Annotated in this window: 52 protein-coding genes, 2 tRNA genes and 1 pseudogene (1 of these 55 running past the window's edge); 51 read left to right on the forward strand and 4 right to left on the reverse strand. The window is 67.3% G+C overall.

Annotated features, from left to right (window positions below; translation table 11 throughout):
- Positions 1-61 precede the first annotated feature (61 nt).
- The 14 genes from rpmI (at position 62) to recN (ending at position 14,627) form a co-directional block, all read left to right on the forward strand.
- Positions 62-259 (forward strand): 50S ribosomal protein L35, encoded by a 198-nt coding sequence (gene rpmI, locus LW840_RS10455; protein ID WP_291266561.1) that lies wholly within the window; start codon positions 62-64, stop codon positions 257-259.
- 12 nt (positions 260-271) lie between these two features.
- Positions 272-643 carry a 50S ribosomal protein L20 gene (rplT, locus tag LW840_RS10460; protein WP_291261044.1) on the forward strand — a complete coding sequence of 124 codons (372 nt, stop codon included), beginning with the start codon at positions 272-274 and terminating at the stop codon, positions 641-643.
- 108 nt (positions 644-751) lie between these two features.
- The gene (pheS, locus tag LW840_RS10465; protein ID WP_291266562.1) at positions 752-1,762 is read left to right on the forward strand and encodes a phenylalanine--tRNA ligase subunit alpha; all 1,011 of its coding nucleotides are present in this window, start codon (positions 752-754) and stop codon (positions 1,760-1,762) included.
- Positions 1,759-4,194: a phenylalanine--tRNA ligase subunit beta gene (gene pheT / locus LW840_RS10470; protein ID WP_291276953.1), complete on the forward strand. Its 2,436-nt coding sequence runs from the start codon at positions 1,759-1,761 to the stop codon at positions 4,192-4,194. The genes pheS and pheT overlap by 4 nt, the downstream gene beginning before the upstream one ends.
- Complete coding sequence (locus LW840_RS10475) at positions 4,184-4,624, forward strand: hypothetical protein (protein ID WP_291261041.1); 441 nt, start codon at positions 4,184-4,186, stop codon at positions 4,622-4,624. The genes pheT and LW840_RS10475 overlap by 11 nt, the downstream gene beginning before the upstream one ends.
- Positions 4,621-4,932: a cell division protein ZapA gene (locus tag LW840_RS10480; RefSeq protein ID WP_291266564.1), complete on the forward strand. Its 312-nt coding sequence runs from the start codon at positions 4,621-4,623 to the stop codon at positions 4,930-4,932. The genes LW840_RS10475 and LW840_RS10480 overlap by 4 nt, the downstream gene beginning before the upstream one ends.
- A 190-nt stretch (positions 4,933-5,122) precedes the next feature.
- Positions 5,123-6,709 carry a ribonuclease Y gene (rny, locus tag LW840_RS10485; RefSeq protein ID WP_291261039.1) on the forward strand — a complete coding sequence of 529 codons (1,587 nt, stop codon included), beginning with the start codon at positions 5,123-5,125 and terminating at the stop codon, positions 6,707-6,709.
- A complete protein-coding gene (locus LW840_RS10490; protein ID WP_291266565.1) occupies positions 6,699-7,595 on the forward strand; it encodes a bifunctional 5,10-methylenetetrahydrofolate dehydrogenase/5,10-methenyltetrahydrofolate cyclohydrolase in 897 nt (298 codons plus the stop codon). The genes rny and LW840_RS10490 overlap by 11 nt, the downstream gene beginning before the upstream one ends.
- A gap of 13 nt (positions 7,596-7,608) precedes the next feature.
- On the forward strand, positions 7,609-8,862 hold the full coding sequence (gene xseA / locus LW840_RS10495) for an exodeoxyribonuclease VII large subunit (protein ID WP_291266566.1): 1,254 nt from the start codon (positions 7,609-7,611) through the stop codon (positions 8,860-8,862).
- Positions 8,859-9,080, forward strand: a complete 222-nt coding sequence (xseB, locus tag LW840_RS10500) for an exodeoxyribonuclease VII small subunit (protein WP_291261036.1) — start codon at positions 8,859-8,861, stop codon at positions 9,078-9,080. The genes xseA and xseB overlap by 4 nt, the downstream gene beginning before the upstream one ends.
- Before the next feature lie 29 nt (positions 9,081-9,109).
- Positions 9,110-10,006 carry a polyprenyl synthetase family protein gene (locus LW840_RS10505; protein WP_291261035.1) on the forward strand — a complete coding sequence of 299 codons (897 nt, stop codon included), beginning with the start codon at positions 9,110-9,112 and terminating at the stop codon, positions 10,004-10,006.
- Between the two features lie 73 nt (positions 10,007-10,079).
- Positions 10,080-11,972 (forward strand): 1-deoxy-D-xylulose-5-phosphate synthase, encoded by a 1,893-nt coding sequence (gene dxs / locus LW840_RS10510; protein ID WP_291276954.1) that lies wholly within the window; start codon positions 10,080-10,082, stop codon positions 11,970-11,972.
- The gene (locus LW840_RS10515) at positions 11,972-12,841 is read left to right on the forward strand and encodes an NAD(+)/NADH kinase (RefSeq protein ID WP_291276955.1); all 870 of its coding nucleotides are present in this window, start codon (positions 11,972-11,974) and stop codon (positions 12,839-12,841) included. Before dxs ends, LW840_RS10515 begins: the two co-directional genes overlap by 1 nt.
- Positions 12,842-12,869: 28 nt before the next feature.
- The gene (recN, locus tag LW840_RS10520) at positions 12,870-14,627 is read left to right on the forward strand and encodes a DNA repair protein RecN (protein ID WP_291261032.1); all 1,758 of its coding nucleotides are present in this window, start codon (positions 12,870-12,872) and stop codon (positions 14,625-14,627) included.
- Here the strand turns inward: recN and LW840_RS10525 are convergent.
- Positions 14,603-16,171 (reverse strand): hypothetical protein, encoded by a 1,569-nt coding sequence (locus LW840_RS10525; RefSeq protein ID WP_291269666.1) that lies wholly within the window; start codon positions 16,169-16,171, stop codon positions 14,603-14,605. The two genes, recN and LW840_RS10525, sit on opposite strands and share 25 nt — an antisense overlap.
- Before the next feature lie 222 nt (positions 16,172-16,393).
- On the opposite strand from LW840_RS10525, the gene LW840_RS10530 reads away from it, so the two are divergent.
- The 12 genes from LW840_RS10530 to LW840_RS10585 all read left to right on the forward strand — a co-directional run bounded on the left by LW840_RS10530 (position 16,394) and on the right by LW840_RS10585 (position 28,969).
- Entirely contained in the window at positions 16,394-18,241 is a 1,848-nt protein-coding gene (locus tag LW840_RS10530; protein ID WP_291276956.1) for a hypothetical protein, read from the forward strand.
- A gap of 69 nt (positions 18,242-18,310) precedes the next feature.
- A tRNA-Gly gene (locus tag LW840_RS10535) sits at positions 18,311-18,383 on the forward strand.
- Between the two features lie 125 nt (positions 18,384-18,508).
- Positions 18,509-18,592 (forward strand) — tRNA-Leu (locus LW840_RS10540).
- A gap of 102 nt (positions 18,593-18,694) precedes the next feature.
- On the forward strand, positions 18,695-18,922 hold the full coding sequence (locus LW840_RS10545; RefSeq protein WP_291266571.1) for a hypothetical protein: 228 nt from the start codon (positions 18,695-18,697) through the stop codon (positions 18,920-18,922).
- 135 nt (positions 18,923-19,057) lie between these two features.
- Entirely contained in the window at positions 19,058-20,050 is a 993-nt protein-coding gene (locus tag LW840_RS10550) for a M20/M25/M40 family metallo-hydrolase (protein WP_291261028.1), read from the forward strand.
- Positions 20,047-21,123: an aspartate-semialdehyde dehydrogenase gene (gene asd / locus LW840_RS10555; RefSeq protein ID WP_291261027.1), complete on the forward strand. Its 1,077-nt coding sequence runs from the start codon at positions 20,047-20,049 to the stop codon at positions 21,121-21,123. The genes LW840_RS10550 and asd overlap by 4 nt, the downstream gene beginning before the upstream one ends.
- Positions 21,120-22,475: a lysine-sensitive aspartokinase 3 gene (lysC, locus tag LW840_RS10560; RefSeq protein WP_291276957.1), complete on the forward strand. Its 1,356-nt coding sequence runs from the start codon at positions 21,120-21,122 to the stop codon at positions 22,473-22,475. Before asd ends, lysC begins: the two co-directional genes overlap by 4 nt.
- Entirely contained in the window at positions 22,472-23,197 is a 726-nt protein-coding gene (locus LW840_RS10565; protein WP_291261025.1) for a dihydrodipicolinate reductase C-terminal domain-containing protein, read from the forward strand. Before lysC ends, LW840_RS10565 begins: the two co-directional genes overlap by 4 nt.
- Positions 23,194-24,096 (forward strand): 4-hydroxy-tetrahydrodipicolinate synthase, encoded by a 903-nt coding sequence (dapA, locus tag LW840_RS10570; RefSeq protein ID WP_291276958.1) that lies wholly within the window; start codon positions 23,194-23,196, stop codon positions 24,094-24,096. Before LW840_RS10565 ends, dapA begins: the two co-directional genes overlap by 4 nt.
- Positions 24,097-24,135: 39 nt before the next feature.
- The gene (locus LW840_RS10575) at positions 24,136-24,987 is read left to right on the forward strand and encodes a 2,3,4,5-tetrahydropyridine-2,6-dicarboxylate N-succinyltransferase (protein ID WP_291266575.1); all 852 of its coding nucleotides are present in this window, start codon (positions 24,136-24,138) and stop codon (positions 24,985-24,987) included.
- Between the two features lie 5 nt (positions 24,988-24,992).
- Positions 24,993-26,975, forward strand: coding sequence for a 3-phosphoshikimate 1-carboxyvinyltransferase (gene aroA, locus LW840_RS10580; protein WP_291276959.1), 1,983 nt, complete (start codon positions 24,993-24,995; stop codon positions 26,973-26,975).
- Positions 26,976-27,154: 179 nt separating this feature from the next.
- A complete protein-coding gene (locus LW840_RS10585; RefSeq protein ID WP_291261021.1) occupies positions 27,155-28,969 on the forward strand; it encodes a 30S ribosomal protein S1 in 1,815 nt (604 codons plus the stop codon).
- Between the two features lie 175 nt (positions 28,970-29,144).
- Here LW840_RS10585 and LW840_RS10590 read toward each other — a convergent pair whose 3' ends face one another.
- On the reverse strand, positions 29,145-29,684 hold the full coding sequence (locus tag LW840_RS10590) for a hypothetical protein (RefSeq protein ID WP_291261020.1): 540 nt from the start codon (positions 29,682-29,684) through the stop codon (positions 29,145-29,147).
- A 251-nt stretch (positions 29,685-29,935) separates the two neighbouring features.
- Here LW840_RS10590 and LW840_RS10595 point away from each other — a divergent pair, with 251 nt between their 5' ends.
- The 5 genes from LW840_RS10595 to LW840_RS10615 all read left to right on the forward strand — a co-directional run bounded on the left by LW840_RS10595 (position 29,936) and on the right by LW840_RS10615 (position 35,390).
- Positions 29,936-30,256 (forward strand): hypothetical protein, encoded by a 321-nt coding sequence (locus LW840_RS10595; RefSeq protein ID WP_291276960.1) that lies wholly within the window; start codon positions 29,936-29,938, stop codon positions 30,254-30,256.
- A gap of 148 nt (positions 30,257-30,404) precedes the next feature.
- Complete coding sequence (locus LW840_RS10600; RefSeq protein WP_345780904.1) at positions 30,405-31,943, forward strand: acyl-CoA carboxylase subunit beta; 1,539 nt, start codon at positions 30,405-30,407, stop codon at positions 31,941-31,943.
- A complete protein-coding gene (accC, locus tag LW840_RS10605) occupies positions 31,940-33,490 on the forward strand; it encodes an acetyl-CoA carboxylase biotin carboxylase subunit (RefSeq protein ID WP_291276962.1) in 1,551 nt (516 codons plus the stop codon). Before LW840_RS10600 ends, accC begins: the two co-directional genes overlap by 4 nt.
- A 131-nt stretch (positions 33,491-33,621) precedes the next feature.
- Positions 33,622-34,887: a hypothetical protein gene (locus LW840_RS10610; RefSeq protein WP_291269671.1), complete on the forward strand. Its 1,266-nt coding sequence runs from the start codon at positions 33,622-33,624 to the stop codon at positions 34,885-34,887.
- On the forward strand, positions 34,884-35,390 hold the full coding sequence (locus LW840_RS10615; RefSeq protein WP_291261015.1) for a biotin/lipoyl-containing protein: 507 nt from the start codon (positions 34,884-34,886) through the stop codon (positions 35,388-35,390). The genes LW840_RS10610 and LW840_RS10615 overlap by 4 nt, the downstream gene beginning before the upstream one ends.
- 48 nt (positions 35,391-35,438) lie before the next feature.
- Here the strand turns inward: LW840_RS10615 and mscL are convergent.
- A pseudogene (gene mscL, locus LW840_RS10620) lies at positions 35,439-35,771 on the reverse strand (large conductance mechanosensitive channel protein MscL); the annotation flags it as partial.
- A gap of 313 nt (positions 35,772-36,084) precedes the next feature.
- On the opposite strand from mscL, the gene rplM reads away from it, so the two are divergent.
- From rplM to LW840_RS10675, 11 genes are all read left to right on the forward strand, one after another.
- On the forward strand, positions 36,085-36,534 hold the full coding sequence (gene rplM, locus LW840_RS10625) for a 50S ribosomal protein L13 (RefSeq protein WP_291261013.1): 450 nt from the start codon (positions 36,085-36,087) through the stop codon (positions 36,532-36,534).
- Positions 36,534-36,923: a 30S ribosomal protein S9 gene (gene rpsI, locus LW840_RS10630; protein WP_291261012.1), complete on the forward strand. Its 390-nt coding sequence runs from the start codon at positions 36,534-36,536 to the stop codon at positions 36,921-36,923. The genes rplM and rpsI overlap by 1 nt, the downstream gene beginning before the upstream one ends.
- Before the next feature lie 147 nt (positions 36,924-37,070).
- Positions 37,071-38,009 carry a 30S ribosomal protein S2 gene (gene rpsB / locus LW840_RS10635; RefSeq protein ID WP_291261011.1) on the forward strand — a complete coding sequence of 313 codons (939 nt, stop codon included), beginning with the start codon at positions 37,071-37,073 and terminating at the stop codon, positions 38,007-38,009.
- 165 nt (positions 38,010-38,174) lie between these two features.
- The gene (tsf, locus tag LW840_RS10640) at positions 38,175-39,056 is read left to right on the forward strand and encodes a translation elongation factor Ts (protein WP_291261010.1); all 882 of its coding nucleotides are present in this window, start codon (positions 38,175-38,177) and stop codon (positions 39,054-39,056) included.
- 6 nt (positions 39,057-39,062) lie between these two features.
- A complete protein-coding gene (pyrH, locus tag LW840_RS10645) occupies positions 39,063-39,812 on the forward strand; it encodes a UMP kinase (protein ID WP_291261009.1) in 750 nt (249 codons plus the stop codon).
- Positions 39,809-40,360, forward strand: coding sequence for a ribosome recycling factor (gene frr / locus LW840_RS10650; RefSeq protein WP_291261008.1), 552 nt, complete (start codon positions 39,809-39,811; stop codon positions 40,358-40,360). The genes pyrH and frr overlap by 4 nt, the downstream gene beginning before the upstream one ends.
- A gap of 52 nt (positions 40,361-40,412) precedes the next feature.
- Positions 40,413-41,165 (forward strand): isoprenyl transferase, encoded by a 753-nt coding sequence (locus tag LW840_RS10655; protein ID WP_291261007.1) that lies wholly within the window; start codon positions 40,413-40,415, stop codon positions 41,163-41,165.
- A 13-nt stretch (positions 41,166-41,178) separates the two neighbouring features.
- Positions 41,179-42,042: a phosphatidate cytidylyltransferase gene (locus tag LW840_RS10660; protein WP_291273621.1), complete on the forward strand. Its 864-nt coding sequence runs from the start codon at positions 41,179-41,181 to the stop codon at positions 42,040-42,042.
- An 11-nt stretch (positions 42,043-42,053) separates the two neighbouring features.
- A complete protein-coding gene (gene dxr, locus LW840_RS10665) occupies positions 42,054-43,226 on the forward strand; it encodes a 1-deoxy-D-xylulose-5-phosphate reductoisomerase (protein WP_343213625.1) in 1,173 nt (390 codons plus the stop codon).
- A gap of 5 nt (positions 43,227-43,231) precedes the next feature.
- Entirely contained in the window at positions 43,232-44,419 is a 1,188-nt protein-coding gene (rseP, locus tag LW840_RS10670) for an RIP metalloprotease RseP (protein ID WP_291261004.1), read from the forward strand.
- A gap of 56 nt (positions 44,420-44,475) precedes the next feature.
- Positions 44,476-44,862 (forward strand): hypothetical protein, encoded by a 387-nt coding sequence (locus LW840_RS10675; protein WP_291276963.1) that lies wholly within the window; start codon positions 44,476-44,478, stop codon positions 44,860-44,862.
- Between the two features lie 152 nt (positions 44,863-45,014).
- Here the strand turns inward: LW840_RS10675 and LW840_RS10680 are convergent, their stop codons facing one another.
- Positions 45,015-46,610, reverse strand: a complete 1,596-nt coding sequence (locus LW840_RS10680; protein WP_291276964.1) for a serine/threonine-protein kinase — start codon at positions 46,608-46,610, stop codon at positions 45,015-45,017.
- Between the two features lie 137 nt (positions 46,611-46,747).
- Between LW840_RS10680 and rpsO the strand changes: the two genes are divergently transcribed.
- The 9 genes from rpsO to rodA form a co-directional block, all read left to right on the forward strand.
- A complete protein-coding gene (gene rpsO / locus LW840_RS10685) occupies positions 46,748-47,008 on the forward strand; it encodes a 30S ribosomal protein S15 (protein ID WP_026850731.1) in 261 nt (86 codons plus the stop codon).
- An 81-nt stretch (positions 47,009-47,089) separates the two neighbouring features.
- Positions 47,090-49,291 (forward strand): polyribonucleotide nucleotidyltransferase, encoded by a 2,202-nt coding sequence (locus tag LW840_RS10690; RefSeq protein WP_343213626.1) that lies wholly within the window; start codon positions 47,090-47,092, stop codon positions 49,289-49,291.
- Positions 49,212-50,555, forward strand: a complete 1,344-nt coding sequence (locus tag LW840_RS10695; RefSeq protein ID WP_291261049.1) for a pitrilysin family protein — start codon at positions 49,212-49,214, stop codon at positions 50,553-50,555. Before LW840_RS10690 ends, LW840_RS10695 begins: the two co-directional genes overlap by 80 nt.
- A 27-nt stretch (positions 50,556-50,582) precedes the next feature.
- Positions 50,583-51,695 carry an alanine dehydrogenase gene (gene ald, locus LW840_RS10700; RefSeq protein WP_291261000.1) on the forward strand — a complete coding sequence of 371 codons (1,113 nt, stop codon included), beginning with the start codon at positions 50,583-50,585 and terminating at the stop codon, positions 51,693-51,695.
- A gap of 206 nt (positions 51,696-51,901) precedes the next feature.
- Positions 51,902-52,939, forward strand: coding sequence for a rod shape-determining protein (locus tag LW840_RS10705; RefSeq protein WP_291260999.1), 1,038 nt, complete (start codon positions 51,902-51,904; stop codon positions 52,937-52,939).
- A gap of 41 nt (positions 52,940-52,980) precedes the next feature.
- Positions 52,981-54,081, forward strand: a complete 1,101-nt coding sequence (gene mreC / locus LW840_RS10710) for a rod shape-determining protein MreC (protein WP_291269674.1) — start codon at positions 52,981-52,983, stop codon at positions 54,079-54,081.
- Positions 54,081-54,590: a rod shape-determining protein MreD gene (gene mreD, locus LW840_RS10715; protein ID WP_291266584.1), complete on the forward strand. Its 510-nt coding sequence runs from the start codon at positions 54,081-54,083 to the stop codon at positions 54,588-54,590. Before mreC ends, mreD begins: the two co-directional genes overlap by 1 nt.
- Before the next feature lie 66 nt (positions 54,591-54,656).
- Positions 54,657-56,417 (forward strand): penicillin-binding protein 2, encoded by a 1,761-nt coding sequence (gene mrdA, locus LW840_RS10720; RefSeq protein ID WP_291260996.1) that lies wholly within the window; start codon positions 54,657-54,659, stop codon positions 56,415-56,417.
- A 4-nt stretch (positions 56,418-56,421) separates the two neighbouring features.
- Positions 56,422-57,527, forward strand: partial view of a rod shape-determining protein RodA gene (gene rodA / locus LW840_RS10725; RefSeq protein WP_291260995.1) — the 5' portion only. 160 nt of this gene lie beyond the right edge of the window; 1,106 of the gene's 1,266 nt are visible here — the first part of the coding sequence; its start codon is at positions 56,422-56,424; the stop codon falls past the right edge of the window.

The following is a 57,527-nucleotide window of genomic DNA, read 5'->3' on the forward strand; positions in this document are numbered from 1 at the left end:
GCGGGATCTGCTGCAGGGCCGTCCTAACAGCAGGGCGGTCGACCGCTGACGTGAGCAAATCATGCCGAAGATGAAGACCCACAGCGGCGCCAAGAAGCGCTTCTCCGTGACGGGATCGGGGAAGGTGCGGCGCCTGAAGGCCTACAAGAGCCACATCCTGACCAAGAAGGACGCCAAGCGGAAGCGCAATCTCCGTCGCCCGGCTATCGTCGAAACGAACGGCGAAGTCAAGCGCATCAAGCGTCTCATCCTGGCCTGAGGAACTTCCACTATGCCACGCGTCAAGTCCAACGTCGTTCGTCTCAAGCGCAAGAAGCAGATCCTCAAGCACGCCAAGGGCGCCTTCGGTGGCCGCTCGAAGCTGTGGAAGGCCGCCAAGGAAACCGTGGAGCGCGGCTGGCGCTACGCGTACCGTGACCGCAAGAACAAGAAGCGCGACTTCCGCCGCCTCTGGATCATTCGTATCAACGCCGCGGCGCGCCTGCACGACATGTCGTACAGCGCCTTCATCAGCGGGCTGCATGCTGCCGGCCTCGAAGTCGACCGCAAGGTGCTCGCCGATCTCGCCGTGCGTGAGCCCGAGGCGTTCGCCGCGATCGCCGAGCAGGCGCGCAAGGCGCTCGAAGCCAAGGCGGCTGCGTAAACACGCGGCTTCCCACACGGCACGCCACACGGTGGGCTGTGCGCATTAAGTTGAAGGGCCGGTGTCGAAAGATGCCGGCCCTTCGTGCTCCCGTTTCCCATTTCTGTCGTGATCATCTCCGATTACCTCGCTCAGGCCGACGCCCTCGCGCAGGACTGCCGTGCGTTACTCGACGGACTCGAGCCCGGCACGCGGCTCGACGTGGCCAAGGGCCAGCTCAACGCGCTCAAGGACCAGCGCCTCGAAGCGCTGCAAGCGGCGCTGCGCATGCTGCCGGCTGAGGATCGACGGACCGCAGGCACCGCCTTCAACGCGCTCAAGTCGTCCATTCAGGACGCCCTCGACGGCTTTGCCGCGCGCGTCGCAGCGCAGGGCGCCGGCGCGCCCTTCGACGGGTCGATGCCGGCCCGTCTGCCATGGCGCGGATCGCTGCATCCGGTCACGCTCGTCATCGACGAGATCTGCGACATCTTCCGCGAGCTGGGCTTCACCGTGGCCCTCGGCCCGGAAGCCGAAACGGAATGGTACAACTTCGGCGCGCTCAACTTTCCTCCCGACCATCCGGCGATGGAGCTGCACGACACGCTCTATCTCGGGGACGACACCCTGTTGCGCACCCACACGTCGCCCGTGCAGGTGCGAACGTTGCAGCGCTTCGCGCCGCCGGTGCGCGTGCTGGCACCCGGGCAGGTGTATCGCCGCGATTTCTTCGATGCGACCCACGCACCCGCCTTCATGCAGCTCGAAGGACTCGCCGTTGACGAGGGCGTCAGCTTTGTCGATCTCAAGGCGACGCTCGCGGAGTTCGCGCGGCGCTTCTACGGCGCCACGCGACGGGTGCGCTTCGGCCCCTCGTACTTCCCGTTCGTCGAACCCGGCGCCCAGATGGATGTCGAGGTCGATCTCGGTGATGGCAAGGGGCTGCGCTGGGTGGAGATCCTGGGATGCGGCATGGTGCACCCCAACGTCCTCGAGGCGGCCGGGGTGGACAGTGAACGCTTCACCGGGTGGGCGTTCGGCATGGGCCCCGCCCGCATTGCCATGTCGCGCTATGGTGTGAACGACATCCGTACGCTGTACGATTCCGACGTCCGCTTTCTGGAGCAGTTTGTTCGATGATCGTTTCGCACGAGTGGATCAGGCAGTTCGTCACGCACGAACTCTCCGCCCAGGACGTCGGCGAGGCGCTCAGCCGTCATTGCGTCACCCTCGACAGCATCGAAACGCTGGGGGCGCATCTCTCGGCGTTCGTCGTGGCGCAGGTGGTCGAGGCCGGCCGGCACCCCAATTCCGATCATCTCTGGGTCACCAAGGTCGATGACGGCAGCGGCACGCTGCTCGACGTGGTCTGCGGTGCACCGAACGTGGTGGCAGGGCTCAAGTATCCCTTCGCGCGCACCGGCACCATCATGCCCGGCGGGCTCAAGATCGAGAAGCGGAAGATCCGGGGCGAAACGTCGAACGGCATGCTCTGTTCGGCGCGTGAACTGGGACTGGGAGATGAGCACAACGGCATCCTGACGCTCGACACGGAGGCGGCGCCCGGTACCCCGCTGCTCGACGTGCTGGCTCTCGCCGATGCCCGCCTCGACCTCGATGTGCTGCCGAATCGTCCCGACCTGCTGTCGCACCTCGGCGTGGCGCGCGAAGTGAGTGCCATTGTCGGGGCGCCGCTGCGCCCCGTGCCCGCAGAGCTGAGCGCGCCCCTGTCGTCGCTGGCCGCCAAGACGGGCCCCTCGGCGGTGCAGGGGGAGCACGCCGCGGTGCGTGTGGAGGACGAAGGGGCTTGCCCGCGCTATGTGGCCGTGATCATCAAGGGCGTCTCGGTGGGGCCAAGCCCTGCCTGGCTCACGCAGCGCCTCGAGGCCATCGGCGCCCGGAGTATCAGCAACATCGTCGACGCCACCAATTACGTGCTGCACGGTTTCGGACAGCCGGTGCACGCTTTCGACCTGGCCACGCTGGCGGAGCGCCGCATCGTCGTGCGTGCCACGCGCGCCGAAGAGCGGATCGTCACCCTGGACGGCGTCGATCGCCCGTTGGCGGTGGATACCGTCTGCATCTGCGATGCGACCTCTCCGGTGGCGCTGGCCGGGGTCATGGGTGGACAGCGTAGTGAAGTCACTGCGTCCACGACCGACATCCTGCTCGAAGTCGCGGTGTTCGAGCCGCGGTTTGTGCGGGCGGTACGCAAGGCGGTGGGACTCAGCACCGATGCCAGCTATCGCTACGAACGGGGCATCGACGCGGGCAACACCCAGCACGTGGCCCGTTTGGCGGCGGCGCTCATCACGCAGGTGGCCGGGGGCGAGGTCGTCGAGGTCCTCGACGTGGGCGGGGCACCAGTCGCGAGAGCGGCGGTGTCACTGCGTCCCGCCAGGCTGGCACGCCTCCTTGGCATGGCCGTTCCGGTCACCGAGATCACGCGGCATCTCGAAGCGCTCGGGTGCACCGTCTCAGGCGATGGCGACGCGCTCGCCGTCCAGCCGCCCACGTGGCGTCATGATCTGCTGCTCGAGGTGGACCTGATCGAGGAAGTGGCACGGCTCGTCGGGTTTGACGCGCTCCCGGACGAGTTGCGGCCGTTCCGCCCCGGATCGGCGCCGGATCACCCGTTGCACCTTGCCTCTCGTCGGGTGCGCGACGTGCTCGTGTCCGCAGGGCTTGCCGAAGCGCGACCCATGCCCTTCACCGCCACTGGTAACGAGGCGTCGCCGCGCGTCCGCAATCCGCTGGCGGAGGATGAGCCCTTTCTTCGCGCGTCGGTACTGGACACGCTGGCCCGTCGGGCCGAGTACAACCTGTCTCGCATGCAGGGCAACCTGCGACTCTTTGAAATCGGCAACGTGTTTCTGCCGCGGCCCGCGCGACTGCCGCTGGAGGAATTGCGTGTGGGAGCCCTGCTCATGGGCACGCGCCGTCCGGCGCACTTCACTGAACCGACGCCGCCCGCCTTCGACGCGTGGGATGCGAAAGCGTTGGCTGAGAGCGCGGCGCGTGCGGCCTTCCCCGGTCGCGCGGTGCGCATGGTGGCGGTCGAAGGAACGCCCGCCTGGCAGGTGGAGGTTGATGGGCGCGGAATCGTGGGCATGGTGCATGCGGTCCCGCTCGATCGTCCGGCCTGGGCAACCGAGGCGTGGGGCGTCGAGCTGACCCTCGGGGTGCTGTCCTCAGATGATGTGGCGCCCCCCGGCGCTCACGCGCATGCCCCCGCCGAGCGGGAGGTGGGCGCCACCCATGCGGTTCGCGCCTCGGCGCTGCCCACCACACCAGCCGCCGAGTTCGACGTGGCGCTCCTGGTACCCGATACCTTGGCGGCGGCGGCGGTCGAACACGCCATCGTTTCGGCCGGAGGGGAGTTGCTGGAGCAGGTGCAGCTGTTTGATGAGTTTCGCGGAGCGGGCATTCCGGCCGGTATGCGCAGCCTGGCGTGGCGGCTGACGTGGCGGCACCCGGAGCGCACATTGCGCGACAAGGAGATCGAAGGGCGGCGGGCACGGCTGCTGGAGCTTCTCGAAAAGGACCTGGGGATCCGTCCGCGTGCGACCTGAGACCGCCGCTTTTCGCGAGCTGGACACGCTCGTCCGCAACCTCAGTGACCAGTTGGCGGGATTCCGCCGTCGGGCACTGGCCGCGGAGGCGCGTACTCGCGAACTGGAGCAGATCCTGGCCGGCATGACCGGCAAGCTGGACGAAGTACGCCAGCAGATGGAGGACACCCAGGCATCCCGGGACGCGGCGGTGGTGCAGGCGAAAACGCTCGAGGCACAGCTCGCGGCCGCCCGCGGGGAGGTGCAGCGCGTGCAGGCCGCCGTTGCCGAGCTATCGGCCAAGGCCACCCCCGAGGCGAGGGACCAGGAGCTGGCCCGCGAGAATGAGCGACTCAAGGCCCGGCTTGGCGAGGCGCGCGAGAAGGCGGCGCAGCTGAGCGAGAAGGTGCGCTTCCTGCGCCAGCAGATCGGACTGGGAGCCGACCGATGATCGATCCCAAATCGGTGGTCAAGGTGCGCATCATGGGCGAGGAGTACACGTTGCGAACGGAAGCTTCGCCCGAGCACACCCGCCTGGTGGCGGAACATGTCGATCGGACGATTCGCACCATTCTCAGCGGCAGTGCCACCATGGAGACCCACAAGGCTGCCATTCTGGCTGCACTGCAGTTGACCGATGAGCTCTTTCGGGAACGGTCGGCGATCGATGGGTTGACCACCGACATGCGCCAGCTGGCCTCCGACATCCGCCCGCTTCTGCCCCCTGCCAAGCGCGGCGAGGAACCGGGAGGCGCCTAGCAGGTGGGCCCGTTGCGGGCCCTTCGGCCCGCCCGTACTATCTGGTGAGCGGCGCTCGTCGACGCTGGGCAGGCGGAGGTGCGCGCGCGGTCGCGCGACTTCCCCGACCGGCCGCCGTCGGCGCCGCAGACCGATAGAGTGAGCGGCTCACGATCCAACCCGCGCAGCGCGCGGTGGAGTATAGATCCCCATGGGAGATTTCCCACTTGCAGCGCTCCTTGGCGCGGCGGGCGTTGTCGCGGCTGTCGTTGGCTTCGTGTTCGGGCGGCGGTCCGGACGCGCCATCGAGATCGCTGCCCAGCAGCGCGCCAAGGCAACGGCGGAAGACACGGCCACCCGCATTCTTGACGAAGCGCGTCGTGAATCGGAGACGATTCGCAAGAGTGCCGCTGTGGCAGGGCGTGAAGAAGTGCTGCAGCTGCGCGAGTCCCTCGAGCAGGAGCTTCGGCAGCGTCGCGGTGACATTGAGCGGGAGGAAAAGCGCGTACAGGATCGCGAGGCCCAGCTCGACCGCGCCCGCGAGTCGCTGGAGGGACGGGAGCACGAGGTGCAGCGACGTGCCCAGGAATGCATTGGGCGTGAGCAGGCTACCACGGCCCGTGAGCAGGAGCTGGAGCGCCTGGTCGGCGAAGAACGACGGCGGCTCGAGCAGCTCGCCGGGCTGAGTGCCGAGCAGGCCAAGGCCGAGCTCGTGCGGCGGCTCGAAGACGAGGCCATGGCCGATGCCGCCAGTCGCCTGCGCGAGATCCGCGAAACGGCCAAGCGCAACGCCGAGCGGGAGGCCAAGAAGATCGTGGCGCTGGCCGTGCAGCGCGTGGCCGCCGAGACAACGGCGGAGAGCACGGTGTCGGCGGTGTCGCTGCCCAATGATGAAATGAAGGGGCGCATCATCGGCCGGGAAGGGCGCAATATCCGCGCGTTCGAGCTCGCGACCGGTGTGGATGTCATCATCGACGATACGCCCGACACCGTGGTCGTGTCCTGTTTCGATCCGGTACGCCGGGAGACCGCGCGGCTGGCGCTGGAGAAGCTGGTGAGCGACGGCCGCATTCACCCCGGGCGCATCGAAGAGGTGGTGGTGAAGGCTCGCAAGGAGGTCGAGGCCGCCATCATCGAAACGGGTGAGCAGGCTGCTTACGATGTCGGGGTGGCCGGACTCCATCCGGAGCTCGTCAAGCTCATCGGGCGCATGCGGTGGCGGACCAGCTACGGTCAGAACATCCTGGCGCACAGCAAGGAGGTCGCGTGGCTGGCAGGGATGATGGCCGCCGAACTGGGGCTCGATGTGCAGCTGGCGAAGCGTGGGGCGCTGCTGCACGACATCGGCAAGGTGCTCACGCATGAGCACGAGGGCACGCACGTGCAGCTCGGGGTGGAGGTCGCCACCAAGTACGGCGAGAATCCGCTGGTGGTCAACTGCATCGCGGCGCACCACGATGATGTGCCCCACGAAAGCGAAGTCTCGGTTCTGGTGCAGGCGGCCGACGGGATCTCGGGCTCGCGTCCCGGCGCCCGCCGGGAGGCCTTCGAAACCTATGTCAAGCGTCTCGAAGGGCTCGAACGGATTGCGGCGAGTTATCGTGGGGTGGAGCGCGTGTTCGCCATTCAGGCCGGACGAGAGGTGCGGGTGGTCGTGACGCCCGAGCAGGTCGACGATACCCGCATGACGGCCATGAGCGAAGAGATCGCGCGCCGTATCGAGTCGGAGCTGCAGTACCCGGGCCAGATCAAGGTCGTGGTCATTCGCGAAAGCCGGGCGGTGGACTTTGCGCGCTGAGCTCATCGACGGCAAGGCGATTGCCGAAGCCATTCGTCTCGAGGTGGCGGCCGATGTGGCCGCCTTGGCAGGCCGCGGGGTGGTCCCGGGGCTGACCGTGGTGCTCGTTGGCGACGATGCCGCCAGCGCCACGTATGTGGGGGCCAAGGAGAAAGCCTCGAAGGCGGCGGGCATGCGCGGCGAGACACTCCGGTTGCCGGCCAGCACCACACAGGCGGAGTTGCTGGCGCTGGTCGAGCGGCTCAATGCCGACGCCGGGGTCCACGGCATTCTGGTGCAGATGCCTCTGCCGCCGCACATCGACCCCGATACCGTGATCCGGCACATCCGACCCGAAAAGGACGTGGACGGGTTTCATCCCGTCAACGTGGGCAAGCTCCTCATCGGTCACACCGACGGGTTTGTCTCGTGCACACCGGCGGGTGTGATCGAATTGCTGATCCGCAGCGGCGTCGAGACGCGCGGTGCGGAAGCGGTGATCGTGGGACGCAGCAACATCGTGGGGAAGCCCATGGCGGCGTTGCTGGTGCAGGGTCGGGCTGGTGGAGACGCCACGGTGACCGTGTGCCATAGCCGCACCCGGGATCTGGCTGTCCATACGAAGCGTGCGGACATTCTCATTGCCGCCATTGGTCGCGCCGAGATGATCACGGGGGACATGATCAAGCCGGGAGCCGTCGTGATCGATGTGGGAATGAACACCAAGCCCGACGCCAGCAAGATCAAGGGGACGCGCCTGTGTGGCGATGTGCACTTCGAGAGTGCCGCGGAAGTGGCGTCGAAGATCACGCCGGTCCCCGGTGGCGTTGGCCCGATGACCATTGCCATGCTGCTGCGGAACACGGTGCGCGCCGCCGAGCGCACGGTGCTCGTGACTGCACGGTGAGGCACCGCTGACCATGGCGACAGGTCGCGCCAGCGGGTATCGACCGACGGCGGCCGCCGACGCCTCGCCCGGGAGCTCTCCGGAGTCCGCCATCGCCGTGCAGACCCTGACGACGGCGGCCAGGGACCTCATCGAGGGAGCGTTCCCGGCGCTCTGGGTGCGGGGTGAGGTGAGCAACTTCAAGGCGCACCGCAACGGGCACTGGTATTTCTCACTCAAGGACGAGCAGGCGCAGATCAACTGCGTGATCTGGTCCTCGGCGGCGCGCCGCATCCCGGCACCTCCCGATGACGGCATGCAGGTCAGTGCCCTGGGGCAGATGACCGTGTGGCCGGTGCGTGGGGACCTGCAGTTCTCCGTGCGCGCGCTCGAAGCGGCCGGCGACGGATTGTGGCGCAAGGCGCTCGAGCAAACGCGTGCTCGGCTGGAGAAGGATGGCCTGCTCGATCCGTCGCGCAAGCGTCCGCTACCCACTTTTCCGCGTCGCATTGCCGTGATCACCAGCCCTGACGGCGCGGCGATGCACGATATCATCACGGTGACCCGCACTCGCAGCGCCGATGTCGAATTGGTGATCATTCCGGCGAAGGTGCAGGGGGAGGGGGCGCCGGAATCGTTGGTGGCGGCACTGGCCCAGCTGGGACAATGGGGGGGCGCCGATCTCCTGATCATCGGGCGTGGCGGCGGGTCGCGTGAGGACCTCTGGGCGTTCAACGACGAGCGGGTGGCGCGCGCGCTGGCCGCCTGTGCCATTCCAACGGTGTCCGCCGTGGGCCACGAAACCGACATCAGCATGTGCGATCTCGTGGCCGACGTGCGGGCTGCCACACCCTCGGCGGCGGCTGAACTCGCGGTGCCGTCACGCCGGGAGCTGGTCGCACGGGTCGACGCCCTGGCGAAACGTCTTGCCACGGCGGCGACGCGCCGGGAGGAGCGTGCGGTATCGGCGCTCAATCAGGTGCGCAAACGCCTTGGTATGGCCGCACAGCGGGTGGTGGAGCGCCGGTACAGCCAGCTCGAACGGTTGGCCGGTCAGCTGGATGCCCTGTCGCCGCTCAACACCCTGGCCCGCGGCTTTGCGGTGGCGCGAACGCCCGGGGGCGCTACTTTGAGCAGTCGGGAGCAATTCGTGCCGGGCACGGCGTTCGATTTGTGGCTGCGTGATGGAATTGTCGCCGCCACGGCCAACGCGGTGCGAACGTTGCCCGACAGCCAGAACTCCGCCGACCGCATGCGCAGCGCGACACCCAACACTCCCTTGTCATGACCGAGCTTCCCTTCGAGCAGTCACTGGCGCGCCTCGAGGACATCGTGCGCGTGCTCGAACGGAACGATCTGGACCTCGAACAGGCGCTGCGCCTGTTCGAGGAGGGGATCGGCCATCTGCGCAGCGCCGGTTCCGCGTTGAAAGCCGTGGACGCGAGGGTCCAGCAGTTGGTCGAAGCGGCCGATGGCTCGTTCTCGGTCGTCGATCTGGGAGCGTGACGCGGATGACTGCGGCAGGAGTCCCGGCCATGTCCGAAGACACGTCCCGCACTTTTGCGGCCGAACGCATCGCCGTGCAGCGGGCTCTCGACGGTTTCTGCGCGCGCTGGTTGGGAGACGTGGCCCCACTGACCGCGGAAGCCATTCGCTACGCGCTGCTTGGCGAGGGCAAGCGGCTGCGGGCCGTCCTGTTGCTGGAGGCCTATCGGGCGTGCGGCGGCACGGGCGACGCCCTGGATCTGGCCGCCTCGGTGGAAGTCGTGCACGCGTACTCACTTGTCCACGACGACCTCCCCTGCATGGACGATGACGATGTCCGCCGCGGTCGGCCTACGGTGCATCGTGTCTATGGGGTGCCCGTGGCGACCGCCGCCGGGTTGGCGATGGTGCCGCTGGCCGCGCGCTGCGCCTGGCACGCGGCCAAGGCGATGGGGCTCGGCGACGAGACCGCAGCGGACATTGTACGCGACCTGATGGGCGCCTCCGGCGCCGGTGGCATGATCGGGGGCCAGCTGCTCGACCTCGAGGGCGAAGGGGTGCAGCTCACACTCGAGTCGCTCGAGCGGGTGCACCGCCTCAAGACCGGGGCGCTCATCATGGCCTCGGTCACGTTGGGGGCCCGGGCGGCGCTCGCCCCTGCCGGGCGTCGGGCCGCACTCGCCCGCTACGGTGCCGCCATCGGCCTTGCGTTCCAGATTGCGGACGACGTCCTCGACATCACCGCCACTACGGATCAGCTCGGCAAGACGGCGGCTCGCGATCTCGACCTCAACAAGAGCACCTATCCCGCCCTCCTCGGCGTCGAGGGAGCGATTGAACGGGCCGTTGCGTTGGTCGAAGACGGGTGCGCAGCGCTTCAGCAGGAGGGATTGCTGACGCCCACGCTCGAGCAGTTGGCCCGCTACATCGTGGAGCGTCGATCCTGACCCCCGCGCCGGTTGCGCTTTCCCGCCTTGTGTTCTCGCCTGACCGCGGTTCCCGCATTCTTCCCAGTCTCCCATGTCCCTTCTCGAAGGCATCCAGTCTCCAGCCGACGTGCGTCGCCTGTCCCGCGATGAACTGCGTACGCTCTCGCAGGACATTCGTGATCGGCTGATCGATGTGTGCTCGCGCACCGGCGGACACATCGGCGCCGGTCTCGGTGTGGTCGAACTCACCGTCGCGCTGCATGCCGTATTCGACACGCCGACTGACCAGATCGTGTGGGACGTCGGTCACCAGGGGTACCCGCACAAGCTGCTCACCGGGCGCAACGATCGCATGGAGACGCTGCGCCAGGAGGGTGGCCTGTCGGGCTTCCTCAAGCGCACCGAGAGCGAGTACGATGCGTTTGGCGCCGGACACGCCGCTACCGCCATTTCGGCGGCGCTGGGCATGGCCGCCGGGCGCGACGTGATGGGGGAGTCGTTCAAGGCCGTGGCCATTATCGGCGACGGGTCGCTCGGGTCGGGGCTCGCCTACGAAGGGCTCAACAACGCCGGCCACTCCGAGCGCGACATCATCGTTGTCCTCAACGACAATGAAATGTCCATCGCGCCGAACGTGGGAGCGATGCACAAGTATCTCACGAGCATCCAGCGCAATCCGCTCTACAACCGGCTGCGTTCGCGCATCGGGGAACTGGTGGACCACGCACCGCAGCCCTTTCAGTCGGCCGGTACGTTGCTGCGCAAGTGGGAAGAGAGTGTGAAGTCGTTCCTTACGCCCGGCGTGCTGTTCGAGGAACTCGGGTTCCGGTACTTCGGCCCCATCGACGGACACGACATCGACGCGCTCATGGACACCTTCGCGGCCGTGCGGGACATGAATACACCGCGCCTCGTGCACGTCATCACGCAGAAGGGCAAGGGGTTCCCGGCCGGAGAGCACGGAGAGAAGTGGCATGCCCTGCCGCCCGGTCACGATCCGGCCACGGGCAAGCAGCTCACGGTGTCGGCCGGCAACCCGGCCTACACGGCGGTCTTCGGCAAGGGGCTGGTCGAGCTCGGGGCGGAATGCCCGGACGTGGCGGTCATTACGGCGGCGATGCCCGGCGGCACCGGAACGGCACCCTTCGCCAAGGCGTATCCGGCCCGCTTCTTCGATGTGGGCATCGCCGAAGGACATGGCGTGACCTTCGCTGCCGGCCTCGCCACCCGCGGCGTGCGCCCCGTGGTGACCATCTACTCCACGTTCCTGCAGCGCGGCTACGACAACATCATTCACGACGCCGCCTTGCAGAAGCTGCCCGTGATCTTCGCGATGGATCGCGCTGGCCTGGTTGGTGAAGACGGGGAAACGCATATGGGCTTGTACGACATCCCGTACATGCTGACCGTGCCCAACATGACCGTCGCGGCGCCCAAGGACGGAACGGAGATGCTCGGCCTGCTGCGGGCCGCCGTCGAGCACACCGAGGGGCCCTTCTGCTTCCGCTATCCGCGCGACACGTCCCCCGATGTGCCTCCCGCCATGGCGGAGATCGCGGCGACCCCGTACGGAACGTGGGACGTCCTGCGCAAGGGGCGTGATGTGGCCATTCTCGCCGTGGGGACCATGGTGGGCACTGCGCTCGCTGCCGCCGAAGCGCTGGCCGCCGAAGGGCTGGACGTCACCGTCGTCAATTGCCGGTACCTCAAGCCGTACGACGAAGTCACCCTCGCCGCCATCCTCGCCGACCACTCGCACATTCTCATGGTCGAGGAAGGCGTCGCGACCAACGGTTTCGGCGCGTACATGGCCGCCATCATTCACCGGCAGTCGCCGCAGGTTCGCACGGCTGTGCATGGGGTGCCCGACAAGATCATTTACGCTGCACCGCGCAAGAAGCAGCTGGCGTCGCTCGGTCTCGATACCGCCGGCATTGCCGAGCGTGTACGGGCACTGCACGATTCCGAAGCACTCGCCGGCTGATGCGAGTCGGCGTCATCGGTCATCGGGGGTACGTGGGGCTGCCGGCCATTCTCGGGACGCTGCTCGAGATCGCTCCCGCATTGGGGCTCACCCTCGCGTTCGAGGATGAGCTCTGGGACATCGCCGAAGACGGGGAGCGTCTGGGAACGCCTGCTTCCGTGCAGGCCCTGTTCACGCTCGGTGGCGATGGGACGCTCCTGCGTGGGGCGCGGTGGCTGGACGGACATACGGTGCCCATCCTCGGGATCAACCTCGGACGCCTCGGCTTTCTCACGAGTTGCAGCGGGGCCGATTTCGAGGAAGGGGTGCGTCGCTTCGCACGCGGAGATTTCATGTCGGAGCCGCGCATGGCACTCGAGTCGTGCGCACTCGACCGTGAGGGGGCGGAGCGGTGCAACTGGCGCTCACTCAATGACGTCGTGCTGCACAAGGGCGGGTTCGCGCGCGTCGTGCGCTTCACCGTGTTCGTGGACGACGAGCCCATCGGGTCCTACTCTGCAGACGGGCTGGTGGTCTCCACGCCCACCGGATCCACGGGCTATTCGCTTTCGGCCGGTGGGCCCATCGTGGTGCCGACCGTGGAAAGCATCGTGCTCACGCCGGTGTCACCGCATACGCTGGCCATGCGCCCGTTGGTGCTGCCGCCGCAGGTCGAAGTCAAGGTGCGTGCGGATGATGGGCCGGAAGAGCTTCTGGTAACGATCGACGGGCAGGTGGGCACTACCTTCACGGGTGGGGAGACGCTCGTCGTGCGCCGTGCCGGACACCCGGTGCAGATCGTGCGCTTTCCCGGCACGACCTTCTTCACGCGGTTGCGTCGCAAGCTGGGATGGGGCGGGCTCTCCGAGCGCGACGGCGACACGGTCTGACGTCGTACGTCCTCCAGCGGGGCCTCCCATGCTCGTCGAACTCCGCATTCGCAATGTCGCCGTCATCGACACGGTGACCCTGCCGCTGGAACGCGGCCTCAATGTCCTGACCGGCGAAACCGGGGCAGGGAAATCCATCATCATCGGGGCGCTGGGCATGCTGCTTGGCGAACGGACTGCCGCCGATCGTGTGCGCAGCGGGACTGATCGGGCCACGGTGGAGGGGGTGTTCGATGTGAGTGCGCGTCCGGAGCTGCGCGCCCTGCTCGACGAGCGCGGCATCGATGCGGACGAGCAGCACCTCGTGCTGAAGCGTGAGGTGGGCAGCAACGGCCGCTCTCGCGCATGGATCAACGGGTCGACCGTCACGGCGGCCGTACTGGCCGACATCGGGGCGCGCCTGGTGAGCGTGCACGGTCAACATGATTCGCGCCAGCTGGTCGATGCCGATCACCAGCGTGAACTGCTGGATGCCTACGTACAAGCCACGGCAGCGCGGCGGCGCGTCGCTGAGGCGTATGCGCACGTGGCCGCGCTGCGGGCGCGGGAGCAGGAGCTTGAACAACGGCGGTTGGAGGCCACCCGCCGCGCCGACTACCTCCGCTTCGTCGTGCGCGAGATTGAGGATCTGCAGCCAACCGCGGGGGAGGACGAGGCACTCGATGCCGACATTCGTCGGCTGTCACACGCCGAAGAGCTGCAGGGACTCGCCGCCCAAGCTGCCGCAGCCATCGCGGGAGACGAGCATGCCGCGCTTGGGCGGCTGGGCGCGGTGCGTCGGGCCTTGGCGTCGCTGACCCGCATCGATCCAGCGATGGATAGACTCCAGAGTGGTTTCGAGGCGGCGGTGTATGCGTTGGACGAGCTGGCCGGCGAGCTTTCCCAGTATGCCGAGGCGGTGGAGGCGGATCCGCAGCGGCTTCGTACCCTGGAGCGCCGTCGCGACCAGCTGCTGGGGCTCATGCGGAAGTACGGTCCCACCATCCAGGACGTGCTCGCGGAGGGCGCGCGCGCGCGAGCCGAGCTGGAGTTGGTGGACGGGGGGGGCCTCGACCTCGCGGCCCTTGCCGATGCGCGTGCTGGCGCGGAAGGCGCCTTCGCCGAAGCCTGCGCCGAGCTGACGCGCTTGCGCGTCGGGGGGGCCAGGCAGTTCGAGCGCGCCGTATCCGAGCTGCTCCCGGATCTGGGCATGCGCGAAGGGCGTGTCGAGGTGGTGCTCACCCCCCTCGATCAGGGATCGGCCACGGGGGCAGAGACCGTGCACTTCGTGGCAATGCTGAATGCGGGGGCCGAGGCGCGGCCGCTGTCGCGCATTGCCTCCGGTGGCGAACTGTCGCGCGTCATGCTGGCCCTCAGCACGGTGCTGGCCCGCCTGCAGCAAGTGCCCACGTTGGTGTTCGACGAAGTCGACGCCGGGGTCGGCGGCGCGGTTGCGTGGCAGGTCGGGGCGCTCATGCGTCGCGTCGCGTCCCATCACCAGGTCCTGGCCATCTCTCACCTGGCGCAGATCGCGGCGCGCGCACACCACCACATCGTGGTCCACAAGAGCGCCGTGGGAACGGTCACGACGTCGGATACGGTGGTCGTGACCGATGAGGCACGTATCGTGGAGATTGCGCGTATGCTGGGCGGCGATGCCGATCGCGAAGTCAGCCGTGCACACGCCCGCGAGCTGCTGTCACGAGGCGCCGACGACTCGGTGGCCGCAGTGGCCGGGGCAAGCAGTGGGGTGGCGCCACGCGCCGCCACGCCACGCGGCGCTCAGCGGCGCGGGAAGCCCGTGTAGACGCGCAGTTCCAGGCGGTCGGTGGAGATGACCGGCGTGAGGCCACCGCTTCCCGAAAGCGGTGTGGTATGGGTGTAGATCACTTCGGCGGGAAAGCGTGATCGGCCGCGCGCGTAGCTGGCCAGTGTCGAGAAACTGAACCCGAGCGCGGCGGCATTCACGGTGCGGGAGGGGATCGTCAGCCGCGGGCCGTCTGCCGCGTCGTAGTTGTCGCTGCCCCAGTGGCGCAGCAGGTAGGCCGCCGAGACCCCGAAGAAGTCACCAATCGCCACCCGCGGCGCCAACTCGATCTCCAGACGATTCCCCAAGGTGCGCTGCGCCTGGGTGGCCGCCACCGGCGCCGAGAACGTACCGGCCTCGTCGCGCAGGGGCGTGAGGATGGCCACCTGATCGGCCAACGGCAGCACGGCACGTACGGTGGCACTCATCCACGCCCACCGAGTGAACAGCACATCGGTGGTACTCCGAGCCAGGAGCGCGTTCGCCCCATCGCCGATCGGCACGTCGAAGGCATCGTCGGTGCGATCGGCCCCGGCGGTACCGAAGCGCCACCCCAACGTCACATTGCTGCGTACTCCCTTGCCGGGGGTGAGCAGTCGGCGCAACTGGTCGGCCCGGAAGCTGTCGAAGACCAGGAGCGAAGCGGTCAGGTCGACGTCTCCGATCCCGGCCCGCCGGGTGTCGCCAAGGCGGCCATACCCAACGCCGAAGGAGCTGTCGGAGGCAACCGTGCCGATGCTGCCGGGCCCCAGAATGACGGTGGCAGCGGCGGGCTGGGCCGATGCCGCGATGGCGGTAATGCCATACGCGCCGAAATCCGTACGCAGGGCACCGATCCCGGAGACGATTGCCGTATGCAACGCCGATCCGTTGAGTGGCACCACGGGCGCCCCACCACGCGTCGCGTCACCATACACGGTCACGAGATGCGTGCGCGTCGCGGCTGCGCGCGACACCAGCGCCTGGGCGCCGGCAGGATTGGCACGGATCGCCGTGCACCGCTCTTCCGTGGGCGTGCTGCAGCGGGTGATCTCCGCGGCGAGCGCCGCACGCGCCGCGTCGATCTGCCCCACCAGGGCACCGTTCGTCGCGCGGGCGGCGGCACCTGCGCTCAGGAAGGCCGGGTTGCGTCCGACATTGGCACCGGTGCCCGTGCGGTTCAAAACAAGCTGGGAGGCATCGCGTGACTCGACATACGGCACCAGCAGCCGCAGCGAGAGCCGTCGGGTGACGCCGTAATCGACGGTGATGGGGGCCACGCTCTGGCGCACTTCACCGCGTGCTTCGAGCTCCCCGAGCGAAAGGGCAAAGGCCGTGTTGCCGGTAAGCGCCCGAATGCTCGTCTGCACCGGCGTCAGTTGAGGCAGCTGTGTCGTGCCGAACACGTCAGTGGCCAGCCCGCCCAGCAGCGCACGGCGTCCAGACGGTGAACCGGGCGCGAAGACGGCCCGATAGTCGTTCCACAGCCCGCCGACGAGAATCCGGTACCCACCACGCGGAACTGGAATGGCATCATCCCCAATGCCGGCGACCGCCTGCGCCATGCCCGTCGAGGCGCCAGCCAGCGTGCACGCAGCGTACGAAACGACGGCGGCCCGGTAGCGCCATGCGCTACGGCGGTCGGGCAATGCTGGGCGGGATGGCCTGGCGGGCAGACGGGGCATGCAGGGCGCGTCGGGTGAGCAGGAGAAACCGGCTAGATTACGCCGATACGTGGCACCTTAGTCCGGCAGCGATGGCTCGTCAACGAACGACGGCATCTGCCGGTGGCAATACTCCCAACGCCGCGCCGTGATCCGTCGGTGCGTCAGGAACTCATGCGTCCGATTCCCTCGATCCCGTGGCAACTCACGGGCAATCATTGGCTCTCCCTCCCCTGCATCAATCCCATGGACGGCGCGATTCACGCCGTGGGCGTGCTCCATCGCGGCGCACGCGCGGCCATTGAGGTCGCGGGATCTGCCAACTTCGTTTCCGGCGAGGGACAGCCACTGCTGCGCCCGGTCGTGCGGGTGCACGGTGAAGTGCGCGCGCTGGCCGCCGAGGGGATCGCCTGGGAACGCGCCGTGGGCTGGCTTCCCACCTTCACGTGCACGATCGGCACGCTGGTCGTACGAGGCACGATCTTCGCCCCGTATGGGCGCGATGCCGACATCTCGGGCGCGGTGTACACCTTGGCCATAGAGAACCGGGGCGCGAGCGATGTGTCGCTGGAGGTCGCGGTCGAAGGCACCCTGGGGCATCGGCAGCAGCGTGTGCGCACTCCCCGGCCGTTCGATGACGAGCATGTGGTCAGTCTCGGCGAGGACGAGGTCGTCCTGCTTGAAGGGGCGGCGATTCCGGGACTGGTTGCGGTCGCCATTGGCAGCGACGGGCCGGCGACGGTGGAGGTAGAGCAGGGGGCATCCCACGCCCCACGGGCCTTTGCCATTCGGCGCGTGCTCAGTGCGCCGGCGGGCGGCTCGGTGCAGACGGCATTCTATCTCGCCGTTGGCCCGGAGCGCGACGGTGCCCAGGCCACCGTGAGCGTACTCCGCCGCCGCGGGTGGCGGGCACTGCTCAGCGCCACACGTGAGGCCCTCACGGCGCTCGAACAGACGACCGGGAACGAGGGCATCGATCGGTTGCTCAACCGCAACTTGCTGTTCGCGTACTTCTATGCGGTGGGTCGCGGGCTCGACGACGCCCACTACTACCTGTTGCGGTCGCGCGCCCCGTGGCATTCCATGGGGTGTACGGTGCGCGACTGGGAAGCGCTCATGTGGACGTTGCCGGCCATTCAGCTGGCCGACGCTGGCCTTGCGCGCGAACTGCTGGTCCGTGCCTGTGAGCTGCATGGCTATGCCCCTGGGCAGGGGGTGCACTACTTCGACGGTACGCTCTTCCAGCCGGGCTTCTGTGTGGAAGGGCCGGCGGCGTTTGCCATCGCCACGGACCGCTACATCCGCGATACGGGCGACGACCAGATCGTCGAAGACCCTGTGGTGGCCGACACCCTGTATCTCAGCCATGATGACTTGGTGGCGCGGCGCGACGAGCGGATCCCTCTCTACTCCACGGAGGTCACCGCAGGGGGCGCACCCGCCGCCTTTCCGTTCACGTTGCATGGCAATGCGGCGGTGGCCCTTGCCCTCGACGTGTTCCGCCGTACCCTCGATGAGGAAGCCGCGGCCGCGGTAGAGGACCCGGCGGCCGTTCGGGCGGCAATCCGTCGTCACTTCGCCGTGGACCGGGGGGAGAAGGCGCGCCTCGCGACCGCGGTCGATCTGGCCGGCGGAACGGCGCTCGCGGACGATCCGTCGGGTTCACTGCTCTGGCTGCCGATGTACGACGCCATGGACCGCGAGGATTCGCTCTTTCGGCGAACCGCCCGGGCCGTACGCCCGGAGTTGACCGACAGTACTGTCCTGCTCCTGCAGGTCGCCCGGCTGCTGGGGCCGGAGGGGCAGGAGGTCCTGGGTTGGCTGCGGCGGGCACCGCTGGACGGGGGGATTGCCTCCGAACTGGTCGATGCAGAAGGGCGAGCGGTCAGCAACGGCGGGGATGCTGCACTGGCTGGCCTGCTGGCTCACTCGCTCTGGTTCGCCGGGCACGCGCTGGGGCTGCGCGATTAGGGCGGGTGCTTGTCCGCCGACCGACTCGAGACTAAACTCATCTTAGCACCGGTATTCTGCTCGGTGCATGCGGGAATAGCTCAGTTGGTAGAGCACAACCTTGCCAAGGTTGGGGTCGCGGGTTCGAGTCCCGTTTCCCGCTCTGACCACAGGTGGTCGAGAGCAATGACAGTCTGCGACAACGGGAGCGCCACCGCGCTCCCGTTTTGTCTTGGTGGCGGTGCCGGGGCGTGCCGGACGGCGCGATCCCGCTTGCGCCTGGTGTGTACCCGGATGGCGAAATCGGTAGACGCGAGGGACTTAAAATCCCTTATCCGCGAGGGTGTGCGGGTTCGAGTCCCGCTCCGGGTACTGCGCGGCGCATGACCTGCACCCCTACTGGTCCGACTCACGCTCGTCGGCGTGCATCGGTAGTTTGCGGGCATTCCTCTCTCCCCCCTTCCCGGAGCGGTCGTGCGTACGGTGTCGGACAAGCAGGGTACCACCTGGATCTGCCTCGAGTTGCCGGAAGTGCCGGCGGAGCAGCGCGAGCGCGCCGCGGCTTTGGGCACGGCGCACGTGGCCATCGAGTGCAACTCCGGTGCGGACCGCGTCATTGCGCTCGTGCCTCCAGGGTGGGATGACGACATGGACGACGCGCGCCTGACGCAGATCATTCGCGAGCATCTCGCCAGGCCGTAGCGGCGCGCTGGCCGCCAGCGTCGCGGCCGTCGGCGTGAGCCGCACGCGGTGTGTCGCATGCGCTGTACGGCACGCGGCGCACGGTACGTTACGGCGGGGGCGCGCCAAGGCGTCGGTTGCATGTATGTTGTGTGCATGTCCGACGTCGTCACACTCGCCACCGAGCTCCTGTCCATCGAATCGACCACCGGCCGCGAGCGGGATGCGGTCGATTTCGTGTCGCGCTGGTGTCTCGCCCAAGGCTGGACCGTTTCGCTGCAGGAAGTCGAGCCGGGGCGCTCCAATCTGTGGGCCACGCGCCGTGGTGGCGGGGTTACCCTGTCCACGCATCTCGACACGGTTCCCCCGTTCGTTCCCCCTCGTCTCGAAGGCACGCGGCTGTATGGGCGCGGTGCCTGTGATGCCAAGGGGATAGCGGCGGCCATGATGATGGCGGCCCAACGACTCGCGGAGGCAGGGGAGGATCGCGTCGACCTGCTCTTCGTGGTGGGGGAAGAGAAGGGGTCGCCCGGCGCGCGCGCCGCGAATCGCCTTGCCCCCACCAGCCGGTATCTGGTCAACGGCGAGCCCACGGAAAGCAAGTTGGCAGTCGGGTGCAAGGGGGCGCAGCGCGTCATTGTCCGCGTCCGCGGAAAGGAGGCGCATTCGGCCTATGCACACCTTGGGGAAAGCGCCCTCGAGGCCATGCTCGACCTGCTGCCGCAACTGCGGGCGCTCGCGCTGCCCGCCGATCCGGTGCTCGGCGCCACCACGTACAACATTGGCGTCCTGCGCGCGGGCACCGAGGCCAACATCGTGCCGGGACTCGCGGAAGCCGAGATCATGATTCGACTCGTCGGCGACGTGGAACCGGTACGGGCGGCATTCACGGCGTGGGCCGCGGATCGGGCCGAGTTGGTATGGGGGTCGCACATTCCGGCCCAGCGGTTCCAGACCATTCCCGGCTTCGAGGTGGAGCCGGTGGCGTACACCAGTGATATCCCGCTGCTCGATCGTTGGGGGGCGCCGCTCCTCTTCGGTCCCGGCTCAATCCACGTGGCCCACACGCCCATCGAGTACATCGATGTGGCGGAACTCGAGGCGTCGGTTGACGCCTACGTTCGCATCGTTCGCACCCTGCTCGCATGACTTCCACTCCTCCCCGCTGGCCCGTTGCGGTGCTTGGCGCGACGGGCGCCGTTGGGCAGGCGTTCATTCGTCTGCTCGACGCGCATCCCTGGTTCGATCTCGTCGATGTGGCCGCCTCCGAGCGCAGTGCGGGGAAGCGCTACGGTGACGCCGCGCGCTGGCTCGAGGGCCACATGCCCGCCGGTGTCGGCGCGCTCATCGTGAAGAACTGCACGCCGGACGAGATCACCGCGCCCATCGTCTTCTCGGCGCTGGACTCCGGCGTGGCCGGCGATGTGGAGGCCGCCTTTGCGCGCGCCGGTCGATTGGTGTTGTCGAACGCCAAGAACTACCGCATGGCCGACGACGTGCCGCTCGTCATTCCGGAAGTGAATGCCGATCACCTGGCCCTGCTCGATCGTCAGCGTGTCCAGCGGGGATGGCGTGGGGCGATCGTGACGAACGCCAACTGCGCCACGACCGTCATGGCGGCCGCGCTCGCGCCACTGCACGAGGCGTTCACCGTGACCAAGGTGTTCGCCACCACGATGCAGGCGGTCTCCGGCGCCGGTTATCCGGGTGTGCCGTCGCTCGACATCCTCGGCAATGTGGTGCCGTTCATCAACGATGAGGAACCGAAGATCGAGTCGGAACTCAACAAGTTGTTGGGACGCTACGACGGCGATCGCATCGCTTGTGCCGACATCGTGACCAGTGCGCACGCCAACCGGGTTCCCGTGGAGCATGGGCACACCGTGTGCATGTCGGTGGCCTTTGCCACCCGGCCGAGCCCTGAGCAGGCGCTGGCCGCGTTGCGCGCGTGGCGCGGCCATGAGGCGGTGCACGGACTGCCGTCTGCCCCTGCACAGGCGCTCATCGTGCGCGACGAAGCCGATCGCCCGCAGCCGCGTCGCGATGTCGACGCCGGGCGCGGCATGTCCACCACCATCGGTCGGGTGCGGGCGGACACCCTGTTCGATCTCAAGCTCGTGGCGATGTCACACAATGTCGTGCGCGGCGCTGCCGGGGGGTCGATCCTCAACGCCGAACTGCTGATGAAGAGCGGACGCCTCGCGGAGCTCGCCCGCCCGTGATCGTCTGCAAGTTCGGTGGCACCAGCGTGGCCGACGCGGCGGCCATTTCGCGCGTGGTCGACATCATCGCCACCAAGCGGGAGCAGCAGCCGGTCGTGGTGGTCTCGGCCCTTGGAGGCGCCACCAACATGCTGCTCGACATTGCCAACAAGGCCGCCGGCGGTGAGTTGCTCTCGGCACTCCAGCTCATCGAGCAGCTGCGCGATCGCCACCTCCGCGAGGCCCGCGCCCTGCTCGCCGGTTCGCACGACGCCGAGGATGTGGCGGTCGAGGTGGGCACCACCTTCGACGAACTCGCCCATCTGGCCGAGGCGTTCAAGACGCTCGGGTACCTCACGCCGCGATCCCTCGATGCCGTCGCGGCCATCGGTGAGTTGCTCTCCTCGCAGATTGTTGCCGCCACCTTCCGCGCCCGCGGCTTCGATGCGGTCTGCGTGGACGCGCGTGACGTGATGCGCACCAACGATTTCTTCACGAAGGCCGAGCCGGACGTCGAGGAGATTGCGCGGCTGGCGCAGGAGCGCCTCGTCCCGCTCGTGCTCCAGAATCGGATTCCGGTCATGGGAGGGTTCGTGGGGGCCACGGCCGCCCGCGTCACCACCACCCTCGGCCGCGGCGGTTCCGACTACTCGGCCTCGCTCGTGGGGGCGGCCATTGACGCCACGGCCATCGAGATCTGGACCGACGTGGATGGCATGCTCACTGCGGATCCCCGCATCATCCCAGGGGCGCGCCTCATCGAGCGCATCAGCTTCGACGAGGCTGCGGAGTTGGCCGCCTTCGGGGCGAAGGTGCTGCATCCGGCCACCATCGCGCCGGCGGTGCAGCGCGGAATCCCGGTGTACGTGTTCAACTCGCGCAATCCCGCCGCGAGGGGAACCATGATCGCCTTCGACGCGCCGCGTCTTCCGGTGCGGGCCATTGCCGGCAAGCGCGCGACCACGATGGTCAAGCTGCGCTCATCGCGCATGTTGCTCGCGCCCGGATTTCTCCGGCGGGTCTTCGAGGTGTTCGAGACCCATCGCACTTCGGTGGATGTGGTGACTACCTCCGAGGTTTCGGTGTCGGTGACGCTCGACGACGCGACGAATCTCGGCGCCATCCTGCAGGATCTCGCGGCATTTGGTGATGTGTCGGTATCGCCGCGGGCCGGGCTGCTGGCGATCGTAGGCGCGGGGATCGCCGACGGGAGTCAGGCCATTGCACAGGCGCTCGCCGCGCTCGGGCCCATTCCCGTGCACATGGCGTCGCTGAGTGCCACGGGAATCAACTTCACGCTGGTCATCGATGATGATCAGGTCGTGGCCGCCATGCAGCGACTGCACGCGACCTTCTTCGAGCAGACCCCGTGACCCCGATCGTGGGGCAGCCGGTCCGGGTGGCCCTGGTGGGCATGGGACGCATGGGGCGGGCGCTCGAGGCGCTCGCCCCCGAGCGGGGCTGCGAAATCGTCGCGCGGCTCGACACCGTGGAGATGGCGCGCGGCCTCTCGGCGGCGGATCTCCGCGAGGCGGAGGTGGCGATCGAGTTCACGACGCCCGCCTCGGCCCTCGCCAACACCGCCGCGCTGCTGGCCCTCGGCTGTCCGGTGGTGGTCGGCACGACGGGCTGGAATCACGATCTGCCCGTACTGGAGGCCGCGGTACGGCGGCACGGCGGTCGGGCGCTCTGGTCACCGAACTTCTCCGTGGGGGTGCAGCTGTTTCTCGCCATCGTGGAGGACGCTGCACGGCGCGCGCGCGAGGTCGCCGGCTTCGACGTGCACATTGTGGAGACGCATCACGCCGCCAAGATGGACGCGCCCTCGGGGACCGCCATGGCCATCGGGGAGCGGGTGGAGGACGGTCTCGGGCGAACCGTGCCCGTCTCCAGTATTCGCGTGGGGAGTGTTCCCGGTACCCATGAGGTGCTGCTCGATGCCGCCTTCGAGCAGATCTCCCTGCGACATGAAGCCCGGGACCGGCGGGTGTTTGCCGACGGTGCACTGACGGCGGCGCGCTGGCTTGCCGCTCCGCGGCCGCCGGCCCTCTACACCATGCGCGACGTGCTCGCCCCGATGCCATCCCTCCCATGAACGCCCCTCAGTCCACCACCATGCTCCATGGCTGCGGTACCGCCATCGTGACGCCGTTCACTGTGTCCGGCGCCATCGACGAGGCCGCGCTGCGGGCGCTGGTGGAATGGCAGGTGGTCGCCGGCGTGCATATGGTGGTGCCTTGTGGATCCACCGGTGAGGCAGCCACCCTCACCCCGGCCGAGCATCGCCGGGTGGTGGAGATCACCGTCGAGCAGGTGAACGGCCGTATCCCGGTCGTCGCGGGGGCGGGGTCGAACGACACGCAGCGCGCCATTGCCATGTCGCGCGAGATGCGGGCCATCGGCGCCACGCACCTGCTGCAGGTGACACCGATGTACAACAAGCCACCCCAGCGGGCGCTCATCGCGCACTTCCGGGCCATCGCCGACGCCTGCGACCTGCCGATCGTGCTGTACAATGTGCCGGGGCGCACGGCGGTGAACATGGAAGCGGCCACGACGCTCACGCTCGCGCAGGATCCGCGCTTCGTGGCGGTCAAGGAAGCCAGCGGAAACCTGTCGCAAATGACGACCATCATTCGGGAACGCCCGTCAGGCTTTGCCGTGCTCTCCGGCGACGACAGCTTCACGCTCGCGCTCATGGCGCACGGCGGGGAGGGCGTCATCTCGGGGGTCGCGAACGTGGCGCCGGCGCGCATGGCAGCGCTCTGCGACGCCATGCGCCGTCAGGAGCTGCCGCTGGCACGGCAACTCGATGCCGCGCTTGCCCCGCTGGTAGATGCCTGCTTCGTCGAGTCGAATCCCATTCCGGCCAAAGCGATGCTGGCCATGATGGGGCGCGTGCAGGATGTCGTGCGCGCTCCTCTCGTGCCGCTCGCCGATGCGCTCCGCGCGTCGGTGCGTGACGTGCTGGTGCAGGCGTCGCTCCTCTCCTGAGTACTCCTCTCCGTCTACTCCTCCCGGGTCGCTCTGCTCATGGCACTCTCCGTTGCCGATCTCGAAGCGCGCTTCAACGATCCCCTCCTGCTCGACAGCGGTGCCCCGCTGGTGCACGATGCGCAGCAGCTGTTCGACACGGCCATGGCCCACCTTGAACGGGGCGATATCCGGGCTGCACGTCGTGATGAGGCGGGGAACTGGCATGCGGTGGCGTGGGTCAAGCGGGCCATTCTCCTCGGCTTTCGCATTGGACGCGTGGCGGAGATGTCGGCGCAGGCGCCGTTCAGCTTCATGGACAAGCATACGTATCCCCCGCGCGAATTTCGGCTGGAGCACGGGGTACGGATCGTGCCGGGCGGCTCCACTGTGCGCCGCGGCGCCTACCTGGCGCCGAACGTCGTGTGCATGCCTCCCATGTACATCAATGTCGGTGCCCACGTGGGACGCGGGACCATGGTCGACTCCCATGCGCTGGTGGGTAGCTGCGCGCAGATTGGCGAGCGGGTACACCTGAGCGCCGCAGCGCAGATCGGGGGCGTGCTCGAACCCATCAACGCCTCCCCGGTGGTGATCGAGGATGACGTGATCGTGGGCGGGAACTGCGGTGTCTACGAAGGTACGGTGGTCCGCAGCCGGGCCGTGCTGGGGGCCGGCGTGATCCTGACGCGCGGGACGCCGGTCTACGACCTGGTAAAGGAAACGGTGCACCGGGCCACGGGCGACCACCCGCTCATCATACCGGAGGGGGCGGTCGTGGTGCCGGGAGCGCGTCGGGTATCGTCGGCCTTCGGCGAGGCGCAGGGGCTGTCGTTGCAGACACCGGTCATCGTGAAGTATCGCGATGACAAGACCGATGCCGCCACGGCGCTGGAGGCGTGGCTGCGTTGAGTGGCGTGCTTCGATTGACGGTGCAGGGCACCGTCCGCGCGCCGGGGGACAAGTCCATCAGTCACCGCGCCCTCATTTTTGCGGCCATGGCCGATGGCCCCTCCCGCATCCGCGGCATCCTGCCGTCGGCCGACGTGCATGCGACCGCCGCGGCGCTGCGCGCCATGGGAGTCGATCTGCCCGCCCTCAGCGATGACTTCGTCGTGCGGGGACGCGGATTGGCGGCGCTGCACTCTCCCGAAGGCGCCCTCGATTGCGCCAACAGCGGGACCACCACGCGACTCCTTGCCGGACTCATTGCCGGGCTGGCGGGTCGGGAGGCCCGGTTCGAGGGAGACGCCAGTCTCAGCCGTCGGCCAATGCGTCGCGTCACGGGGCCGCTCGGTCAGATGGGCGCTCGCATCGTGTTCGAGGGTCCCCCAGGCCATGATGGCCTCCCAATGCGCGTGCAGGGTGCGCCACTCACGGCCATCCGGTACGTCAACCGCCATGCCAGTGCGCAGGTCAAGGGCGCCCTGCTGCTCGCGGGGCTCGCGGCTGGCGTGGAAGTCACGGTTGAGGAGCCGGTGCGATCACGTGACCACAGCGAGCGCATGCTGCGCGCGCGCGGCGTGGCGCTCGAGTGTACCGATTCCGGGGTCACGCTGGCAGCGGCGCAGCGGGTGCTCCCCGCCGACGTCTCCGTGCCGGCCGACCCCTCCTCGGCGACGTTCTTCGCCTGTCTCGCCGCGTTGGCCGACGAAGGAGCACTTCGGCTCGAAGACGTCTGCTGCAATCCGACGCGCACCGGCGCGTTCGATGTCTTGCGGCGCATGGGGGCCCACGTGCGCGTCGAAGATGACCGGGACGTGGGTGGGGAACGGCTCGGGACTCTCATCGTCCGGCCCTCGCGTCTGGTGGGTACCGAGATTGGTGGCGACGAGATCCCGCGCTGCATCGATGAGCTGCCCATGCTGGCCTGCCTGGCATCACGCGCCGAGGGCGTAACCGTGATCCGGGATGCCCAGGAACTGCGTGTCAAGGAAAGCGACCGCATTCGGGCTGTCGTGGACAACCTTCGCGCGCTCGGGGTGGAAGCCGAGGAGCGTCCGGACGGCATGCGGGTGGTCGGCTCCCTGCGGCCGTTGACCGGCCATGTGGTCACGCACGGCGATCACCGTCTCGCCATGGCGTTCGGGGTACTGGGGGCGCTGCCGGGGAATCAGCTCACCATTGACGATCCCGGGTGCGTCGCGGTGTCGTATCCCGCCTTCTGGCGGGACCTGACGGCCGCCACCTCGCAGGGAGCCGCGGTCGCGGTGAGCGGCAGTCAGCACGCGCCGCTCGTGATTGCCATCGACGGGCCGGCAGCGTCCGGCAAGAGTTCCACGGCGCAGTGGGTAGCCAAGACGCTCGATGTCCGTCATGTCGATTCCGGCGCCTTCTATCGCGCGCTGGCGTTTCTCGCGGTCGAGTCGGGCGAGCCGCCCGAATACTGGACGGCGGAATCGTTGTTGGCGCGCGCCTCCCGGATCAGCTGGCGCTTGACCGAACGGTCGGTGCTCCCCTTGGTAGATGGACGCGATCAAGACGAACTGCTGCGGGGCAGTGCGGTGACCAGGACGGTGTCGCGGGTCGCCGCGATGCCCGCGGTGCGCGAGTGGGTGAACGGACAGGTGAGGGCAGCGGGAGCCGCGGTGGATGTCGTGGTCGACGGCCGGGACATTGGGACGGCGGTGTTCCCTGCCGCCCAGCTCAAGGTGTTTCTCGTGGCGGACACCTGGGAACGCGCCCGTCGCCGCCTCGTGCAGCGCCTCGGACGGCGCCCGACCGATGCCGAGATCGCCGAAGAGGCCGAGGCGCTCGTGGCGCGCGACGCGCAGGATGCGACCCAGAGCGCTCCTGCTCGCGATGCGATCACGATCGATACCACGACCGTCACGCAGGCGGAACAGGTGGAGCGTATCGTGGCGCTCGCGAGGGCGGCACGGGAGCGGCTGCGACGCTGACGTTCCCACCGGCCAGGCACTGCTCGCGTGCCGGGAAAGCGGTCGGGGGGTGGGTTCCGGGTTCCATGGGCTTGTAGCCCACTCTGGCCCCCCCTATGTTTCGGGGTTCCGGCATTTCCCTCTTCCCCTCATCTCGGCGCGGCGAGTGCAGTTCCGCGATTCTGGAGAAATCTCACCGTATGAGCACTGAACTGAGCCCCGAGCTCGCCGCTGAAATCGCCGCCGCCGAAGAAGCGGACCTCAACGACGACGCGCCCGTGTACGGCAAGCTGACGGCGCGCGAGAAGCGCGACCTGCAGAAGAGCCAGCTGCGCCCCCTCGCGAACCGCCGCCCCGAGCTGTACGAAGAGGACGAGTTCACGTCCGACGAGTACGAGCGCATGCTGGAGTTGTACAACGGCACGCTCGCGTCGATCGAAGAAGGGGAAATCGTCAAGGCGCACGTTCTCGAGATTCGCGAGAACCTGGTCGTGCTGGATATCGGCTTCAAGTCCGAAGGCACGATTCCGCTCGAAGAATTCAAGGACATGCCCGACCTCAAGGCGGGCGATGAAGTTGAAGTCCTGCTCGAGCACCTCGAGGACCAGGAAGGCTCGGTCGTCCTGTCCAAGAAGAAGGCCGACTTCATGCGCGTGTGGGAGCGCATCCGCGTGGCCTACGAGAGTGATCAGCCGGTCGAAGGCACCCTCGTCAAGAAGATCAAGGGTGGCGTGGTCGTGGACCTCATGGGCGTGGACGCGTTCCTCCCGGGCTCGCAGATCGCGCTCCGTCGCGTGCCCAATATCGACGAGCTGCTCGGTCAGAAGTACGAATTCAAGATCATCAAGCTCAACAAGCGCCGCCGCAACATCGTCGTGTCGCGTCGCGTGATCCTCGAGACCGAACGCGCGGGCAAGCGCGAGAAGCTCATGAAGGAGCTCGCGAAGGACCAGGTGCGGAAGGGCGTGGTCAAGAACATCACCGACTTCGGGGCGTTCATCGACCTTGGTGGCGTGGACGGCCTGCTCCACATCACCGACATGTCGTGGGGCCGCATCTCGCATCCGAGCGAGATGGTCCAGATCGGCATGGAGCTCGAGATCAAGGTGCTCGATATCGATTGGGAGCGCGAGCGTATCTCGCTCGGCCTCAAGCAGCTCCAGAGCTACCCGTGGAAGGACGTCGCCGCCAAGTACCCGGTCGGTACGCGCGTCAACGGCAAGGTCGTGTCCATCACGAACTACGGCGCCTTCATCGAGCTCGAGCCGGGCATCGAGGGCCTCGTGCACATCTCGGAGATGAGCTGGACGCGCAACGTGCGCCATCCGTCCAAGATCGTGTCGATCGGTGAAGCCATCGAGGCGGTGGTGCTCAAGGTCGACGAGACCGAAGAGAAGATCTCGCTGGGCATGAAGCAGACCGAGCAGGATCCGTGGGTCATCCTGCCGCTCAAGTACCCCGTGGGCACCCGCATCAACGGCAAGGTCCGCAACCTCACGTCGTTCGGCGCCTTCGTGGAAATCGAGCCGGGCATCGACGGCCTCATTCACATCTCCGATATGTCCTGGACCAAGCGCGTCCAGCACCCGTCGGAAGTCGTGAAGAAGGGCGACGCCGTGGATGTGGTCATTCTCAACATCGACAGCGAAAACAAGCGCATCTCGCTCGGCCTCAAGCAGGCCGAGGAAGATCCGTGGCTTCGCATCGGTGAGACCTACCCGGTGGGCACGGAGCTCCCCGGCAAGGTCGTGCGTCTCATGGACAAGGGCGTGGTCGTCGATCTCGGCAACGACATCGAGGGCTTCGTGCCGGTCAGCCAGCTCAACCCGGAAGGCACGGTCACCAATCCCGCGGACTTTGCGTGGGAGACGATGAATCTCGTCATGCGCGTCCTCGAGGTGGATCCCATCCACCGCCGGATCGTCCTGGCCGTCACGTCGGTGCCGGAAGAGCAGCCGCCCAAGCCGGCCGAGCCGAGCAAGGTGCACAGCTCGGAAGACGAACTCGGGCTGTAAATCAGCGCCATTGCGCGGTGTAGGGCAGACGGCCCCGGCATCCTCAGGATGCCGGGGCCGTCGCATTTCCGGCGCCAGTCCCGTGCCAGCCCACCTGTTTACGAGGGATCAGGCACCGGAGATGCGCCGGAAAACGAGGTCTTCCCGCCATGCAACGGCAGTGAACGCGGAGGCGTCACCGGCCCACGATGAGCGGCGAATCACTCTCCGGCCCTTCCGTTTCCGCTCGTCGGGTCTTCCTTGCCGCGTCCTTTCGCTGGTGCCCGAGCGATGCGAAGCCGAACACGGCAAGCAACAGAAAGCCGAAGACGAAAAGCACACTCACGAGCGCAACGCGGGCTGTCGTCATCGTGAACTGGCCAGCCATCTGCGAACTCACGATGCTCTTGAGTTCCTGCGCATCGAGCACGAACAGGACCACCGAGCCCAGAATGCCGAGGCAGAAGAGGGCCGCCAGCGAGCCCACCAGACGCGCCAGCCCCTGCCGTTCTAGCGACCGGGCAAGTACCAGAAGCAGGCTGAGACCGAGGAACGGGAGCAAAAGGACGCTCGACAAGGCATTGGCAGCGCCAAACCGCCACTGAATGTTGCCGAGCTGAAGGGGCCAGATCTGCGACGCGGCCTGAACGAACGGGACCAGCATGAGCAGCCACGCCGCGAGAAACAGGGTGCGCCGTGCCGGGGCGTCGTCGTGAAGGTCGGGAGAGTCGGACATGGGAAGGACTCGGGGTGGGAAAGCGGAGATCACGTCGGTACAAGGACGCGCGCCCCCCCTCGCAAGGCACGTTCCGGCGAACCCGGCTCGCAGGAGCAGCAGGTCGGTGCGCGGCGACCACTGTGCCGGGAATGTGACAATATACCCTGTCGACGAGAGGAACGCGGCAGTCAGCATTGGCCCGGGCCGCTATGGTCTGGGCGCAAGCCCGTCGCCCTCGACGACAGAGAATGACGACGTATCCGGCAGTCATGTCGCTGCCCCGCGTGGTTCGTGGTGATCCAGTGATCCTGAGGAGCCACCGCATACAGGATGCCTCCCGGGCGGATCTCAGGAACCGCGGCGTGGTGGGCATGATGACGCGCCGAGGCATGGTGGGCCACAACGCCAAGGTCGCCCACGGAACCGTGCACGTCGTCGACGCCACGAAAACGGCGCTCGGCGACGCCACGAAAACGGCGCTCGGCGAGGCCGCGAAAACGGTCGTTACCCCCCTCGATGTCAATCCGGCCGCGGGCAGTGCCACGCGGGTCCGGGTGAAGGTGACCTTCCCGATCATCGATGCCCCGTAACGGGAAGCGTCGGGCTGCGGCCTGCCCCCGCCCTGCAGGGACCCCGACGCGGTCGCGCGAAGCCGGTCCGAATTGGATCGGCTCCTCGTTTTTCGCGTGGCGCGCGCTAGCTTCCCGCGGCATGACCCATTCCACTCCCCCATCGGCCATGCGCGACAAGCTTGATCGCCTCGCGGGCGCGCGCGAGGCTTCGGAACTCGGCGGCGGTGCCGCACGCATTGCGCAGCAGCACGCGAAGGGCAAGCTCTCGGCACGCGAGCGTCTCGACGTGCTCCTCGACGACGGCTCCTTTGTGGAACTCGATCGGTTCGTCACGTCGCGGACGCTCGGTGAGGGCGAGTCTCCCATTTACGGGGACGGTGTGGTGACCGGCCATGGGCGGGTCGAGGGGCGACTGGTCTATGTCTTCTCCCAGGACTTTACCGTGTTCGGCGGGTCGCTCTCGGAAGCGCACGCGGCCAAGATCTGCAAGGTCATGGATCTCGCCCTGCGAAACGGCGCTCCGGTGATCGGGCTCAATGATTCCGGGGGCGCGCGCATTCAGGAAGGGGTGGTGTCCCTCGGTGGCTACGCGGACATCTTCCTCAAGAATACCCTGGCGTCGGGGGTCATTCCGCAGATTTCCGCCATTCTCGGTCCGTGCGCCGGTGGGGCGGTGTATTCGCCCGCCATTACCGACTTCATCTACATGGTGAAGGGCACGAGCTACATGTTCGTCACCGGGCCCAACGTCGTGAAGACGGTCACGCACGAGGATGTGACCATGGAGCAGCTGGGCGGGGCCGACACGCATGCCGGCACCAGCGGCGTGGCGCACTTCGCCTGCGATTCGGAGCTGGCCTGCCTGCAGCATATCCGGGAGCTCTTCCGCTACGTGCCCAGCAACAACGTGGAAGATCCGCCGCGTGGCGCCGGCCGGGATCCCAGTGACCGTCGCGAGGCGTCGCTGCTGGACGTGGTGCCTGACAATCCGAACAAGCCGTATGACATGCGCGAGGTCATCACCCGCATCGTCGATGACGGGCACTTCTACGAAGTGCAGCCGGATTATGCCGCCAACATTCTCGTGGGGTTTGCGCACCTCGGCGGCCACAGCGTAGGCATCGTGGCGAACCAGCCGGCCGTGCTGGCCGGTGTACTGGACATCAACGCCTCCCTCAAGGCCGCGAGGTTCGTACGCTTCTGCGATTGCTTCAACATTCCGCTCGTCACCTTCGAGGACGTCCCGGGGTTCCTTCCCGGCGTGGCCCAGGAGCACGGCGGCATCATCAAGCATGGTGCCAAATTGCTGTATGCCTACTGCGAGGCGACGGTGCCGAAGCTCACGGTCATCACGCGCAAGGCCTACGGCGGCGCATACGACGTGATGAGTTCGAAGCACATTCGCGGTGATTACAACGTGGCGTGGCCAACGGCGGAGATCGCCGTCATGGGACCGAAGGGAGCCGTGGAGATCCTCTACCGCAGGGAGATCGCGGAGGCGGCCGATCCGCAGGCGGCCCTCGACGCCCGGGTGGCCGAGTATACGGAGAAGTTCGCCAATCCCTACATCGCCGCGGCGCGTGGCTATGTCGACGATGTGATCGATCCACGGGAGACCCGTCCGCGCCTCATCGAGGCGCTCGCCACCTTGCGTGGCAAGCGTGATCGGAACCCGCCCAAGAAGCACGGAAACCTGCCGCTGTGAGCCGCGCGATGTTCACGAAGATTCTGGTGGCCAACCGGGGCGAGATCGCCTTGCGCGTCATTCGTGCCTGTCAGGAACTGGGTGTGAAGACGGTGGCCGTGTACTCCGAGGCCGACGCGGCTGCGCCGCACGTGCGGGAGGCCGACGAGGCCGTGCTCGTGGGGCCGGCGCCGTCGAGCCAATCGTATCTGGTCGGAGCGCGCCTCATCGAGGTGGCCAAGCGGGTGGGGGCCGAGGCCGTGCACCCGGGGTACGGATTCCTGTCAGAGCGCGCATGGTTTGCGCGTGCGGTGCGTGAGGCCGGCCTCGTCTTCATCGGCCCCCCGGCCGAAGCCATCGAGGCCATGGGGAGCAAGACTGCCGCACGGCAGCTCGCCATGGCCGCCGGCGTTCCCGTGGTGCCCGGCAACACCGAAGGGGTGAAGGATGCGGCCGAGGCGCTGGCCATCGCCGCGACCTATGGGTTTCCGGTGCTGCTCAAGGCGGCCGCGGGAGGTGGCGGCAAGGGGATGCGCATCGTCCGCACTCCCGACGAACTGGCCGGCGCCCTCGACAGCGCTCGTCGCGAGGCCCGGAACGCCTTCGGAGACGATGCGGTGTACCTCGAGAAGTACATCGAGGGGCCTCGACATGTGGAGATCCAGGTGCTCGCCGACACGCACGGCAACGTGGTGCATCTGGGCGAACGCGAATGCTCTGTGCAGCGCCGTCACCAGAAGATGATCGAGGAGGCCCCCAGTGTGGCGGTCACGCCGGAGCTTCGGGCGCGCATGGGGGCGACCGCGGTGGCGGCGGCACGGGCGGCCGGGTACGTGAATGCCGGCACCTGCGAATTCCTCCTCGATCGCGATGGGCAGTTCTACTTCCTGGAGATGAACACCCGTATTCAGGTCGAGCATCCGGTGACGGAGCTGGTCATGGGGCTCGACCTGGTGCAGTGGCAGATTCGCGTGGCGGCCGGTGAGGCACTCCCGTTTGCCCAGCAGGAGTTCACGCCGCGCGGCTGGGCCATCGAGTGTCGCATCACGAGTGAGGATCCGGAGAACGGATTCCTGCCGAGTACCGGGCGCATCGAGTATCTGCACTTGCCGAGCGGTCCCGGCGTCCGATGGGACGGCGGCATCGAGGCAGGCAGCGAGGTGGGGCTGCACTACGATCCGATGTTGGCCAAGCTCATCGTTCATGCGCCAACGCGTGCGCTGGCGATCGCGCGCATGCGACGCGCGCTGCATGAGCTCACCATTGACGGGATCGAGACATCGCGAGGCTTCCATCTTCGCGTCATGGACGATCCCGAGTTTCAGTCCGGGGACATCAGCATCCAGTGGCTCGAGCAGCGGCTCTCGTCCCTCACGGCGCCCCGCGCCGATGCGGCAACCTTGAAGCTTGCCGCCATCGCCGCTGCCTTGGTGGCGCACGAGGAGCGCACCGCAGGGCGGACCGGCAGCGCAGACCGCCGCGGTGACGGCGCGCCGTTCGCTGGCGCCACGCCGGACCGCCCGTCGTGGGTCGCGGAGGCGCGCCGCGAGGGGCTGCGCCGCTCGTGAAACGCCGTGCTCCCCGCGGGCGAGCGGGCGGCGCACCTCGCTCCACGCGTCTTCCGGAGTCCGTACACGTCGTCACCATCGACCGGATCGCGGCCGGAGGGGATGGCGTTGGGCGAAGCGAGGGGTTGGCCGTGTTCGTGCCGCGCACGGCACCTGGCGACGTGGTGCAGGTGGCGTACGTGACACACGCGCGCCACGGGCGGGGCCGCGTGTTGCAGGTCCTGACGCCGTCTCCCGACCGGGTCGCGCCCGAGTGCGTGCACTACGAGCGGGACCGGTGCGGCGGTTGCCAACTGCAACACCTGTCGCTGGAGGCGCAGCGCACGGCACGCCGCCATATCGTGCAGGAGACGTTGGCCCGCATTGGGCGACGGACGGTGCCCCTGCCGACGCTCGAGTACGGGGCGGCGTGGGAGTATCGCAGTCGCCTGTCGCTCACGTTGCGCCGCCGTGGTGCCAGCTGGGTTGGCGGCCTGCACCCGCATGACGACGCCACGCGCATCTTCCCGCTCGAGACCTGTCGGATTGCGAATCCTACCCTTGTTGCCGTGTGGACAGCCGTGCGCGCCGTGCTGCGCGCCGGCGAGATGGGCTTGCCGGGGGTGGCGCTTCCCTCGGGGGGCGTCAGCCCGGTGGAAATGCTGCGGTTGCACCTGCGTCTCGATGCCCCCAAGGTGCCCGATGCATCCCCCGGGGTGAGCGTGGTGATCGAGGGGGGGACCGCCTGGCCGGATGAACGGCGGTGGGCCGATGCTGTGCACCAGGCCGACGATCGTATACGGGGGGTCTGGTGGACACCCGATCGTGTGGCGGAGCCCCCCGCCAGCGAGCGTCCGGTGCCCGAGTATGCGCCGCAGGCGCGAGAGGCGATGGCGTTTGCCCAGGTGAACGACGATGTGGCTGACCGACTGCGGGAGTTCGTTTTTGGCGCCGTGCAGTCGTTCGGGCCGCGCCGCGTGCTTGACGGGTACGCAGGGAGCGGCCTGCTTTCGGCGCGTCTGGCGGCGGCAGGCGTGACGGTCGTGGCGGTGGAGGCCGACCGGGCCGGGGCGGGTGCCGCGGCGGCGCGATTGGAGGCGCTGGGCGAACAGGCGGCGAACGGGCGGGTGGTGTGCGACCTGATGGAAGAGGCGGTTGGAACGCTCGACCTGCCTGTGCAGGTGGTGGTGGTCAATCCGCCGCGGCGTGGGTTGCACCCTGATGTGGCGCGGTGGTTGGAAGCACCGGCCCAGCGCGACGTGCAGGGCATCGTGTACGTCAGTTGCGACCCGGCCACCCTGGCGCGGGATCTGGCGCGCCTTCCCTCCTGGCAGGTGGGAGAGGTGCGATGCTTCGACATGTTTCCGCAGACGGCCCACGTGGAAACCGTGTGTGTGCTGCGACGGGAGATCGCATGAAATACCTGGTGGACATCAACGGTGAACGCCTGACCGTGGAGCTCGACGCCGGCCACGCGACCATCGGCAGCGAGCGGGTGGAGGTATCGCTCAGCGCGATCCCCGGGACCCCGGTCCGTCTGGTGCGGATCGGTGAACAGATCCATCGGGTGGTCGCCCGCCGTGGCAGCGAACGGGGGCGGTGGCAGCTGGACCTCGATGGGGCCCGATTGGAGGTCGAGGCGCTCGACGAGCGCATGCGGGCGATCAAGGATTTGACGGCGGCGGCGGCGGTCTCGAGCGGGCCGGCGCCTCTCGTGGCCCCGATGCCCGGGTTGGTGGTACGGGTGGCCGTGTCCGTTGGCGACGTCGTCAGTGCCGGCCAGGGGTTGGCCGTCATCGAGGCCATGAAAATGGAGAACGAACTTCGCGCATCCTCCGCCGGCGTGGTCATGGCGATTCGCGTGACACCGGGGGAGGCCGTGAACAAGGGGGCCGTGCTCATCGAGCTGGCGGCCCCCTGATCGGATCCTGCCGTCGGGCGCCAGGCGCCCAACTCACCCCTTCGCGGGTTCGTTTCGGCGCATGCGGTTCACCCCCTTGATGACCAGGAACAGGGTGAACGCCACGATCAGGAAGGTGAGCACCTGATTGAGGAACAGGCCGTAGGCGACGGTGGGCACTCCGGCCTTCTTGGCGTCCTCGAGGGTGGTGAAGGTCCCCCCACCAACGGTGAGGAACCGATTGGTGAAGTCGATGCCCCCCGTGAGCAGTCCCACCACGGGCATGATGATGTCGCTGACCATACTGTCGACGATTTTCTGGAACGCGCCGCCGATGACCACGCCAATGGCGAGGTCCATGACGCTGCCCTTCATGGCGAATTCCTTGAACTCCGACACCATCGACATGCTCGACTCCGGATTGAGGGGGCGGCAGCCTCATCGCTACCGGCGAAATACCGGGCGCACGATGGGGAAGCGCGCGGGGGTGGGCAAGGGGGGACTTTGGCCGCCAGGGGCTGGCGGGGCACTTTGGCACAAGCTCCACGTTGACAGGCACTTCAGAGCTGTGTAAGCTACGGGTCTGTCCCGTTTTCAGGCACAGGCGCCGGAAGGTGCGCCGTCGTCTGTTTAGAAACCCTTTGCCGGGGGCCGACCCGCGGGCGATGTGTCCACGGTCCACGGCTTCTCCGCAACACGCACGGATCACGTTAGCATGAAGACCTACAGCGCGACCCCGAAGGATATCGACCGTCGGTGGTACATCGTCGACGCGGAAGGGATGGTCCTTGGCCGGCTCGCGTCGGAAGTCGCGAAGATCATCCGCGGCAAGCACAAGCCCATGTTCACGCCGCACATGGACACGGGTGACTTCGTCATCGTGATCAATGCGTCCAAGGTGCAGGTCACGGGCCGCAAGGCCGAGCAGAAGACCTATTTCAGCCACACCGGCTACATGGGCCACGAGAAGCACACCCCGTTCGCCACGATGCTGGCGAAGCACCCGGAGCGTGTGATCGAGAAGGCCGTGTACGGCATGCTCCCGAAGACCGCGCTCGGTCGCCAGGTGCTGCGCCGCAAGCTGCGTGTCTTCGCCGGCGCCGAGCACCCGCACATTGCGCAGAGCCCGGCCAAGCTTTCCTTCTCCACTGCCGAGGCCAAGTAATGTCGGAACAGATCAACGCCGTCGGCCGTCGCAAGGAGGCGGTGTGCCGCCTCTACCTCACGCCCGGCACGGGCAAGTGGGAAGTCAACGGTCGTACGCTGGGTGACTACTTCCCCCGGCCGACGCTGGTGTCGGCCATTCAGCAGCCGTTCACGCTCACCGACTCGCTCGGCAAGTACGACGTGAAGGCCGTGCTGGACGGTGGTGGCATGTCGGGCCAGGCAGGGGCGGTGCGCCTCGCGGTGGCGCGCGCCCTCGTGAAGGTGGACGAGACGAACAAGAAGAAGCTTCGTGAGTTCGGCCTGCTCACGCGCGATGCGCGGGAAGTCGAGCGCAAGAAGCCGGGCCGCGCTGGCGCCCGCAAGCGCTTCCAGTTCTCGAAGCGCTAAGCAGACGGCGCCGGTGGGGTCCTCCCCGGCGCACTGCCCAGCATATCTCACACGTGGTCCGAGCCGATGGCGGGTGCTGTGCCTCGAGGCACAGTCGCCATCGGCGGTGACGATCACGGACGACTCCAAACACCCAGGTATCCCATCATGGCCAGTCCGTCCCTCGAGCAGCTGCTCGCCGCGGGCGTCCACTTCGGGCATCAGACCCGTCGCTGGAACCCCAAGATGCGCCGGTTCATCTTCGCCGAGCGCAACGGCATCCACATCATCGACCTGCAGAAGACGCTCCGCCAGATCGAACTGGCGCAGAAGCTCGTCCGCGAGGTCGTCCTGCGCGGCGAGAACGTGCTGTTCGTCTGCACCAAGCGCCAGCTCGCCGCCATCGTGCGCGACGAAGCCGCGCGCTGCGGCGGCATGTTCGTGACCGAGCGCTGGCTTGGTGGCATGCTGACCAACTACCAGACGGTCAAGAAGCAGGTCAAGAAGCTGAAGGAGCTCGAAGCCGGCAGCGAAGACGGCTCGCTCGCGAACTACACCAAGAAGGAACAGCTCCTCATGTCGCGTCAGCGCGAGAAGCTGTCCAAGTACCTCTCGGGCATCAAGTCGATGAACCGCCTCCCGGGGCTGCTGTTCATCATCGACTCGAAGAAGGAGCGCATCGCCGTCTCCGAGGCCAACAAGCTGGGCGTGCCGATCGTGGCCATCGTCGACACGAACGCCGATCCGGACCTTATCACCGTGCCCATCGCCGGCAACGACGATGCCATTCGGTCGGTGGAGTTGATCACCAAGGTGATTGCCGATACCATCGACGAAGCGCGTCGCGAGGCGCCCAGCCGTCCGTCGGAGGAGGAGCAGGAGACCTACACGTTCTCCAGCGACCGTGGTGCGGAGCGCGCCGATCGCGGTGATCGTGGGGGCCGTGGCGGTGAGAACCGTGGTGGCGGCGACCGCGGTGGCAGCAATGAGCGCGGCGGACGTCCGCGCCGTCGGCGGGCGAAGCCGGAAGCGATCGCGGCGCGCCTCAAGGGGGGCGACGCTCCCGCCGGCGAGACTGACGCCGGTGCCGCCGACAGCGCCGAGTAACCAGCGACGTTCCGCTCGGTTTCCGAAGGCGGCGGCCCTTGGCGCCGCTGCCGGGGATGTTGAAACGCGACGCCGCCGGCTCTTCCCGGCGGCGTTGTTGTAGCACAGAGCAGTACCCTCCCAGTACCGACCACGCACACTTCAGCGATAGACAGGGACTCGACGATGGCGATCACGGCCAAGGACGTAGCGGAACTCCGCCAGCGCACGGGCGCCGGCATGATGGATTGCAAGAAGGCGCTCGAGGAGAACAACGGCGACATGACCGCCGCCATCGAGTACCTCCGCAAGAAGGGCATTGCCAAAGCCGAGAAGCGTGCCGACCGCTCCACCAGCGAGGGCATCGTGGGGGGCGACGTGTTCAACCACGGCACGTCCGCGGCGCTCATCGAGGTGGCGTGCGAAACCGATTTCGTGGCGCGCAATGAGGACTTCGGCAAGATCGTCACCGCGCTCCTCGCCCACCGGGTGCAGTCCACGGCGGCCGACATCGAGGCGTTCCTCGCGGAACCGATGACCGGCAGCCCGTCGGAGTCCGTTGAAGAGTACGTGAAGGCGGCCGCAGCGAAGACCGGCGAAGCGGTCAATGTGAAGCGCACCGTGCGCTTCGACGCGGGGGCCAATGGCCAGGTGGGGATGTATCGCCACCACAATGGCAAGCTCGCCACGATCGTGCAGGTGACGGCCTCCTCCCCGGAGGTGGCCAACCACGAGGCCACGAAGGAACTGGTCAAGTACATCGCCGAGCATGTCGCGGCGTCAGCGCCCATTGCCGTCGACCGCAGCGGGGTGCCCGCGGAGAAGCTCGAGGCCGAGCGGCGCGTGGCGGAAGGGCAGGCCCGCGAGACGGGGAAGCCGGAGGCCATGATCGAGAAGATCGCGACGGGCAAGGTGGAGGCGTACCTGAAGGACGTCACGCTCATGCCGCAGCCGTGGGTGCGCGACGCGGCCATCACCATCGCGCAGCTGGTCGCAGACCATGGCAAGAAGGCGGGTGGCGCAATCACGGTGGACCGCTTCGCGCGCTTGCAGCTCGGCGCCGAGTAACACGCCATGAGCCAATCCGCGACCGGCGCGCGCGCGCAAGGCGGGGCCGACCTGCGCTTTCGGCGCATTCTCCTCAAGCTCTCCGGTGAAGCGCTCGCCGGAGAGCGAGGGGTGGGATTCGATTTCGAACGCATCGGGTTCTTCGCCGACCAGATCGTGCAGGTGGCGCGCATGGGCGTGCAGCTCGGCCTGGTGATCGGTGGCGGCAACATCGTCCGCGGGACGCAACTCTCGCAGATGGGCATGGATCGCGTCGGTGCCGACTACATGGGCATGTTGGGGACCGTCATCAATGCCATGGCGCTGCAGGACGTGCTGGAGAAGAAGGGGCTCGATACCCGCGTCATGACCGCCATCCGCATGGAGGAGCTGGCGGAGCCCTACATCCGCCGGCGGGCGTTGCGGCACTTCGAGAAGGGGCGCACCGTGATCTTTGCCGCCGGCACGGGCAACCCGTATTTTTCCACGGATACGGCGGCGGTACTGCGGGCCATTCAGATGAAGGCGGATGTCATCATCAAGGCCACGAGCGTCGACGGCGTATACTCGGCCGATCCCAAGAAGGACCCGAACGCCACCCTGTACGAGACGATCAGCTACCGCGACGTGATGCTCGAGGAGCTGCGGGTGATGGACCAGACGGCCATCACGCTGTGCAAGGAGAATCAGTTGCCGATCGTCGTACTCAACCTTCACCGCCCCGGTGCCATCGAGCGCGCCATCAAGGGCGAACGCGTAGGGACACTGGTTTCATGAGCATTGCCCAGATCCTGAAGGACGCGAAGGCCGGCATGGACAAGGCCCTCGACAACGCCAAGCGGGAATTCTCGAGCGTTCGCTCGGGGAAGGCCTCGCCGAACATGCTGGACACCATCAAGGTCGAAGCCTACGGCTCGCTGCTGCCGCTCAATCAGGTGGCCACCGTATCCGCCCCCGAACCCCGCATCCTGCTCGTCACCCCCTTCGACAAGGGGCAGGCAAAGGTGATCGAAAAGGCGATCCGCGAGTCGGAGCTCGGGTTGGATCCGGCGCACCAGAACGGCATCATCCGCGTACCCTTGCCCAGCATGACGGAACAGCGCCGCAAGGAGCTCGTGAAGATCCTCCACAAGCTCGCGGAAGATGGCAAGATTGCCGTGCGGCACGCGCGCACCGATGCGCGCGACAAGATCAAGAAGCTCGACGGCGTGTCGGAAGACGACAAGAAGCATGCCGAGAAGGATCTGCAGAAGGTGCACGACGAGGAGATCGGCCGACTCGAGGCGATGCTGAAGGCCAAGGAAGCCGAAATCATGGAAGTGTGATTCCGCCGCCGCGGACACGCCGCCCTGTGTTCCCCCGTCACCGCCGCGACCCATGATGACTGATACCGAGTCGGATCTGTTGGCACGCATTCGCGTGCATGGGGCGGTGCCGCGGCATATCGCGATAATCATGGATGGAAATGGCCGATGGGCGCGGGAACGACACATGCCGCGCCCATTCGGGCATCGGTCGGGCATGAAGGCGGTGCGCGCCGTGGTGGAGGGGTGTCTCGAATCCGGCGTCGAATGGCTGTCACTGTTCGCGTTCTCCCAGGAGAACTGGCAGCGGCCCGAAACCGAGGTGTCGGCGCTGATGTCGCTCCTCGAGGAGTTCATTGCCCGTGAGGCGGCGGACCTCGCGCGGCAGGGGGTCTGCGTCCACGTGCATGGCGATCTTGATCGCCTCAGCCCGGCCGCTGCCGCGGCGGTCGAGCGGGTGCGGCGGGAGACGTCGGGCGGTGCGCGCCTCGGCCTCAACCTCTTCATCTCGTATGGCGGACGCGCCGAGCTGGTGCGCGCAGCCCGTCTCCTCGCTACCGACGTGTTGCAGGGGGACCTGCTGCCGGAGGAGATCGACGAGGCGCAGTTCCGGAGTCGGCTCTTCACCGCTCACTGTCCCGACCCGGACCTGCTCATTCGGACCTCCGGCGAGCAACGGCTTTCCAACTTCCTGCTGTGGCAGGTTGCCTACGCGGAGCTGTACATCTCCAGCGTCCTGTGGCCCGATTTCGATCGCGCCGCCCTCTACGAGGCGATCTGCGACTTCCAACGTCGTGACCGTCGCTTCGGACGGGTGACTCCATAACCCCTGCTGCGTCGTGAACGAACTCGGTCGTCGCGTCCTTGTGGCGCTCGTTGGAGTGCCACTCGCCATCGGCATCATCTGGATCGGGGGGGCGCCACTCGCCACCCTGCTCGGCGGGCTCGCCGGTATCGGCGCGTGGGAGTTCTATCGCCTCGCTCGGGAAGGTGGCGCGACCCCGCTGGTCGTCCTTGGGGTGATCGCCGCGGCGCTCGTGCCGATTGCCGTGCACGGCGAGCTGTTGGGGGTGCTGCGCCTCCCGCTCTACGCCTGGATTCTTCCCGTGCTGCTCCTGCTCGGCGCCGCCATCTGGTTGCGCGGGGTCGAGGGGAGGCCGCTGGGCGCGGTCAGCACGACGGTGTACGGCGTATTGTACACGGGGGGGACGCTCGCCTTCGGTTATGCCCTCCGCTACCACAACTACGCGGTGGGCGATACCGCCGGAGCCTTGGCCGTCCTCTTTCCGGTTGTGCTCACCTGGGCCAGCGACACCGGAGCGTATTTCAGCGGCCGACTGATCGGCGGGCGCAAGCTCATGCCCAGTGTGAGCCCGGGCAAGACCGTGGCGGGGGCCGTCGGAGCGATCGTCGTGACCGTGGCGGCGACCTATGCGTTCGTGCACGGCCTCCTTGTTCCGCGTGCCCAGCTGGCCTTCACCCCGTGGGGACTGGTCCTGTTCGGTGCCGCTATCAGTGTGGTCGCGCAGGTCGGCGATCTCGCCGAGTCCCTCCTCAAGCGTGAGGCCGGCGTCAAGGACAGTGGCACGCTGTTCCCTGGACACGGGGGCGTACTGGATCGCCTCGACTCGCTCTTTTTCGTGCTGCCGACGGCCTATGCACTGTACGACTGGCTGTTGATCCCCGCGCCGGGGGGACGATGACCCCCCCCGGAATGTCGGCGGCCCCCATCGGAGGTGCGTCGGCCGCCGGGCCGGTGGGTGTTGCCCTGCTTGGGGCAACCGGCTCGATCGGCACCAGCGCCCTGCGCGTGTTGGCCAGGCAACCGGATCGGTTCGTGCCGGTCGCCCTGACCGCCAACGGGAACTTTGCGGCGCTGCAGGAGCAGGTGGCGCGGTTTTCGCCCGCGTATGCGGGACTGGTGCAATCGTGCCCCGACGCGCCGGCGGCATGGGGGCGTGGCCCTGATTGCCTCGTGGCGGCGGCCACGCATCCCGAGGCCGCCATCGTCATCAATGCCGTGGTCGGCGCCGCCGGGCTTCCGGCCACGCTCGCCGCGCTGCGTTGCGGGAAGCGTGTCGCCCTGGCGAACAAGGAAACGCTTGTCGTCGCTGGTGGCATCGTCACGGACACGGCCCGCGAACACGGCGGCGAACTGGTGCCCGTGGACAGCGAGCATTCGGCCATTCTTCAGTGCCTGGCTGGGCGTCAGCCGCATGAGGTCCGACGGCTCCTGCTCACGGCCTCCGGCGGCCCCTTCCGCACGTGGCCCGCCGAACGTATCGCCACCGCCACCCGGAGCGATGCGCTCAAGCATCCCACCTGGCAGATGGGCAGCAAGATCACCATCGACAGTGCCACGCTGGCGAACAAGGCGCTGGAGGTGATCGAGGCACATCACCTGTTCGGCGTGCCGTATGACCGCATTGACGTCGTCGTCCATCCGCAGAGCATCATCCATTCGTTCGTGGAATTCGTTGATGGCAGCGTGCTCGCCCAGATGGGGGTGCCGAGCATGGAGTTGCCCATCCTGTACGCCCTCACGTGGCCGGAACGCGTGCCCGACAGTGGCGTACCATCATTCGATCCGGTGGCGTTGGGTGGCCTCACGTTCGAGGCGGTACGCCACGAACAGTTTCCCATGCTCGGCCTGGGGATCGCGGCCGGACGCCAGGGCGGAGCGGCCCCGGCGGTGTTCAACGCGGCGAACGAGGAAGCCGTGGCGCAGTTTCTCGCAGGACATCTGAGTTTCGGCGGGATTGCCGAACGGGTGGCGGACGCGTTGCAGGAGTTGGGTGGATCCTCTGGTGACACGCTCGACGCGCTGCTCGCGGCCGATGCCGCCGCGCGTCGTCATGTCCGGTCTCGCATTGTGGCGGAGTTGTAGCAACCATGGCCTCCCTGTCGGTCTATATCGCGCCGTTGCTGGTCTTCGGCCTCGTCGTGTTCGTACACGAATTGGGCCACTTCGTGGCGGCCAAGCTGTGTGGCGTGTACGCCCCGGTGTTTTCGCTGGGGTGGGGGCGTCGCCTGTTCGGCTGGAAGCGTGGCGAAACCGATTACCGGGTATCGCTCATTCCGCTGGGCGGCTACGTGCGCATGGCCTCGCGCGACGACGACGCCCTGGCGGGGATTGAGGGTGGGGAGGCCGATCGTGGCTCGCTTGAGAGCGGCCCGAAGCAACCGGCCGGGGTGCCGGACGCGCTGTGGGATCCCCAGGGCATGGCGCCATTCGGACCGAAAGCGGTGCCGGCCGATCGATGGGTGGAGAGCAAGTCCGCGATGGCGCGCATCTTCATCCTGTCGGCCGGCGTCATCATGAACATCCTGCTCACGATGTCGGTAACGAGCGGCCTGTACTACACGTACGGAAACCGCTATGTGCCTGCCGTGATCGACTCCATCGTACCCGGCGCGCCCGCCGCGGCCGCTGGCGTACGGGCCGGCGACCGGATCGTGGCGATCAACGGCGACAGCGTGCGCGCCTGGGATGAGGTCCTGGCCCGCGTCTCCCCCGTCACGACCGGAACCGTACAGTTCGACCTGCTGCGTGGCACCGAGCGTGTGCAGGCCACCATGGCGCCCCAGGTGGTGGAAGCGCAGGACCCCGTGACCGGGGCAGCCACGAAGGTCGGTCGCGTCGGCATGATGGTGCGTGATTCGGTCGTCCGCGAGTCGGTATCGCTGGCGCAAGCCGTGGCGAGCGGCACCAGGGCCACGTGGGCCATGGCGCGCAACGTCGTGACCGTGCTGGGTGGACTCGTTTCCGGTGAGGTGTCGGCGAAGAACCTTGGTGGACCCATCCAGATCGCGCGCACGTCGGTGCAGGCGGCGCGCAATGGCGCGGAGACGCTCTGGTCGCTGATTGCGTTCCTCAGTCTCAACATCGCCATCCTCAACCTCGTCCCCATACCCGTCCTCGACGGCGGACAGATCGTGCTGGTCATTGCCGAGCGCATCAAGGGCGGCACCTTCAGCATGCGGACGCGTGAGGCGTTCGCGCGGGTGGGGGTGCTGGCGGTGCTGGCACTGATCATTCTGGTGACGTTCAACGATATCCGGTCGGTTTTCACGCCGTGAGACGCGCGTGCGCGCTGTTGACGGCCTCGCTGGCGCTCGCCGGCTGCAGCGTTCGCATGCCGTGGTCTCCTCCGCAGGCCTCGACCGCCAGCGGACCGGCTCTGCCACGCATTCCGCGTGACGCGGCGCGGTTCGAGATCGACAGCGTCACCGATTCCACTGCGACCTTTCGCGTGCGGGAAGCGCGGTGGGTGCGCACGGGGTTGCCGAGTTACGTGGTCGATCCCCAGCAGCGCGATGCGCTGGTCGCGCGTCTGCGCGTGATCCGCCGTGACAGCGCCACCGCCACTGCGCTCGTGACGGGGCAGGTGACACGCGTCAAGCCGGAGCACTTCCTGCTGGTCGTGCGCCCCGAGGAACGGTGGTGGCACGAGCGTCGCTTCTGGATGGGAACCCTCGTGGGCACCATCATTGGCGTCGGCAGTATGGCGGTGGGGCGCTAGTCTCGCGGCGGAGCGTACGGCGAGGTGACCACGGTCGTTGGTGAGGGCGTCACCGGTCCCGCGTACGCTGCGCCCGGGTGAGCGTCCGCGGCCATCGCGCTCCTGGCGCCTGCCCGTGCCGTCGCCATCCCCGGCACAGCCGTCGCTTCAGGTCAACTGCACACGAGCTTGCGTGGAACCACCGCGTCCCCGCCGCGGCGATTCACGACCACGGTGTCGGAAAAGACAATGCAATACGGAGCCGAGATACGCATGAGGTACCTCCCCCAGGGGAGCGAGTACGATTCCACGCTGTCGGCGCGCGTTTCGTATGCACGGCCACCGTCCACCGGCACGAACTGCACCCGCGCGTCGCGCGGCTCCACCCGATAGCGGACGACCGCACACCCGCGCACCGGCAGATCGACCGCGAGGCGCTGCCCCGCCTTGAGACCAGTCAGCACCGTATCGTGCAGGGCGGTGCGGCACGTGGTCGGCGCGTCGGGGACGACGGCGCGCAACGAGAGGCGGGGGGACACCGCCACGTCGGCGGACCAACGTCCAACGCCTACCTGCCGATTGTCGACGTAGATCACGGCCGAGTCGAGGGTGGTCACCTCGACACGCACCGTACGAGGCAGTGGGGCCACGGGACGTTTGACCGGGGGGACCGTGGTGGCTGGGGTGGAAGCGGCCAGCGGCGGCGGCGGCGGCGGCGAATCGACAGGTACCGGGACGGGTCGGGCGCTATCTGCGGCCACCGTGATCGCGGGGGCGGGTTCGGGGTCGGCGTCGCCACCCTGCCGCTCCCAGGCCATCCAGCCAATGACCCCACCCACGACCAGGATGGCCGCCGCGGGCCACCAGCGGCTTGGCACGGGAGGGGAGACACGGAAGGCGTCGACGGTGTTGGAACCGAGGCGTGACAGGCCAGCGCTCCGATCCGGTGCCGTAGGGAGCGCCGCCAGGGCATCTACCAGCTGGACGGCATTGGGTATCCGGTCTGCCGGATCTTTTGCCAGCAGGCGCCGCACCAGGGCATCGAACTCGACGGTGAGCTCCGGAACGAGGTCGCGCGGCGGGCGGGGCGGTGTCTCGATGTGGCATCGGGCCACCGCGTACCAGTCATCGCCTTCGAACGGGAGTCTCCCGGTGGCGGCCCGGTAGAGGGTGACCCCCACCGAGTACAGGTCACTCCGACCGTCGAGTTCCTTCCCCCGCGCCTGCTCCGGGCTGAAGTAGTGCGGGGTACCCTGGACCTGGTTGGTGTCGCCCAGCGACCCGGCCGCCAAGGCACGGGCCAGGCCGAAGTCGGCCACGATCGCGTCGCCATCCTGATCGAGCAGGATGTTGTCGGGCTTGATGTCACGGTGGACAATCTGGCTGGCATGCGCCACAGCGAGGGCGGCGGCCATGCCGATCCCGAGGCGCACCACCTCGGTTTCGGGCAGGCGACCCACCAGCGCAAGGCGTCGCCCGAGGGTGAGCGGATAGAGGTCCATGGCCACGAACGCTGCCCCGTCCACCTGTCCCACATCACGGACCGTGACGATGTTGGGATGCCGGAGGCGAGCCGCCGTCGCGGCCTCCTTGCGGAAGCGGCTTTCGGCGACTTCCTGCCCGGCGAACTCGGGACGCAGGATCTTCAAGGCGACCGGGATTTCGAGGTCGAGATCGACGGCCTCGTAGACCCACGAAAAGGCCCCTGTCCCCAGATGGCGGGTGACGCGGTACTTCCCGATGGTACGCCCCAGGTAACGTTCTGGCACGGCAGGGTCCTTTACAGGGGGGGCAGAGTCGAGTAAGCTACCGTGCTTCCTGCAATTGCGCGCACAAAACCCGCAGTGAATGTCGCGCACCACTCCGCGCGACGACAGCTCGGATCACGGCTGAGAATACAACGACGATGGCGTTCGACAAGGCTACCACGATCGACAAGTACCGGGCCCACGAAGGGGACACCGGTTCGACCCGCGTACAGATCGCCCTCCTGACGGAGCGCATCAACTACCTGACGGGTCACTTCCGTACGCACGCGAAGGACCATCATGGTCGCCGCGGCCTCCTCAAGATGGTCGGCAAGCGCCGCCGTTTGCTGGACTATTTGAAGCGTACGGACGTGCAGCAGTATCGCACGCTCGTGCAAGACCTTGGGCTCCGCTACTAAGCCGAGTTCCGTCACGTCGTCGCGCGGGGGCACCGTTGCCTCCCGCGCGATTTGCGTTCTCATGAGGTTACATAGCAGATGATGCATCGAATCGAGCGGACGTTCGCTGGTCGCCCCCTGGTCATCGAGACCGGACGCATGGCGAAGCAGGCGGCGGGTTCCGCAGTGGTCCAATTCGGCGAGACCATGGTGCTCGCCGCCGTCACCGTGAGCGACAATCAGAGCCCGCTCCCGTTCTTCCCGCTCACGGTCGAATACAAGGAAAAGACCTACGCCGCGGGCAAGATCCCGGGCGGTTTCATCAAGCGCGAAGGGCGCCCGCACGATCACGAGATCCTGGCGGCGCGCATCATCGATCGCTCGATCCGGCCGCTCTTCCCGGAAGGCTTCAAGAACGAAGTCCAGGTGTTCATCTACGTCATCTCTGCCGACCAGGAGAATGACGCCGATGTGCTCGCGCTCGTTGCCGCTTCGTTTGCGCTGAACGCGTCCAAGATCCCGTTCCTCGGCCCCATCGCCGGGGTGCGCGTGGGGCGGGTGCAGGGGCACTGGGTGCTCAACCCTACCTTCCAGCAGGTCGCGTTCTCCGATATGGAGCTCGTGGTGGCCGGCTCGAAGGATTCCATCGTGATGGTGGAGGGCGGGGCGCTCGAGGTCTCCGAAGAGGACGTGTTGGAGTCGCTGCGCCTGTCGCACGACGGCATTCGCGAGTTGATCGCGGCGCAGGAGGAACTGCTCGCCAAGGTGCAGCAGCCGAAGATGGCGTGGACGAAGGCCGAGACGCCCGAAGGTGTATCGACCAAGGTCAAGGAACTCGCCGCCGGTCGCATCCGCGAGGCGCTCAACCAGAAGGACAAGCACACGCGCATCGAGGCCGTGGAGCGCACCAAGAAGGAACTCGCCGAGGGGCTGCTGGTCGAGTTCCCCGACAATGCCAAGGACATTCACACCATCCTCGGCGATGTCGAGTACCACGAGTTGCGCGCGCAGGTGCTCGACACCAATCTGCGTGTCGACGGCCGGAAGCCCAACGAAGTGCGTGCCATCACCATCGACAACGGCGTCCTGCCGCGGGCCCATGGGTCCTCGCTCTTCACGCGCGGTCAGACCCAGGCGCTTGTTGCAGCCACGCTCGGCACCGCGAAGGACGCGCAGCGCCTCGACTCCATCAAGGAAGCGGGCGAAGTCACGCGCTCGTTCATGCTGCATTACAACTTCCCGCCGTTCTCGACGGGTGAAGTGCGGCCCATGCGTGGCACCAGCCGCCGCGAGATCGGCCACGGCAACCTCGCCGAGCGCGCGCTGCAGGGCGTGCTCCCCGACTTTGCCGACTTCCCCTACACCATCCGCATCGTCTCCGACGTGCTCGAGTCCAACGGCTCGTCATCGATGGCCTCGGTGTGCGGCGGCTCGCTCGCGCTGTTCGACGCCGGCGTGCCCATGAAGGCGGCCGTGGCCGGAGTGGCCATGGGGCTGATCAAGGAAGGCAAGAAGTACGCGATCCTCACCGACATCCTTGGCACCGAAGACCACCTCGGCGACATGGACTTCAAGGTGGCCGGCACGAAGGACGGCATTACCTCCATCCAGATGGACATCAAGATCGAGGGGCTCGACCTCAAGATCATGGAGGAGGCGCTGTCGCAGGCGAAGGAAGGCCGTCTGCACATCCTCGGCGAGATGGACAAGGCGCTGGCCACGCCACGCGCCGAACTCTCCAAGTACGCGCCGCGCATTGTCACGGTGCAGATCCCGGTCGACAAGATCGGCGAACTCATCGGCCCCAAGGGCAAGAACATCCGCGGCATTCAGGAGGAAACCGGCGCCGAGCTCACCGTCGACGACGACGGCACGGTCACCATCGCTGCCGTGGGTGGCGAGAGCATGGAGCGCGCCAAGCAGATGGTCATGGCCATCACCGCGGAACCGGTGGTGGGCGAGACCTACGAGGGTACCGTCAAGACGGTGACGGCGTTCGGTGCCTTCGTCGAAATCATGCCCGGCACCGAAGCGCTCCTGCACGTTTCGGAGATGAAGTGGGAGCGGGTCGAGAAGCCCGAGGACGTGTGCAAGAAGGGTGATCGGGTCACGGTCAAGCTGGTTGATCGCGACGAGCGCGGGCGCCTGCGGTTGAGCATGAAGGCGCTGCTGCCGAAGCCGGAAGGCATGCCTGACGAGCCGCAGGGCGAGCGTCCGCGTCGTGATGACAGCGAGCGCGGTGACCGCGGTGGTGATCGTGGTGGACGTGGTGGACGGAACGGTGGTGGTCGCGATCGGCGCTGATGCTTCGGGCGCCGAGGCGCCCACGCTGCACCGTACGGACCTTCCCAATGGACTGACCGTGCTCTCGGAAGCCGTTCCGGGAGCGCGGTCGGTTGCTTTCGGGGCATGGGTGCGGGCCGCCACGTTGCACGAGCGCCCGGAGGTCATGGGCGTATCCCACCTCCTCGAACACATGGTGTTCAAGGGGACCCGCACCCGCAGTGCGCAGGAGATCGCCCTCTCGCTCGAGACGCTCGGCGGCGCCCTCGACGCCTACACCGAACGCGAACACACGTCGTATCAGGCGCGCGTGCTCGATGAGCATCTCGAGACCGCTGCCGAGGTCATTGGGGAGCTCATCTTCCATCCCTTGCTCCGTCCGGAGGATCTGGCGCTCGAGCGCAAGGTCATCCTGGAAGAGATCAGCATGGTCGATGACACCCCCGATGACATCATCTTCGACGTGCACAATCGCGCGCTGTGGGGCGACCATCCCCATGGGTATGCCATCCTCGGCACGCGCGAGACGGTGAAGGCACTCGACGTGTCACACCTGCGCGCGCTGCACACCTCGGCCTACCACCCGGGCCGCGTGGTCGTCGCGGCATCGGGGCGCGTGGAGCACGAGCAGCTGCTCCAGGTTCTGCAGCGTACCGGCTGGCTCGATGAAGCGAGGGGCGATTGCACCCCCTTCGCGGTCGATCCGGTAGAGGCGGCGGGTCCGCATGCCGAGCATGTGAAAAGGAAGGATATCGGGCAGGTGCATGTCGTACTGGGGGGTCCGGGCATCGCCCACGGTGATCCCCGGCGGTATGCCTTTGCGCTCATCGACATGCTGCTTGGCGGCGGAATGAGTTCACGGCTGTTCCAGCGGGTGCGCGAGGAGCTGGGGCTGGCGTACAGCGTGCACAGCTTCTCGGGATCCTACGCCGACACCGGTTCCCACGGCGTGTACCTCGCCAGCGCACCAGATAGTGCCCAGGAGGCATTGGATGCGGTGCGTGACGTCCTGCGCGAGGTGGCACGTCGTGGGCTCACCGGCGCCGAGCTGGCGGCCGGCAAGCGCCAGCTTCGGGGACAGTTGGTGCTGTCCATGGAAGGGGTCTCCTCCCGCATGTATCGCGCGGCGACCACGGCCCTGTACGGTGAGCCGTACCGTACGATCGACGAGCTGATGGCGCTCGTGGACGCCATTGACGAAGATCAGGTGCGCGAGGTAGCGCGCGACTTCTTCGATCCGGATCGACACATCCTCGTCAGCCTCGGCCCCAAGGCCGTACGCTGACGAACTCCCCTCAATCCAGAAATCCCTATGCGAATCGGGGTACCGAAAGAGATCAAGACCAACGAGAACCGCGTTGCCCTCGTCCCGGCCGGGGCAGAGGCGCTCGTCGCCGCTGGTCATGAGGTATTCATCGAAACCGGTGCGGGCATTGGCAGCGGTTTCGAAGATGCGGACTACGTGGGGGTCGGCGCCCAGATCGTGCCTGATGCCGCCACGGCCTGGGGCAAGGCGGAACTCCTGCTCAAGGTCAAGGAACCGATCGCTTCCGAGTGGCAGTACCTGCGGCGCGACCTCACGCTATTCACGTATTTCCATTTCGCTGCGGACGAAGCGCTCACCAAGGCGCATCTCGCCAGCGGGGCAACCTGCATTGCGTACGAGACCGTCGAGCTGCCCAACCGTGACCTGCCGCTCCTGATCCCCATGTCCGAAGTGGCGGGACGCATGGCGGTGCAGGAGGGGGCCAAGTACCTCGAGAAGCTGTACGGGGGACGTGGCGTGCTGCTCGGTGGCGTGCCGGGCGTTGCCCCGGCCAAGGTGGTCATTCTGGGCGGCGGCATTGTGGGCGTGAATGCCGCCAAGATGGCGGCGGGATTGGGAGCCAAGGTGGTGGTCCTCGATCTCTCGCTCGAGCGCCTGCGCTACCTGAGTGACGTGATGCCGGCCAACGTGCAGCTGGTGCATTCCAACCGGCACAACATCGTCGAGCAGATCAGCACCTGCGATCTGGTCATCGGTGGTGTGCTCATTCCCGGCGCCAAGGCGCCGAAGCTGGTGCGCCGGGCGGATCTCGCCCGCATGCGTCCCGGGGCGGTCATCGTGGACGTGGCCGTCGATCAGGGCGGATGCGTGGAAACGATCAAACCCACGACCCACGAGAATCCCACGTACACGGTGGACGGCATCATCCACTACGGCGTGGCGAACATGCCGGGGGCGGTTCCCCGGACCTCCACCCTGGCCCTGACGAACGCGACGCTGCCGTACACGCTGCAGCTGGCCAACAAGGGCTGGAAGCAGGCGCTGAAGGAGAATGGGGCCCTGCTCAAGGGGCTCAACATGTCGGCGGGGAAGGTGACCTATCAGGGGGTCGCGGAGGCGTTCGGTATGCCCCTGTCCGAGCCGAGCACGTTCCTCTGAATCCGTCCCTGCAGGTGGCTGATACGCGGCCGGCCTTTCCCGGGGCCGGCCGCGCTGCATTCGGGCGTGGACGGTGGTCGTGTGCTAGGTCACGATATTCCAATAGCTTGTCCGCTCTGGGGTGAGCCAATACCTTACCACATACGCCGCTCCTGTCATTCATCAGGCGCCACCTGCGGGTGCCGCGCCGCCCCGGTCTCCCTTGGATGTTCTGGCCCTTCAGCAAGACGAATTCGTTTTTCCCGGCGAATGCCATCGCCGTTGACCTCGGCACCGCCAATACGCTGATCTACGTGAAGGGGGAGGGGATCGTGTTGAACGAACCCTCCGTCGTCGCGCTCGATCGGGAGACGAAGAAGATCAAGGGCGTGGGGCTCGAGGCCAAGCGCATGCTGGGGCGCACGCCCGATGGCATCATGGCCGTTCGTCCCATGAAGGACGGCGTGATCGCCGACTTCGACGTGACCGAGAAGATGCTGCGGTATTTTCTCACGCTCGTCATCGACAAGCACGTCTTCAAGGTGAAGCCACGCGTCATCGTCTGTGTGCCGTCGGGGATCACGGAAGTCGAGAAGCGTGCGGTGCGTGACTCGGCGCTGGGGGCGGGCGCGAAGGAAGTGTTCATGGTGACGGAGCCCATGGCCGCCGCCATCGGCGTTGGCCTGCCGGTGGAATCGCCGACCGGCAACATGGTCATCGATATTGGCGGCGGCACGACCGAGATTGCCGTGATTGCGTTGTCGGGTATCGTGAGTGACACGAGCATTCGTACGGGCGGCGACGAACTGGACATCAGCATCGTGCAGTTCATGCGCAAGAATTACAACTTGCTCATCGGCGAACCCACGGCGGAACAGATCAAGATTCAGATCGGCTCGGCGTATCCGGTCGGCGAAGAGCGGGAGATGGAAGTGAAGGGGCGTGACCTGGTCTCGGGTATTCCGAAGACCGTGCGTGTGCACTCGAGCGAGATTCGCGAAGCGGTGCAGGAACCGATTCAGCAGATCGTGGACGCGGTGCGCCGCGCGCTCGAGATCACGCCGCCCGAGTTGGCCTCGGACATCGTCGATCGCGGCATCGTCATGACGGGTGGCGGCGCGCTGATCCGCGGGCTCGATGTGCTGTTGTCCCAGGAGACCGGCCTCCCCATTCACGTCGATGACGATCCGCTCACGTGCGTCGTGCGCGGGACGGGCAAGATCCTCGACGACGAAGAGAAGTACTGGTCGGTCCTCACCACCTGAAATCCCGGCGCGACCTGTCCCCTCATACCCGCACGACACGCGTGGCACGGAACGTCCGCGGCGAAGGGCGTCTCGACACCGGCCTGGTGCTGGTGTGCGCGACGTTGGCGATACTGGCGTGGCTCTCTCCGCGACGGTCGCGTGAGGAGATCGCGAGCGCCCTGCGCGGCACGGTACTCGCGCCGCTCGTGCGGCTCGAGGCGCGCGCTGCCGGGGTGCGCGCGGCGGTCGTGGCGCGCAATGATCTGCTCACCACGCGGGGACGTGCGGTCGCCGACACGCTGAGTCTGCGCGCGATCAGTGACGAGAACGCCACGTTGCGCAAACTGCTGGGACTCTCCGCGCGATTGCAGGAGGGATTCGTGCCCGCGGAGGTGCTGCCATCCCATGGCGGGGACGAGTTCACGATCAGCCTGACCGCCGGCAGCCAGGTCGGTGTGCAGCCCTTCCTGCCCGTTGTCACCGCCGATGGACTGGTCGGCATGGTCGAAACGGTTGACCGGACCACCAGCACGGTCATCATGTGGGCGCATCCGGACTTCCGCGTTAGCGCCATGAGCATCGATCAGGATGCGTTCGGCATCGTGCAACCGTATCTGGCCACGGGCGCCGAGCGCTGGTTGCTGGAAATGCGCGGGGTGCCGTTTCGCGCCAAGCTCGATTCCGGCACGCTCATCGTGAGTTCGGGGCTCGGGTCCACCTATCCGCGCGGCATTCCAGTAGGGACCGTCATTGGCGAACTCAACACGCCCGAGAAATGGGCGCGCACCTACTTGGTGAAGCCCGCCGTGTTGCCGGAGAACCTCGGACCCGTCCTCGTGCTCATGCCGGGACGGGCCCAGCGTGGAGTAAACGGGGTTTGGACGAGTGGTGCCGCGGCCGACAGTGCGGCCCGGGCGGCGGCAGCGGCTGGGGATTCGGTCGGCCGGTCGGTCGCCCTGGATGAGCTGGCCGCGCGGCGTGCCGCCCTCGATTCGCTGCGGAGCGATAGCCTGGCTCCTGGGGACACCATCGGCAACGGCATGCGTCGGCGCCCGCTCCTTCGCCCCGACAGCAGTCGCCGTGACAGCGTGCGCCGTGACAGCGTGCGCCGTGACAGCGTGCGCCGTGACAGCGTCCCGCGTCCGGCAGGACGTCGCTGATGCGCGGTCCACAGCCGACCCCCGGTCTGGGCAGTGCGCTGCGCGCCTGGTTGGGCTTTGCGCTGCTGATCACCGCGCAGTTCGGGGTGCGCCCGCTCCTGGGCGATGGGCCCAGTGTCGACTTCGCGGTCATCGCGGTGCTCTTCTCCGCGGTCCGCTTGCGGCCAGGGCTGGCCGCCGTCGCCGGATTCGCCACGGGGGTGGTGCTCGATGCCCTGGCGCCGGGCAACTTCGGCGCCAGTGCCCTCGTGCTATCACTGGTGGCCTACGGGGCGTCGTGGCTGAAGGCGGTTTTCTTTGCCGACCATGTGGCGCTCACGGGACTCTTTGTCTTCGGTGCCAAGTGGCTGTTCGACGTAGCCATGACAGTGCTCACCGGCGTCGGTGCGGGCGCGTCGCTGGTGGTGACCTTGCTGCTGTGGGCGCCATTGTCCGCCGCCGCCACCGCGGTGGCGGCGGTCGTGCTGCTCGTGCTCTTTCGTCCGTTGTATCGACCGCAGGCGTTGTAACAGTCTCCGTAGACGTCATTCCCCACTCCGCCGCGCGGTGCGCCCCCCGACGGTTCGTCATCTCTGATGAGCTACCATCCGAACGCCATCCTCAGGCGCGCCCGTGTGGCGCGCGTGCTGCTCGTTGCCGCGTTCACGACGCTGGGAGGCGCGTTCTTTCGCGCCCAAGTGTTGCACAACGAGGAGTTCGTCCTCCGCGCGGAGAGCAATCGGCTGCGTGAGGTCCCGTTGCCCGGTGCGCGTGGCATCATCTACGACCGGCACGGCCAGATCATTGCCGAGAACCTGCCGGGCTATTCGGTGTCCATTCTCAGCCCAACCGTGGATTCGCTGCGCTCGGCGCTGCGATCGCTGTCCCGGGTCATCGAGATCGACTCGGCACAGCAGGCACTTGCCGTGCGGCGCTTTCGGGCGGCGCCCACGCGGCCGGCGGTGATCTTCAACGACGCAAGTTTTCAGGTCGTGTCGGTGCTCGAGGAGCGACGCGCCGAGTTCCCCGGCCTCATCATCCAGAGCGCCCCCAAGCGGTATTATCCCGATGCGCAGGCCGTCGCCGCGCTGGTCGGATACACCGGGGAAATCTCGGAAGAGCAGCTCGCGATGCCGCGCTACGAGGGCTACAAGGCGGGGCAGCAGGTCGGCAAGGGCGGACTCGAACAGCAGTACGAGCCGCAACTGCGCGCCCGCGAGGGCAGCCGCTTCGTCGAAGTCGACGCCAGGAATCGGGTGGTGCGCGACAACGGCGTGCGCGCCGAGGTACCCCCGGAAGCGCCGCCGCCGCTGCGCACCAACATCGATCTCGACCTGCAACGGTATGCGCACGAGTACTTCGGTGACTCACTGCGCGGCGCGGTCGTGGCCCTCGAGCCCGAAACCGGTGGCGTGCTCGCCATCTACAGTGCCCCCAGTTACGACATCAACCGCTTCATTGGCGGCGTATCCTCGTCGTACTACCGCGAGTTGCAGGAGCACAAGTACAAGCCACTGTTCAACCGGGCACTCTCCGGGCGCTATCCGCCCGCGTCCACCTGGAAACTGGCCACCGCGGTCCTGGGCATGGAGCTGGGGCTGGTCACCATGGATACGCACCAGGAGCAGCCATGCACCGGTGGCTACTACTATGGCCGCGTGTTCAAGTGTTGGGACAAGCGCGGGCACGGCGACATCTCGCTGGCGCAGGCCATCGCCAAGTCCTGCGATGTCTACTTCTACCAGCTTGGCCTCAAGATCGGCCTGACGCGGCTGCTGGCAGGCGGTGTCCGGCTGGGGTTCGGTGACTCGACCGGTATCGACATGCCCGGCGAGAAGACGCCGATCTGGCCTGCCAGCACGGCGTACTTCGATCGTCGATATGGCCCTCGCGGCTGGAACCGGTCGGTCGTACTGAGCCTCTCCATCGGCCAGGCCAACAACTCCCAAACGCCGCTCAACATGGCGCGCTTCTACACCGCGCTCGCCACCGACGGCTACGCGGCAACGCCGCAGGTCGTGGCGCGGACGCCGGAGCGCAAGAAACTGTTCGACCTCTCACCGGAGCAGCTCAAGAGCGTGCAGCTGGCTCTTGCCGATGTGGTGAGCCGGGGCACCGCCGCCGGTGCGCAAATCCAGGGACTCACGATCGCCGGCAAGACCGGCACCGCGCAGGTGCCGCCCGAAGAGGATTATGCCTGGTTCGTGGGCTATGCGCCGGCCGACAAACCGAAGATCGTGCTGGCCATCATCATCGAAGAAGGGCTGCATGGCTCGACGGCCGCAAAAGTCGCCACAAAGCTGATGGAGCGCTATCTCAAGACCAAGCTCACCATGAACGCCGTTCCCACCGACTGAGGCCATGGCTGCTCCAGGCATCCTGCGACGCCAGCGCATCGACGTCCCCCTGCTCATTACCGCGCTCCTGCTCACCGTGTTCGGCCTCGCCATGGTCTTCTCGGCCGGGCAGACGGATATGCCGGACAAGGGACTCGAAACGTTGTGGCAGCGGCAGTTGGCGTTCTTCGGCGTCGCTGTGGCCGCCACGTGGGTGATCACGCGCGGCTCGGTGCGGCTCATCGAGTGGAGTGCGTGGCCGCTGTATGTGATGGCCTGCGTCTTGCTCCTGCTGTTGCAGTTCCTCGGCAGCGGAGCCGGCACCGCGGCCAGTACCAAACAGTGGCTCACCATCGGGGGCGTGCGGCTCGGGCAACCGGCGGAGCTGGCCAAGTTGGCGACGACCTTCATGCTGGCGCGCGTGCTGGCCTCGCAGCGGGACACGGTCACATCCATGCGTGAGCTGTGGAAGCCGCTGCTGGTGGTGGCGGTTCCGTGGGTACTCGTGCTGGCTTCCAAGGATCTGGGGACGGCGCTCACGTTCATTGGCATCTGCTTCGCCATGCTGTTCTGGGCCGGTGTACCGTGGCCGGTCCTGCTCATGTTGGCCAGCCCGGGTATCAGCCTCATCCTGGCCTTCAGCACGGGGGTGTGGGGCGCGTGGTTCCTCATTCTCGTGGCGCTGGTGCTGTGGTATCGCCCGTACCTCCTCGAGGGGGTGGTATTGGTGGTGGCGAACGTGGTCATGGGTGTGGTGGCCCCCCTGCTTTGGGACAAGCTCAAGCCGTATCAGCAGCAGCGATTCCTGGTGTTCCTCGATCCGTCGGTCGATGCGCAGGGCTCGGGGTACAACGTCATCCAGAGCCAGGTGGCCATCGGATCCGGGGGACTGTTCGGCAAGGGGTTCACGTTGGGGAGCCAGAAGCGCCTCAACTTTCTCCCGGAGCAGCAGACCGACTTCATCTTCTCGGTGGTCGGCGAGGAGTTGGGGTTCGTGGGCGTTGTGGTCGCCCTGGCGCTTTTTCTGGCGCTCTTCCTCCGGAGCACCCGCATCGCCGTCCGCGCCGCCGATGCGTTCCCCAGCCTGGTGGCGTTCGGGCTCATGTCGGCCTGGTTCGTGCACGTCCTGGT

Origin of the sequence: Gemmatimonas sp. (genome assembly GCF_021298855.1) — a bacterium.
Classification (GTDB): domain Bacteria; phylum Gemmatimonadota; class Gemmatimonadetes; order Gemmatimonadales; family Gemmatimonadaceae; genus Gemmatimonas.

What these genes read in the sequence shown, in the direction of transcription:
- rplM (WP_291261013.1), top strand. Translation starts at nt 36,085, where the DNA reads ATGAAGACCTACAGCGCGACCCCGAAGGATATCGACCGTCGGTGGTAC.
- rplT (WP_291261044.1), top strand. Translation starts at nt 272, where the DNA reads ATGCCACGCGTCAAGTCCAACGTCGTTCGTCTCAAGCGCAAGAAGCAG.
- rpmI (WP_291266561.1), top strand. Translation starts at nt 62, where the DNA reads ATGCCGAAGATGAAGACCCACAGCGGCGCCAAGAAGCGCTTCTCCGTG.
- rpsB (WP_291261011.1), top strand. Translation starts at nt 37,071, where the DNA reads ATGGCCAGTCCGTCCCTCGAGCAGCTGCTCGCCGCGGGCGTCCACTTC.
- LW840_RS10505 (WP_291261035.1), top strand. Translation starts at nt 9,110, where the DNA reads ATGTCCGAAGACACGTCCCGCACTTTTGCGGCCGAACGCATCGCCGTG.
- LW840_RS10615 (WP_291261015.1), top strand. Translation starts at nt 34,884, where the DNA reads ATGAAATACCTGGTGGACATCAACGGTGAACGCCTGACCGTGGAGCTC.
- rpsI (WP_291261012.1), top strand. Translation starts at nt 36,534, where the DNA reads ATGTCGGAACAGATCAACGCCGTCGGCCGTCGCAAGGAGGCGGTGTGC.
- frr (WP_291261008.1), top strand. Translation starts at nt 39,809, where the DNA reads ATGAGCATTGCCCAGATCCTGAAGGACGCGAAGGCCGGCATGGACAAG.
- LW840_RS10675 (WP_291276963.1), top strand. Translation starts at nt 44,476, where the DNA reads ATGCCGTGGTCTCCTCCGCAGGCCTCGACCGCCAGCGGACCGGCTCTG.
- xseB (WP_291261036.1), top strand. Translation starts at nt 8,859, where the DNA reads ATGACCGAGCTTCCCTTCGAGCAGTCACTGGCGCGCCTCGAGGACATC.
- LW840_RS10655 (WP_291261007.1), top strand. Translation starts at nt 40,413, where the DNA reads ATGATGACTGATACCGAGTCGGATCTGTTGGCACGCATTCGCGTGCAT.
- dxr (WP_343213625.1), top strand. Translation starts at nt 42,054, where the DNA reads ATGTCGGCGGCCCCCATCGGAGGTGCGTCGGCCGCCGGGCCGGTGGGT.
- pheT (WP_291276953.1), top strand. Translation starts at nt 1,759, where the DNA reads ATGATCGTTTCGCACGAGTGGATCAGGCAGTTCGTCACGCACGAACTC.
- LW840_RS10515 (WP_291276955.1), top strand. Translation starts at nt 11,972, where the DNA reads ATGCGAGTCGGCGTCATCGGTCATCGGGGGTACGTGGGGCTGCCGGCC.
- dxs (WP_291276954.1), top strand. Translation starts at nt 10,080, where the DNA reads ATGTCCCTTCTCGAAGGCATCCAGTCTCCAGCCGACGTGCGTCGCCTG.
- LW840_RS10695 (WP_291261049.1), top strand. Translation starts at nt 49,212, where the DNA reads ATGACAGCGAGCGCGGTGACCGCGGTGGTGATCGTGGTGGACGTGGTG.
- LW840_RS10595 (WP_291276960.1), top strand. Translation starts at nt 29,936, where the DNA reads ATGTCGCTGCCCCGCGTGGTTCGTGGTGATCCAGTGATCCTGAGGAGC.
- asd (WP_291261027.1), top strand. Translation starts at nt 20,047, where the DNA reads ATGACTTCCACTCCTCCCCGCTGGCCCGTTGCGGTGCTTGGCGCGACG.
- LW840_RS10600 (WP_345780904.1), top strand. Translation starts at nt 30,405, where the DNA reads ATGCGCGACAAGCTTGATCGCCTCGCGGGCGCGCGCGAGGCTTCGGAA.
- rseP (WP_291261004.1), top strand. Translation starts at nt 43,232, where the DNA reads ATGGCCTCCCTGTCGGTCTATATCGCGCCGTTGCTGGTCTTCGGCCTC.
- LW840_RS10590 (WP_291261020.1), bottom strand. Translation starts at nt 29,684, where the DNA reads ATGTCCGACTCTCCCGACCTTCACGACGACGCCCCGGCACGGCGCACC.
- LW840_RS10585 (WP_291261021.1), top strand. Translation starts at nt 27,155, where the DNA reads ATGAGCACTGAACTGAGCCCCGAGCTCGCCGCTGAAATCGCCGCCGCC.
- LW840_RS10480 (WP_291266564.1), top strand. Translation starts at nt 4,621, where the DNA reads ATGATCGATCCCAAATCGGTGGTCAAGGTGCGCATCATGGGCGAGGAG.
- rpsO (WP_026850731.1), top strand. Translation starts at nt 46,748, where the DNA reads ATGGCGTTCGACAAGGCTACCACGATCGACAAGTACCGGGCCCACGAA.
- pyrH (WP_291261009.1), top strand. Translation starts at nt 39,063, where the DNA reads ATGAGCCAATCCGCGACCGGCGCGCGCGCGCAAGGCGGGGCCGACCTG.
- LW840_RS10690 (WP_343213626.1), top strand. Translation starts at nt 47,090, where the DNA reads ATGCATCGAATCGAGCGGACGTTCGCTGGTCGCCCCCTGGTCATCGAG.
- LW840_RS10550 (WP_291261028.1), top strand. Translation starts at nt 19,058, where the DNA reads ATGTCCGACGTCGTCACACTCGCCACCGAGCTCCTGTCCATCGAATCG.
- mrdA (WP_291260996.1), top strand. Translation starts at nt 54,657, where the DNA reads ATGAGCTACCATCCGAACGCCATCCTCAGGCGCGCCCGTGTGGCGCGC.
- ald (WP_291261000.1), top strand. Translation starts at nt 50,583, where the DNA reads ATGCGAATCGGGGTACCGAAAGAGATCAAGACCAACGAGAACCGCGTT.
- dapA (WP_291276958.1), top strand. Translation starts at nt 23,194, where the DNA reads ATGAACGCCCCTCAGTCCACCACCATGCTCCATGGCTGCGGTACCGCC.
- LW840_RS10525 (WP_291269666.1), bottom strand. Translation starts at nt 16,171, where the DNA reads ATGGCGCAGGCGGTCGCCGGCATTGGGGATGATGCCATTCCAGTTCCG.
- LW840_RS10575 (WP_291266575.1), top strand. Translation starts at nt 24,136, where the DNA reads ATGGCACTCTCCGTTGCCGATCTCGAAGCGCGCTTCAACGATCCCCTC.
- rny (WP_291261039.1), top strand. Translation starts at nt 5,123, where the DNA reads ATGGGAGATTTCCCACTTGCAGCGCTCCTTGGCGCGGCGGGCGTTGTC.
- LW840_RS10705 (WP_291260999.1), top strand. Translation starts at nt 51,902, where the DNA reads ATGTTCTGGCCCTTCAGCAAGACGAATTCGTTTTTCCCGGCGAATGCC.
- recN (WP_291261032.1), top strand. Translation starts at nt 12,870, where the DNA reads ATGCTCGTCGAACTCCGCATTCGCAATGTCGCCGTCATCGACACGGTG.
- tsf (WP_291261010.1), top strand. Translation starts at nt 38,175, where the DNA reads ATGGCGATCACGGCCAAGGACGTAGCGGAACTCCGCCAGCGCACGGGC.
- xseA (WP_291266566.1), top strand. Translation starts at nt 7,609, where the DNA reads ATGGCGACAGGTCGCGCCAGCGGGTATCGACCGACGGCGGCCGCCGAC.
- mreD (WP_291266584.1), top strand. Translation starts at nt 54,081, where the DNA reads ATGCGCGGTCCACAGCCGACCCCCGGTCTGGGCAGTGCGCTGCGCGCC.